Raw genomic sequence first — 56858 nt, 5'->3', positions numbered from 1 at the left:
CCATGGTTGGGCATAAAGACTTTCTGCCCAGGCGATGCTTGGGGGCCGGAGGCCAACTTGAGCGGCCGGAACTGCTCGGCCAAGGCTTTTTTCTCGCCGGCGGGCAAATCGACACGCAGCTCGGCGTAGTCCAACCGCGCGTCGCCACTGAGCGGCTTGGGGTCCAGCGGTACTTTGCGCTCTACCTTCATCCGCCCGCTACTGTCTTGTTCATAACCCAGCCAAAGCTCGAGCTTGCTGCCCTTGGCCAGCGCGTCGCGCACATGTTGGTTGGTCAGCACGCTGTTGCCATCGTTGATCAGCGAGCCGGTACCCAACGAACGGGTATGCACGCGTTCGTAGCCCCATGAGTCCCGTGTGACGCTCACTTCGCGAATATTGCCCACGGCCCTGGCCGCTGCATGCATCGGTGTGCCCTTAAGGGATGCGTTGGCGTGGTTCTGCAAGGAGAACGGCGCCTGTTGCGGCGCGGCTGTTGGCGTGGGGTGGGGCTTGTACGGTGCGACATCCGCTGGCGACGGCGGTCGTGGGGTTGGCGGTTGAGGCGTAACCCGGGCGGGTGGGGTTGGCATACGGTTCGGCTGCGAGGCTCGGCTGATCACGTCGTCTGGCTTGATTGGCCCTTGGCTCTTGATATACAGGCCGGCTTGGCCCGAGCCGTTCAGGTCAATGGCCAGGCTGTGCTGGCGCGTGTTCGGGTCATAACCGAGCAACGCCTCGCCCGGCCGACCGCTGAAACGACGCACAAACTGCAGGTCCTTGATACCGGCGGCCTGCAGCGCTGCAGACACATCGATCTTGTCCTGCCCGCTGGTGAAATCGGTGATCAGGTCGGGGCGCTGTTGGGTCGACTCGCTGGCGTTGTTATACACAAAGGTATCCTTGCCCAGCCCACCGGTAAGGGTGTCCTGGCCCGGGCCACCGGTCAGGCGGTTATCGGCGTGGTTGCCGATAAGTCGATCAGCGCCCGTGCCGCCGATGGCATTTTCCAGGGTCACGCCTTTGGCAATGGAGACGTTGCCTTTCATGCCGCCGACATCGGAGAAGTGTTCAGCCTTCAAGTTGATGGTCTGGTCCTGATGAAACCGCGAGAAATCCAGAGTGTCGTTGCCGCCCCCATCCCACACGCTGAACACGGGCGTGTCGTCCGCTGAGTTGAGGCTGAGGAAGTCACGCCCGGTATTGGAGTTGAAGCCGTACACCGTGTCGGTGTCGCGGGTTTTGTAATTGGCGCCGTAGAGCTTTTGGATGGCCGTGATGTCGTCCATCAGCGGCGCGCTGGCATAGTGGGTTTGGCCGTTCTTGTTATGGTCATGGCCCAGGTGACCAGCCCACCAGTAACTCATCAGGCTGTAGGCGCGATTGTCCTCGGCATAGCGGGCGTTTTCAGCGTAGCTGCCGCCATTGTTGTATTTGCCGGGGTGCATCAGCCCCAGGGTATGGCCGATCTCATGGGCCAGCAGATAGCGGCTGAAACTACCCTGAGTGAAGGGGCGATTCATGCCATCGGACGCGAACCAGGCCTGTGTGCCATCGCTGTAGATGCCTGGATAAGACGCACGGCCCGAATGGCCGGTCTGGTTCGGGTCATTGCCCAGTAACAGTTGCCCTTTGGCCTCTGGTGCATTCTCAGTGAAGGTGATATTGGCGACATCCGCCCAAGACTGCATGGCGCGCCTGGCCTGCTCTTTTTGCGACGGGGAGAACTCGTTAGCGCCGGTGGGCGTGTTGTAGGTGGCTTGCGCGGGTGTGAAAAAACGGTAGCCGATAGGTGTGATGCCGTCTTTGTCTCGCTCTTTCCAACGATAGCCCGTTCGGGTGATCTGCTCTGCCGCTTGCTCGGTGGTGTAGGAGGGCTTGCCTGAAACGGCCCCGGTATAGCTGGGCCGCTCAGCGAATGAGGGCGGCTGATAGCGGTGTGCGAGGGTGTTTACGGAGTTCATCGTGGTTTCTCTGAATTAAAAGCCTCCAAAGCACTCAAGAAACAGACGGTTCTGACAGGGAGGCGGACCCTCGATATGTGGTGGGTGGTGATGGCAGGTTCAGTTGGTTGTGTCTCGAAAGATGACGCAGCGAGCTGACGGCTCAATATCCGTGTTTAACCCGTAGGGAGGTTGGGCTACGTCTGATCGGTTGAACGGATCATTCATTCACGAGGTTCAGCCCATGTCCCGCTCTCTGCTTTTGCTGCGTCCCGCTGCCCAAGGCTTTGCCGTTACCCTGCTGGTGATGCTGGCCGGTTGTGGACTGTCGTCGTCCCCGGATGTCGCCAAGCCTGTTGAACCGGCGCCCATCGCCGAGCTGCAAAGCGCGCCGGCCCAGGGCGCTATGGTCAAACGCATGGCGATGCCGGCACCGATGAGGGTGCGGGAAATGGCGACGATGGACTACCGCAGCGAACCTCGCGAGCAATACGCCAACCTGCCGGACAACCCGGTGCATCGCGTCGCCGAGACTCCGGTTTCCACTTTCAGCGTCGACGTCGACACTGGCAGCTACGCCAACGTCAGGCGTTTCCTCAATCAAGGTCGCCTGCCGCCCGAAGGCGCTGTGAGATTGGAGGAAATGGTCAATTACTTCCCTTACACCTACGCGCTGCCCACCGATGGTTCACCCTTTGGCGTCACCACCGAGCTCGCCGCCACGCCCTGGAACCCGCGCACAAAATTGTTGCGCATCGGCATCAAGGCCTCCGACCGCGACGTGGCGGACCTGGCGCCGGCCAACCTGGTGTTCCTGGTGGACGTGTCTGGCTCCATGGACCGTCACGAAGGGTTGCCGTTGGTGAAAAGCACGTTGAAATTGCTGGTGGACCAACTGCGCGATCAGGACCGCGTGTCATTGGTGGTCTATGCCGGTGAATCCCGCGTGGTGCTCAAGCCCACCTCCGGGCGTGACAAAAACACCATCCGCAACGCCATCGACCAACTTACCGCCGGTGGCTCCACCGCAGGCGCCTCCGGCATCGAGCTGGCCTATCAGATGGCCCGCGAAGGTTTTATCGACAAGGGCATCAACCGCATCCTGCTGGCCACCGATGGCGACTTCAACGTGGGCATCAGCGACTTCGACAGCCTCAAGCAAATGGCGGTCGAGCAGCGTAAAAGCGGCGTGTCCCTGACCACCCTGGGCTTTGGTGTGGATAACTACAACGAACACCTGATGGAACAACTGGCCGATGCGGGCGATGGCAATTACGCCTATATCGACAACCTGCGTGAAGCGCGCAAGGTGCTGGTGGAGCAACTCAGCTCGACCCTGGCCGTGGTCGCCCGGGATGTGAAGTTGCAGGTGGAATTCAACCCCGCCCAGGTCAGCGAATACCGCCTGCTGGGCTATGAAAACCGTGCCTTGAAGCGTGAGGATTTCAACAACGACAAGGTCGATGCCGGTGAAATCGGCGCAGGGCATACGCTGACTGCGCTGTACGAAATCGTCCCCAAGGGCGAGAAGGGCTGGTTGGAGCCTTCGCGCTATGCCGCCGCGCCTGCGATTGAAGGTAAATCCGACGAGCTGGCGATGCTACGGGTGCGCTATAAACCTGCTGCGGGAGGCAACAGTCAATTGATCGAGTACCCCATCGCCAACCAGCCCACCCCAGCCAGCGAAGACCTGCGCTTCTCAGCCGCCGTGGCCGCGTTCGCCCAACAGCTCAAGGGCGATGGCCGCTACACTGGCAACATGAGTTTGCAGGACACCGCCAAACTTGCCCGCTCGGCCCGCGGCGATGACCCGTTCGGCCTGCGCAACGAATTTGTGCAACTGGTGGAGTTGGCCCAAAGCCTCAAACCCTGATCCGGCCCGCAACAATGTGCAAATGGGGGAGGGTGCAAGCCCTAATGCCGAACGAAATGCTCAAAGCAGCGAAGATCAAATGTGGGAGGGGGCTTGCCCCCGATGGCGGTGTGTCAGCCAGCCTATTTTATCCTGACCCACCGCTATCAAGGGCAAGCCCCTCCCACAGTTAGATCAGCTTCGACTGAAAGAAGGAGTTCACTATTAGATGGCCGTTCCAGACGATTCACCCAGCGACGAATCGCTGCTGGCCCGCTACCGAACCGGTGACGCTGGCGCATTCGAAGCCCTGTACACGCACCACCGCCAGGGCCTGTACCGCTTTCTCATGTCCCTGTGCAACAAGGCCGAACTGGCCGAGGAAATCTACCAGGACACCTGGCTAAGCCTGATCCGCAGCAACACCCAGCCACAGGGCCGGGCGAGTTTTCGTACGTGGTTGTTCCAGATCGCCCGCAACCGCCTGATCGACCACTGGCGCAAGCACGGCATCCACAACCCCCTGCACGACAGCTACGATGAGCAACTGCACGCCCAACCCGACAGCAGCGCCGGCCCCGAGCAACAGCTGAGCCTGAGCCGCGACCAGGCGCGCCTCGACGCCGCCCTGCAAGACTTGCCCGAAGACCAGCGCGAAGTCTTCCTGCTGCGCCTGCACGGCGAGCTCGAAGTACCGCAGATCGCCACCCTCACCGGCGCCCCGCTGGAAACCGTAAAAAGCCGCCTGCGCTACGCCCAGCAGAAACTGCGCCGCCTGTTGGCCGAGGAGATACCCGCATGAACGACTCCCGACACGACCCAGACACCGACGACGGGCTGATCCAGCACTTTCGTCAACACAGCAGCGGCGAGCCGCCGGCGTCACTGGACACCTTCATCCTCAACGCCGCCCGCCGCGAAGCCCCGGCGCCGCAGCCGAGCCTGTGGCAGCGCTGGCTGCAAGCCTGCCAACGCCCGCGCTGGCAGATGGCATTCGCCACCGTCGCCGGCTTGGCGCTGATGATCGGCGTTGTCATGCGCTCCCCCGTGCCGCAGCCCGAGATCTCCACCGCGACATTCTCCGCGCCGCGCCACGAAGAAGCCGCTCACCCGGCCCCCCAAGCCTTTTCCGCACCTGCGCCAATGGCCCGGATGGCGACGGCACCCAGGGCTGAAAGTGCCCCGGCCCAGGCTGAAATCGCTGAAGTAATGGCGGCCCCGCCAGCGGCCAAACTCAGCAAGCCTGCGCCGGGTGCATTGCCCTCCTTGGAGCAGGAGTTGCAGGCCATCGTGAAGCTGCGCGAGGCGGGAGATACCAAGGCCGCCGATGAAAAGCTGCTGGCGCTGCATAAGCGCTTTCCAAACGAAGATTTGCCGGCGCGGTTGCAGGCGTTGCAGAAGCGCTGAACCTGCGAAAAAAGCCCCAGGTCTTTTGGCCTGGGGCGTCTTCATGCGTAGGGGGCGCTTGCATTGTCTAGCTGGGTATATGTCAAAGTCTGCCAGATGCGCGATTTACCCATCTGTGTGAAATAGAACATTTTTGGGCTGAAAAAAACACAGGGGCAAATACGCATATACTGTGCACGATGATGGTAATAGTTGTCTGATGTTGTGGCATGAGGTCTGTTGAGCGTCGATGAATAAAACTGATCTACTGAACTATTTGAAAGAGACCAGTTACGCGATGACCCAAAGTGATATGGACGAAGCTATTCTTCTCCACTTCGAACTGGTAACGCAAAGCTATAGAAAAAAGCCGTTTTTCTACAAGACGTTGTTGAAATACGACAGGTACATGGTCGCGCTCTCTTTATTAAGCTTCAGTTATGAAGATGGTCGCGTTCCCTTGTCTAAAGTCAAGGCCTTCTGTCAGGAGCGAGGCTATCTTTCGCGCAATAGCCTGGATGCCTATTTTTCTTTTTTTTTCATCTCCGGGTATATGCATGTTCACCTGCACAACGAAGATGGAAGGCAGCGTATTTTCGGACCGACACAAACGGCATTGTGTGAAACCGCGAGTATGCTCAAGGCGTATCTGTTGCCGTCGCAAATGATCGTGCCTTATTTGGGCCGCCAGGTGAACGCCTTAAATTCCGAAGATCTATTGCGCTATTTCTTCAGAGGCTTTTCCAAGTTGCTTGAAGCCGACTTGATGCTTGACAAACTAATGCCCGAGACAATGTGGCTCGTCAATCGAGCCGGGGGGCATCTACCCATGCTCGCGCTTTACACAGATGCAATGAGGAACGGTTCGTTACACTCTAATCAGAAAGTCTCATCCTATGTTGAGCTTTCGAAACGTTTGAGTGTTTCAAAGACGCATTTGATACGTATGGTTAAAGAAGGCGAGGTGAAAGGTTATTTTAAGTGTCACAAACATTCGGTAGAGCTGCGCCCGGTGTTTCTGGAACTGGCGCGTAAGATCATGTCAGTGCATTTTTCTGTCGTGTGCATAAGCATTGAATTGGGCATGGATATGAAAGCCGAAAAATACGCATGCTAAGGCTTTCGGCGTTCGGTGAACCGTCAGGCCTTTAGATGTTTGCAGATGACGGGTGACTGTGGCGGTGTAGTTGATGGGCGGCCTCAAAGATTGACGAGCATATTCGATGGTCTTGGGAAAGGAGTTTATCAATGCCGGCGATTTTCAAGATTAGACCGAGAATGCGAACGCTGTTATCACCAGCAGTCATAAAAATTGAGTTGGTAGGTATATTGGCGTGGCTGGGGGCGCTTTTCATTGATTCGGTATCTGCACTGAATGTGATACACCTGTTGATCACGCTTTGCTTGTTGAGCGTTTGGTACGTTCATCGCGTGATACGCAGTTTTTTAATGTGGAGGGTGATGGGCGGTCTTTACATTTTTGTTCTTTCAGTCGGGTTTGCCTACGTGATTCGCTCGCATATGGAGCTGCGAATATTTGCCTTGCCGTTGGCAGTGATCATTGTACTCAGCAGCGCTATCTTATTTATAACCGTTGGTGATTATTTGCTGTCCAGCGTGCAGGTCTGGCTATTGATGTGGACCCATATTGATATCGATATATACCGCGGTCAAGAGTTGTACTTACTGTTGTTTTGCCTCTCGTCTGTGTCGATTGGCTTTACCCTGAGTTTTACTTATTTGAGAAATTTGCGCTCGGTGTTATTGGTAGAGAGTGAGATCAGGACGCTCGCCGAGACTGACTTTCTCACGTCTTTGCTGAATCGTCGCGCCTTTATGGAACTCTTCCAAAAGCTATTGGCGGATGGGCGGTACGGCTATTTCATCATGTTAGATATCGACGGCTTTAAACTGAAGAATGATCAGTACGGTCATGATGTCGGCGACAAGATCCTGTGCGCCATGGCCAACTGCCTGAAATCAACACCGGGCAGTTACTGTGTCGGACGAATCGGTGGTGAAGAGTTCGGGGTCCTGGTGTTGGACGGCGACGATTCGATGGTTCAGGAATACGCGTTGCATTTATTGGGTGCTATCCGGGCCAGTGTGGCGCCCCCGCATCATTACACCTGCAGTGCAGGAATAGCGCGATTCTCGGAAACCTCCGACATGTCGGCGGTGCTCAAGTGCGCCGATAAAAATATGTACAGGGCCAAACATAACGGCAAGGATCGCGTGTTTCAGGATGGCGAACAGGTTGGCGCACTCATGCTTCCTCTTTTTGCGCAATAACCTTCAAACGTGGGTGTGATCATGAATATCGAGATTAACTATATTGAATCGCCGCCTTGCTACGTCTTGACGATGGGTGAACTGACTCTGATGTTTGAAACGCGTGACGAGGCGGAAGAGTTTGTTCGGTTCCTGCGCGGCTACGACGATGAAGAAGAAATCGTCAAGGATTAGATGGCTTCATCTGGGCGTGGAAATGGTTTAGCAACTGTTTTTTGTCGGGAGTGATCAGCGCTTTATCACTGAAGCCTCCTCGCCAATAGGTCGGTGCATCTTTTAAATAACCTGAGCACATGCAATGAAGTGGATAAAAAATGCGAAGCTTGCAACCAAGCTGTTGATGTCCTTCGTTTTGGTTGCGCTGATTACGTTGGTGGTCGGGGGCATTGGCTGGAGTGGCGTCAAGAAGTTGGGTTTTGCACTCAATCTTACCTTTTCAGACACCTTGGTTTCGGCTTCCAGCGTGTCCGAGGCGAAAGGCTTGATCATGACGCACAACCGCAATCTTTATCGTTTGTTGACGTTTGCGGCATCGGGAGCCGACAGAGCGGATGTGGAAGCGGTAGCGCGAGCATTGAATGACACCCAGCAACAGGTCGATAAGGTCTTCCACCACTATCGCTCAACCCCAATGGGCACTGAAGAGCGCCTGGCAGGTGAGGCATTCGAGAAACTCTGGGCAGCTTATCTGGTAAGCGCCAAACAGGTCATTGAGGCCATTAATCAAGAAAATTTTTCATCGGCCAGAAACCTGTTGAGCAATGAAAATGTACGCGCCATGAGTAACGCCCGCGAGCAGCTGGACGTTATCTTGGGCATCAACAGGGTTGAAGTAGACAAGCAAGCGCAAGCCGTTAACGCCACGATCAGTGAGTCGACGACTCAGTTGTTCGTGGGCGTATTGCTGTCCTTCATGATCGCCATTGCGTTGGGGGTGTGCATTACACGCAGTATCACCCGTCCGATCGCCTCGGCGGTCATCAGTGCCGAGCGGGTTGCTCGTGGCGATCTGACTGAAATGATCCGCACCCATCGTGAAGATGAAGTGGGGCAGTTGCTTAACGCGCTGAGCGCAATGCAACGGAGCCTGAAAAAGACGCTACAGGAAATCGCGAGTGCCTCGGATCAATTGGCTGCCGCTGCAGAAGAGCTGAGCGCCGTGACCGATGAAAGTACCCAAGGCTTGATTCGCCAGAACGATGAAATTCAGCAGGCGGCGACGGCGGTCAACCAGATGACCGTGGCTGTGGAAGAAGTGGCGCGCAATGCTATTTCCACATCGCAGGCTTCTGAAGAAACGCGCAGCGAGGCAGTAAAGGGGCACGCTCACGTCGATGATGCGGTGGTCGGGATCACGCGAATGGTCAGCGAGATTGAAGGCTCGGCCGGTAAAGTCGAATCCCTCGCCGGGCAAGTTCGCGACATCGGCAAGGTGATTGACGTTATACGCAGCGTCGCAGAGCAGACAAATTTATTGGCATTGAACGCTGCGATCGAAGCGGCCAGGGCCGGAGAGCAGGGCAGGGGATTTGCCGTGGTTGCTGATGAAGTACGCGCTTTGGCCCATCGCACCCAGTCATCGACCGTTGAAATCGAAGGGATGATCAATGCCGTACAGCAATGCGCGGATGAGGCCGTTGCCGCAATGGGCGATAGTCGGTCCTTGGCTACGCAGACGCAGCGCTTGGCCGCACAGGCCGGGGAAGTGCTGCAAAGAATTTCGCTCGGCGTCGCGCAAATCAATGACCGCAATATCGTGATAGCCAGCGCCTCTGAAGAACAGGCCCAGGTAGCGCGTGAGGTTGATCGTAACTTGACGAACATCCAGGACTTGTCCGCGCAAACAGCTGCTGGCGCGAATCAGACCAATGCCTCCAGCCATGATCTTTCGAGACTGGCGCTGTCGTTCAATGATCTGGTATCCAAGTTCAAGCTCTGAATGAAGGCCTGCTCTGTGTCGGCAGGGGTGGGTTCTCTAGGTTTTATAACCCGCCGTGGGCCTTGTACCAGGCCACCGTGTCAGTGAGGGTCTGTTCCAGCACGCGAAAGCTCAGGCCCAGCTCTTCTTCACTTTTGCGATGGTCAAAGCAGGTACGGTGCTCCTCTCGTATCAACAGCCGCAACGTCGCCATGCTCAGCAAGATGGGCTTGCCGGTCAGGTAGGCGTAGGCCTCTTGCACCGCTGCCAACAGGTAGAGCGCAGGCAGCGGCAGTTGCCGGGACGGTGTCTTGACCCCGGCGATACGCCCCAGCACTGGAATCAGCTGGCGCATGGTCAAGTTGCGGCCGGCCGCGAGATAACGTTCGCCCCGTCGCCCACTTTGTGCGGCGGCAATGTGCGCCCAGGCCACATCGCGGGCATCGACCAGGGAAAAGGTGCCGGGGATCAGCCCCGGCAGCTTGCCGTTGGCGACGTCCTTGACCAGTTGCCCGGAAGAGGTCGGCCCACGGTCGCCCGGCCCCCACATCCAACCGGGCAACACCATGCAAGCGTGCATCTGCGGATGGCTGTCGAGAAATCTCAGCACCTCCCGCTCAGCCAGGATCTTGCTGCGATAGTAGTCATCCGCATCGGCTTCGGCCCGCAGGCACGTTTCGTCGATGGGCGTGCCGGGGGCACCGTCGAGCACGGCAATCGATGACGTATGCACAAACCGTCGTACACCGGCGTCATAGGCATGCTCAAGCAGTGCTCGCGTACCGACGACATTGATCTTTTCCAGCGCTTCCCAATGGCTGCCGCCCTTGTAGTTATCGCGAAAGAACGCTGCGCAGTGAAACACCGTATCGCAGCCTTGCAGGGCAGCCGCGAAGGCGCCCACATCGGCCATGTCCCCCACCACCAGCTCCACGCTTGGCAAATCGCTGAACTGCTGCTCGCCCTTTGCCGGCGAACGGACCAGGGCTTTGACCGCGTAGCCACGTGCGACCAGCTCCCGTACCAGGTTGTTGCCCAGCAAGCCGGTGGCACCCGTCACAAAGGTACGGCGCAAGCGGTTGGGGTTCGTCTTCATACAGGCCATTCCATTCGTTTAAAGGCCCGTAGATATACCGGTGAGACCGCGCCTGAAAAACGGCGACTGCTGCATAATGGCTTTGCACATCAGCAGACCAGGGAAGCTCATAGATATGGCGTTGCAGGCAAATTGGGACGATCTTCGCCTGCTGTTGGCGGTTTCGCGGCGTGGCAGCTTTTTGCAGGCGGGGCAGATGCTCGGTGTGGCCGCGTCTACTGTCGCCCGGCGCCTCACCCAACTGGAAACCGCCCTGGGTGAGCCGCTGGTGGAACGAGGGGTGGAAGGCTGCCGGCTCACCTCCCGAGGCCAAGCCCTGGTGGACGTCGCCCTGGCAGCCGAATCCGGCCTGCGACGCCAGACCGCGGTCGACGGCGCGCAGGCAACGCTAAGCGGCACGGTGCTGGTCAGCGCCGGCGAAGGGTTTTCAGCGAGCGTACTGGAAGCCGCCAGTCGCTTTACAGCGCTGCACCCAGGCTGCTCCGTGGAATTGCAGACCACCACCGACTTTCACAAGATCGTACGAGGCGTTGCCGATATCGCCGTACGCACAGCCCATCTTGGGGAACCATCCCTGATCTATCGAGGGCTCGGCAAGCTCGCCTATGGCGTCTTCGCAACCGCCGAATACCTGGAACGGTTCCCCGCCCTAACCCCCGCCACCGCAGCCAACATCGCCTTGCTGCCACCCCTGGACCTGCTATCGCAAATGCGCGCCGCAAAAGCCGCCGGGCTCGACCATGCGCCCATCAGCGTGAGCTCGTTTGCTGTGCAGCTTGAGTCGGTGAAGCGAGGGATGGGTGTGGCGGTGTTGCCGCGAATTTTGGCAGCGGGGTTGAGTGAGGTTTTCCCGGAGATAGCACTGCCGCCGATGGAGGTTTATCTGGTTACACGGCCGCAGGCGTTGAAGCAGGTGCATATTCAGGGTTTTTTTGGGGTGTTGGAGGGGGTGTTGCGCGGTGAAATCTCTAGCCTGGATAAGTAGCGTTCCAGGAATTCATCGTGGGAAGGCAGGCGTGACCCATCCCACTGCCTGACTTCGGCGCCTGTCTCGCCTTTATCAAGCGGCCCGTTGTCAGCCAGTCCGTTACTTGTGGTAAGAGCTAATACGTGTACACGTCTTGCTGGTGACTTTCGGCAGCCGATGTGCCGCTGCAGGCCGTGCCGCTTGGATAATGCAGTGTTCCTTATGACCATCTCCGTAAACCATCACTGCCGAGGTGGTAGAGGTACCATCTTCGTTCAAATACGTTGTGACATTTTCACTGCTCTCTGGGCGTTTATCAGGGCCGCCATAGGGATCAGGGATCACAGGGGACTCGGCCGCATAGGCAGCCTGGGCGAGCAATAGAAATGTGAATGTGCAGATGAATTTCACAATAAGTCCTTCGACAGGGTTGGCGGTTCAGTAAATACGATTTGGGGCTGCTACGCAGCTTAGACCGCGAAACCCCTTAGGAAATTTTCCCCGCGTTCTCGGCTTGCCTCTCAGATACCCCATACGAACTCGGCCCGCAAAGGGCGGGCTCACGGGAGCCTCTACCTCATAAGTGGAGCGAATCACACTCGGACTGGATTGGTGAGCGCTTCGTCTCGAATAGGGCCATTCCAAGCGATGGGTGAGAGTAGGAATACTGCGATAAGGAAAGCTACCTGCGACAGGTAGAACGGCTCCAGCCACTGCTGCTTCAATGCGACGTAAAAAGTGTTATGGGCCACGTCGACCAAAATAATCGCTGCCGTAAGCACGATTCCGGCTCTTGGTTTGATGAAAAGCAACAGCGCTGCAAGCGGGTCAAAAAACGTGAGCGCTCCCCAGAAAATACGGCTAGCCAAGTAAGTGCTAGGCCCATATCCGTAGTCCCAGAGCAATCCATGCGAAACGTCTGCACGGATGTGATTAGCGGTTGCGATGAAAAGGCAGGATGCGAACAAAATTCTGACGGCGAATGACAATCTTGGCATGGGTTATCTACATTCGTGGTCTATGCCCTGCATGATAGCGGGACCGATAAACGGCGCCATCAGTCGCAATGGGAAGGCGTGATTGCCGCCCGTTTCACGCTGGCTGAAAAAGCCGTCTAAGTTCGTTGCTCCATCCCCGACGAACGGTAACGACATCACCATCACCACTCCTCTGATGATTCAGACCATAAGTGGCCCCGTTACCTCGCTCCTCACTTTTGAGGAGCCATCGTCACACATTTGCGGCGATAGTGCTGGTGCCGTGTAGCAGTTCCACCACACAGAGGCGTTCTTGCCATGCCCCCGCGCCAGCACCACCCCGTATCAGGATAGTAGTGATTTCGGGTGAATTTCAGGTTCAGGCCTCAACTGTTCCATTCTCGGAGCAGTTTCTCCTGCGCGTCCTTTTCTGCACGCTCCTTGGCTACCAACTCATCGTGGAGAGGTGGGTAATATGCCCAGTTGATTTTCCATGCCGGAAACCACGCCCAGCGCAGAAGAGCAAACACGGCGAGCACTGCTGCAATACCGACGTTATCGTTAGTATGAGAAAGAAATACTTGGACCAGTGATCCAGTACTGTCATTCGTGCCAAGACTCCAATCGAGTATGCACAGTAGGGTCATGCCGAAAAAAAGCATCCCGATCTGCTCTCGTTGCTCTCGGGCTTCTTCTATCTCCGCTGACCGTTTTTCATACAGTTTCATTAGAAATTCGCTGTTCTGTCTCAAAGCATGTTTATGGAGCTGGTGGAGCGATACGCACCCATTTGGCCGCTCGTAGCGCTCCGCCCGAATGTCAAAAAGACTGTAAGGAATAGCCGATCCAATTAGCGATAATATTTCACGCAGTGCAGTCGCAAGCGCTGGGATGCCGAATGAGACAATAAGGCCAAATGAGCAAGCGGCTGTGAGCAGGTACCCAAAGTTGGCCCAGACTCTTTCAAGAGAAATGGACATCTCTAGAACGCCTGGTAGTTTCCTTAGCAACAAAGCTATGTCCAAAAAAAGAACTAAGTACGCAAGGCGAACTGCCCATTTCCATTCCCATGCTTTTTCAATCAACCCTATAGAAACCGGCGGGCTGGATTCTTGGTTTTTTTTCGTATGCTCTGTCATTTGGGCCTCCTTGGTGAAGGCTTCGAGCATAGGTAGTGATAGGTGACAGGTCTAGATGGCACTAGCTAACGGCGAGAGACGTTAGCTAGTGCTCCCGTTGCCAAGCGCGGATGCGCTTAATCATCAGCGCGCCGCGGCACGAGCAGGTATTGCTATGATTGCCACGATTCGACCAAAGCGAAGTAGAAAAAGAGAAAACGGGGACAGATTTATTTTCACGGCGAAAAGATGACGGCAATCCCGGACTGCCCAAACTAAAACCCCGCTCGACTCCCTCCCAACACCGCCCCCTACAATCCCTACACAACAAAACCCCTCCCTCACCACCCACCAACCCCAAAAAACAAAAAAGCCCCAGATCTCTCGACCTGAGGCTTTTTCATTTCATATCTGGTGCACCCGGCGGGATTCGAACCCACGACCCCTGCCTTCGGAGGGCAGTACTCTATCCAGCTGAGCTACGGATGCTTGTGCGGGCGACATCATACCCATGTCGACCTGATGCGTCCATGCTGGTCTTTGGGCGTTTAAGCGTAGGAATTCGCCGCGTGCAGGCCCTGGGCCGGGTGTCAGCGATCAGTGCGGTGAAACCAAGCGCAACTATGCTGATCATAAGATTTAGTCAGATGTGCCGTTTTCGTTCTTTTTTTCGAACATCCTATTGCCCTATACCCCCATTGATCCTAGGATTCGTTTGAGATTTCAAACGCTCTGTCTCCCGTGCGCTGTATTTTTCTCCCGCGCGCTGGGGCTGATTTCCCTGACGGCAGCCCACAAGGCGCCTTTCAACAACTCTAATTCGCTCCGCGTGCGCGCGGTGCTGTTAAGGAAAGCCGACATGCAGCTCAAAGATACCCAATTGTTCCGCCAGCAAGCCTTTATCGATGGCGCTTGGGTCGATGCGGACAACGGTCAGACCATCAAGGTCAACAACCCGGCCACGGGTGAAATTCTCGGCAGCGTGCCGAAGATGGGCGCCGCGGAAACCCGCCGCGCCATCGAAGCCGCCGACAAGGCCTTGCCGGCCTGGCGTGCTCTTACCGCCAAGGAGCGCGCCAACAAGCTGCGCCGTTGGTTCGAACTGCTGATCGAAAACCAGGATGACCTCGGCCGCCTGATGACCCTCGAGCAAGGCAAGCCGCTGGCCGAAGCCAAGGGCGAAATCGTCTATGCCGCGTCCTTTATCGAGTGGTTTGCCGAAGAAGCCAAGCGCATCTACGGCGATGTGATCCCCGGCCACCAACCCGACAAGCGCCTGATTGTGATCAAGCAGCCTATCGGCGTGACCGCGGCGATCACTCCGTGGAACTTCCCGGCCGCCATGATCACCCGTAAAGCCGGCCCGGCCCTGGCTGCCGGCTGCACCATGGTGATCAAGCCAGCCTCGCAAACCCCATTCTCGGCCCTGGCCCTGGTTGAGCTGGCGCACCGCGCCGGTATCCCGAAAGGCGTGCTCAGCGTGGTCACCGGCAGCGCCGGCGACATTGGCGGCGAGCTGACCAGCAACCCGATCGTGCGCAAATTGTCCTTCACCGGCTCGACTGAAATCGGTCGCCAGCTGATGGCCGAATGCGCCAAGGACATCAAGAAAGTCTCCCTGGAGCTGGGCGGTAACGCACCGTTCATCGTGTTCGACGACGCCGACCTGGATAAGGCCGTCGAAGGCGCGATCATCTCCAAGTACCGCAACAACGGTCAGACCTGCGTGTGCGCCAACCGCCTGTATATCCAGGATTCGGTGTACGACGCCTTCGCTGAAAAGCTCAAGGTGGCCGTGGCCAAATTGAAGATCGGCAACGGCTTGGAAGAAGGCACCACCACGGGCCCGCTGATCGACGAAAAAGCCGTGGCCAAGGTCCAGGAGCACATCGCTGATGCCCTGGGCAAAGGCGCCAAGCTGCTGGCCGGTGGCAAGGCGATGGAAGGCAATTTCTTCGAGCCGACCATCCTGGTCGATGTGCCGAAAGACGCCGCTGTCGCCAAGGAAGAAACCTTCGGCCCGCTGGCGCCGCTGTTCCGCTTCAAAGACGAAGCCGATGTGATCGCCATGGCCAACGACACCGAGTTCGGCCTGGCCTCGTACTTCTATGCCCGCGACCTGGGCCGGGTGTTCCGTGTGGCCGAGGCCCTGGAATACGGCATGGTCGGCGTCAACACCGGGTTGATCTCCAACGAAGTGGCGCCGTTCGGCGGCATCAAGGCCTCGGGCCTGGGCCGTGAAGGCTCCAAGTACGGGATCGAGGATTACCTGGAAATCAAATACCTCTGCCTGGGCATCTGACCGGCAAGAGCTTGCAGCAAACGCAGAGGGCACGAGAGCGCTGCCCCTTTGCGTGTTTCACATGGTTATTCGTAGTGGCCGGGAAAGCTGTGGCAGTCGATCATCGCATGCTGCCGTAGTTGCCTCCCCGCCACGTATGCCTTGGACCACGCCACCCGATGAGTGGCGAATGAGGACTTTATGAGCAAGACCAACGCTTCCCTGATGAAACGCCGCGAAGCCGCTGTACCCCGCGGTGTTGGCCAGATTCACCCGATCTTCGCCGAATCCGCGAAGAACGCCACGGTGACCGACGTAGAAGGTCGCGAGTTCATCGACTTCGCCGGCGGTATCGCCGTGCTCAACACCGGTCACGTGCACCCGAAAATCATCGCCGCCGTGACCGAGCAACTGAACAAGCTGACCCACACCTGCTTCCAGGTGCTGGCCTACGAGCCCTACGTAGAGGTGTGTGAGAAAGTCGCCGCCAAGGTGCCAGGCGATTTCGCCAAGAAAACTCTGCTGGTCACCACCGGTTCCGAAGCCGTCGAGAACGCCGTGAAGATCGCCCGCGCCGCTACTGGCCGTGCCGGCGTGATTGCCTTCACCGGCGCCTACCACGGTCGCACCATGATGACCCTGGGCCTGACCGGTAAAGTCGTGCCGTACTCGGCTGGCATGGGCCTGATGCCAGGCGGCGTGTTCCGTGCGCTGTACCCCAACGAACTGCACGGTGTGAGCGTCGACGACTCCATCGCCAGCATCGAACGCATCTTCAAGAACGATGCCGAACCGCGTGATATCGCCGCCATCATCATTGAGCCGGTGCAGGGCGAAGGCGGTTTCTACGTCGCGCCGAAAGCCTTCATGAAGCGCCTGCGCGAACTGTGCGACCAGCACGGCATCCTGTTGATCGCCGACGAAGTGCAAACCGGTGCCGGCCGTACCGGTACCTTCTTTGCCATGGAACAGATGGGCGTGGCCGCCGACCTGACCACCTTCGCCAAATCCATCGCTGGCGGCTTCCCGCTGGCCGGTGTGTGTGGCAAGGCCGAATACATGGACGCCATCGCCCCGGGCGGCCTGGGCGGCACCTACGCCGGCAGCCCGATTGCGTGCGCGGCGGCCCTGGCCGTGATGGAAGTGTTCGAAGAAGAGCACCTGCTGGACCGCTGCAAGGCTGTCGGCGAGCGCCTGGTGACGGGTCTCAAGGCCATCCAGGCCAAGTACCCGGTGATCGGTGACGTGCGTGCCCTGGGCGCGATGATCGCGGTCGAGCTGTTTGAAGAGGGCGACAGCCACAAGCCTAACGCGGCGGCCGTTGCCGCGGTGGTGGCCAAGGCGCGTGACAAGGGCCTGATCCTGCTGTCCTGCGGCACCTACGGCAACGTGTTGCGCGTCCTGGTGCCGCTGACCTCGCCGGACGAGCAGTTGGACAAGGGCTTGGCGATTATCGAAGAGTGCTTCTCCGAGCTGTAAGCTCAGCGTCTGCATCGATATGAAAAAACCCGCTTCGGCGGGTTTTTTTATGCTCACTGCGGCACATTCAGGCCTCGTTCATTGTACGCAGGCGCCTGCATTGTCTAAGGTGCAAGCATTGCCGATGGAGCGTGCTGGATGACTGCTGTTGATTTACCCGCTGTACCCCGCGTGCTGATTGCCGAAGCGGACCCTTGGTCGCGGGACCTGCTCAAGCAAGTGTTGTTGAATGTGCGTTGTGATGCGCGGCTGGATGTGTGCGCCGATGGGCAGCAGGCCGCCACGCTGTTGCGGGAAAAAACCTATGACCTGATCCTTGCGGACTGGGAGCTTGCGGGCGTCGATGGCCTGAGCCTGCTGCGCAGTGTGCGCCAGCAGCGCCGCTCTCCCACGCTGCCGTTCATCCTGCTGAGCAGCCGTAACGACAGCGCCAGCGTACGCGAAGCCCTGCCCCTGGCGCCGACTGCGTACCTGACCCACCCGCTGAACATGGAGAGCCTGACCCAGCGCCTGCAAGACCTGCTGCTTAACGAAGGCGAAAGCGTGTATTGCGAGATTCCGGCGCTGGCGCCAGGCATGACCCTGCCGGCATTCCTGGAGCGGCGCCGAGAGGTCTGCGATGGCGCGCCGTTGCGTGTGGATGTTAAAACCGCTGTGCAACGCAGCCTGGGGCCCGAGGGTCTGGACCTGCAGCAACTCGAAGACCAGGTGCGTATGGACCCGCAAATCACCGCTGTGCTGATCGCCGCCGCCAACAGTGCCGGGTATCACGGCACGCCGGTGCAGACCCTGCACGCGGCCCTGAACAAGTTGGTACCCGGGCAAAGCATGAACCTCATCCTGGGCCTGGCGCTCAAGCACAACATCGTGCTGGGTGACCCTGGGCTGTTGGCTTACGCCGAGCGGCACTGGCAGTTGTCCGAGGACAGTGCCGAGTACGCCCGACACCTGGCGCGCATGCTGGAACTGGATCACCAGCGCTGCTATAGCGCCTGCATCCTGCATCGGTTGGGCGACCTGGCCTTGTTGCGCTGCCTGGAAGACTGGCGCCAGGCTGGCGGCGCCCTGGATGACGAAGCGATCGGCGAAGCCCTCGATACTTTTGGCGCCGCCTACGGCTCGGCGTTGCGCACGCGCTGGCGCTTGCCGTTGGAGTTGCGCCAATTGATCGCGGCCACCTATTCACTGGAAGGCGGTGTGTATTCACGCGAAGCCTTGGTGGTGAACCTGGCGACACAGATGGCGCGCTTGACCGAGCATGAAGGGCTGCAAGAGCTTGCCAGCAGCAAGACCGCACGGCTGCTCAAAGTGGGCTTGTCCGAACTGACAAGAGTACGCAAAGCCTGACAGACAATGAGATCCAAATGTGGGAGGGGGGCTTGTCCCCGATGGCGGTGGGCCAGTCAAGTATTGTTACGCTGGTACACCGCCATCGGGGGCAAGCCCCCTCCCACATTTTGACCGAGTCTAGCCCGCGATAACGCGGCTTGCCCAGGCGCTTGGCTTCATACATCGCCGCATCCGCCTGGGCGAATAGCAGTATGCAAAACCTGACAGACACTGAGACCAAATGTGGGAGGGGGGCTTGTCCCCGATGGCGGTGGGCCAGTCAAGTATTGTTACGCTGGTACACCGCCATCGGGGGCAAGCCCCCTCCCACATTTTGACCGAGTCTAGCCCGCGATAACGCGGCTTGCCCAGGCGCTTGGCTTCATACATCGCCGCATCCGCCTGGGCGAATAGCAGTATGCAAAACCTGACAGACACTGAGACCAAATGTGGGAGGGGGCTTGCCCCCGATAGCGGTGGGTCAGTCCAGCATTGCTAAGCTGATACACCGCCATCGGGAGCAAGCCCCCTCCCACATTTTGACCGAGTCTAGCCTGCAATAACGCGGTGCTTGCGCAGGCCCTTGGCCTCATACATCGCCGCATCCGCCTGGGCGAATAGGATTATGCAAAACCTGACAGCCAATGAGGCCCAAATGTGGGAGGGGGCTTGCCCCCGATAGCGGTGAGCCAGTCCAAGTATTGTTAACCTGATACACCGCCATCGGGAGCAAGCCCCCTCCCACATTTGAACCGAGTCTAGCCTGCGATAACGCGGTTCTTGCCCAGGCGTTTGGCCTCATACATCGCTGCATCCGCGCGGGCGAACAGGCTGTCGAGGGTGGAGTCATTCTCGCGCAAGCTGGCCAGGCCCTGGCTGACGGTCACGTTGAACTCGCGGCCCTCATAGCTGAACAACAACGCCTGGATCTCCTTGCCCAGCCGTTCGGCCACTTGCAGGGCCATCTCCGGTGCGCAACCGGGCAGTACGGCGGCGAATTCTTCGCCGCCAATGCGCCCGAACAGGTCGCCACGGCGCAGTACCCCGCGACCACTCTCGGCAATGCGCCGCAGCACCTGATCGCCCTCCAGGTGGCCGTAGGTGTCGTTGATGTCCTTGAAGTCATCGATGTCCAGCAACAGGAACGCCAGCGCCGTGCCCTGCACGCAGGCGTTGTCGAACGCCTGGTTGGCGCATTCGAAGAAGTGCCGGCGGTTGCTGCTTTGGGTCAGCACGTCGGTGGTGGCGAGGCGGTGCAGTTCCAGCTCCAGCAGCTTCTTCTCGGTGATGTCTTCGGCCATGCCGACCACGACCAGCGGCTCGCCAGGCACCACTTGCTGGTTGATGTAGCACTTGTCGCACAGCCAGCGGATTTGCCCGTCGGCGGTGATGATGCGGTACTCGCGGTCTTCCACGGCGCCCTGTTCCAGCACGCGGGCCAGGCTGTGTTCGGCGTAGTCGAGGTCTTCGGGGTGAACACTGTTGCGCCATTCCCGGTGATCGGCCAGCAGCAAGCCGGCTGAACGGCCAAAGATGCGCTCGTAGGCCGGGCTCACATACAGCACGCGGCGCGTTTCCCAGTCGATGGCCCATAGCACCGCGTTCACGCTGACCAGCAGTGAACTGAGCAGTTGCTCACGCTCACTCAGTCGCTCGACTTCGCCCTGGGCATGCATCAACGCCAACAGGGTCGCCGCCGCGGCCGGGCGCGGCGGCTCGGCAGTGGGCACATCGGGCAGGCAGGGCTTTTCGTGAACCATCGGTACAACTCTCTCTGGGCGCGCCGCAGGATGGAACAGCGGTACTACAAGGGGTCACCATGATGGCGAAGTGTTCTTTGAGAGAGGGGATTTGCGGTGAAGTTCCATGATCGTGACCGATTGGCGGTGCCCGTAAAATGGCGCCAAAAAGCCAGTGTGTGGGAGGGCAAGCCCTCCCACACTACCGTCACACCGCCGCAGGACGCAGCGAATAGGTCTTCAATTGGTGGGCAAAATCGCGCAGGGATTGGATACCGCTGGCCTCTGCCTCATGCACCCACTCCTTGATCGCAGCCAGCATATCGTGGCCATTGGTGCTGGTCTTGAGCCAGATCTGCTGGAGCGCCAGGCGCTTTTCGTAGATCACCGTCAGCGCATGGCTGTGCTCCAGCATGCTCTGGATGCGCAGGTGGTGGCGGTCATCGAGCAAGCTGGTTTCCCGCGACAACAGGCGCTTGGCCCGGTGGAACTGGTGGCGTACCGAATGATCGACCTTCTCCAGCTCCTGCTTGACCAGCGGGCCAATCACCAATTTGCGGTATTGGGCCATGATCTGGAAGCGGTTGTTGAGGATCGCCATGGCGGTGTCCATGTCCAGGCTGCCCTTGCCTTCGACGCGGTGGGCGATGGGCGCCACGCGCTGCACCTTGGCCAGGCGCAGGAAGCTGAACACCTTGATCCATGCCCAACCCAGGTCGAACTCCCACTTCTTCACCGACAGCTTGGCCGAGTTGGGATAGGTGTGGTGGTTGTTATGCAGCTCTTCGCCGCCGACGATGATGCCCCACGGCACCAGGTTGGTGGCGGCGTCACGGCATTCGAAGTTGCGATAGCCCACAGCATGGCCCAGGCCGTTGATCACGCCGGCGGCCCAGAACGGAATCCACATCATCTGGATCGCCCAGATGGTGATGCCGATGGTGCCGAACAGCAGCACGTCGATTACGCCCATGATCGCCACGCCCAGCAGCGGGTAGGGGGTATAGAGCTTGCGCTCGAGCCAGTCGTCCGGGCAGTTCTTGCCGTAGATGCGCAGGGTCTCGGGGTTTTCCGCCTCGGCGCGGTACAGCTCGGCACCTTTGCGCAGCACGGTGGAAAGGCCCTTGATCACCGGGCTGTGCGGGTCATCGACGGTTTCGCATTTGGCGTGGTGCTTGCGGTGGATGGCGGTCCACTCGCGGGTGTTCTGCGCCGTGGTCAGCCACAGCCAGAAGCGGAAGAAGTGTTTAAGGCCCGCATTGAGCTCCAGGGAGCGATGGGCGGAATAGCGGTGTAGATAGACGGTGACCGCAATGATGGTCACGTGGGTCATCAACAGAGTGACTGCCACCAGTTGCCAGGCTGACAGATCAAGAAAACCGTTGTACCACATAGGCTGTATGGCCCTCAGATAAAGAAAAAAACAGCATCCGCATTATCACTTCCTTTGCAGATAAAACCAGTGGCTGTTTCAGATAAGGCTTACAAGGTGTTTCCTCATCTATAATCCTGATCCTTTGTAGGGCGATTCTGGTTATTTAGTAAGGATTACTAAGCATATGCTGTATTCATACCGAGGTGCCCTACGTGCGGGGCTGGTATACCTGCTGGTTTCCGTTGTTTGGCTCCAGCTCAGCAACTACGCATTGATCAACTTTATCGATGAGCCGTGGGAGCTGGGGCGCTGGCTGCAGATGCGCGGTTATGTGTGGGTCAGCCTCAGCGCGTTGGTCATCTACTGGATCGGCCGGCGTTTTGCTCGTGCCCATGCATTGCAGCAACCCCTGAAAGAAAACCGCGAGCGCCTGCGCCAGGCCGCTGCGGTGTTCGATTGCACCCGCGAAGGGGTGCTGGTCACCGATACCCAAGGGCTGATAGTGCACGTCAACCGGGCGTTCATGGAGATCACCGGTTATCGCCGCGAAGACGTCATGGGCCAGCGACCAAGCCTTTTCAAATCCGGCCGCCATTCGTCGAATTTCTACCAGCAAATGTTCCAGACGCTGGAGCGCACGGGCGAATGGAGCGGCGAAATCTGGAACCGACGTAAAAGCGGCGAAATTTACCCACAGTGGCAAACCATTCGCGTCATCCACGATGACCAGGGCAAGGTCAGCCACTACGTCGCGGTGTTCTCGGATATCAGTGCCATCAAGGACTCCGAGCACGAACTGGCTCACCTGGCTCACCATGACCCGCTCACCGACCTGCCCAACCGCCTGCTGTTCACCGACCGTGCCGAGCAGGCCCTGGCCTCGGCGCAGGTGCACAAGCGTGGTTGCGCCTTGTTGCTGATGGACCTGGACCACTTCAAGATCATCAACGACAGCCTGGGTCATAATGTCGGCGACCAAGTGCTCAAGCTGGTCGCCGAGCGCTTGCGCGGCTTGTTTGGGCCCGGTGTGACCCTGGCGCGCCTGGGCGGCGACGAGTTCGCCGTGCTGGCGGAGAGTTGTCCACAGGTGCTGCAGGCCGCAGCCTTGGCACAGCGCATGCTGAATGCCATGAAGGATCCCTTCATTTTTGACGGCAACCAGCTGTTTATCAGCGCCAGCATTGGCATCAGCCTGTTTCCCAGCGACGCCCTGAGCGCCGAGCAATTGCTACGCAACGCCGACTCCGCCTTGTTCAAGGCCAAGAACGCCGGCCGCGAGGGCTACGCCCTGTACACCGAAGAACTCACCGCCCACGCACAGAACCGCGTGGAGATCGCCAGCGAGCTGCGTCGCGCTCTCGACCAGCAGGAGCTGCGCGTCTATTACCAGCCGGTGCACGACCTGCACGGCAGCCGCCTGGTGGGCGTCGAAGCGCTGGTGCGCTGGGAACACCCGGAACGTGGCCTGATACCGCCGGGCGAATTCATCCCCATTGCCGAACGCACCGGCCTGATTGCCGACATTGATGGGTGGGTGCTGGACCAGGCCTGTCGCCAGATGTGCCAGTGGCTGGCCGACGGTGCTCCGCTGAGTTTTATTGCGGTGAATGTCTCCAGCCGCTTGTTCGCCCGGCGCGAGCTGTACGAGCAAGTTGCCCAGGTGCTGCACGCCACCGGCCTGGATCCGGCCTTCCTTGAGTTGGAAGTCACCGAAAGCGCAGTGATGGACGACCCGGAAGTCGCCCTGGAGCAACTGCATCGCCTGCGCGAACTGGGCCTGCGCCTGGCGATCGACGACTTTGGCACTGGTTACTCCTCGTTGCTGCGGCTCAAACGCCTGCCAGTGCAGAAACTCAAGATCGACCAAGGTTTTGTCGCGGGTTTGCCCTGGGATGAAGACGATGCCGCGATTGTGCGCGTGGTGATCGCCCTGGCGAAAAGCATGGGCATGCAGGTGCATGCCGAGGGTATCGAACAGGTGGAGCAGGCGCGCTTCCTGCTGGACCAGCAGTGCGATATGGGCCAAGGCTACTGGTTTGGGCGACCGATGCCAGCCGACGCTATCGATTGGACCCGAGCACCCCCAATCCAGCCTTGAAATGCGCTCAAAATGTGGGAGGGGGCTTGCTCCCGATAGCGGAGTATCAGGTTAGAAAAACTTGGCTGGCCCACCGCTATCGGGAGCAAGCCCCTCCCACATTTGGATCGCAACCACACGCAACCCCACGTCCTGTCAGAAAATTCTTTCTGGTTATATAAACATTCTTAAATAGTATTTTTAAGAATATCCGCGCTTATCTACTATCGCCCTCACGCCGCAAGCAGTGCCGCCACTGCCAGGCACTATTCATTTCAGGAGCGAGACCATGAGCGCATCTCTACGTAGCGTCGACGGCCAGGACGAAGCAACCATTTTGCGTGAGATCCAGAGCGCCCTGCGCGATCTGCGGTTTGGCGCAGTGGAAATCACCGTGCACAACGCTCAAGTGGTACAGATCGAACGCAAGGAAAAATTCCGCCTGCAGAACCCGGGTAACAAACCCGCCTAAGAATAAGCCATCAGTAGGAGCGAGCTTGCTCGCGAAAAACGCCGACGATAACGCAGCGCATCAGGTTTAACGCGGTACTGCTGGGTTTTTCGCGAGCAAGCTCGCTCCTACAGGATGCCGCCAACAAGAATTTCAGGAGCTTCTATGTCGTCGATTCGCCGTTATGCCTTGGCCGCGCTGGCCAGTGCTGTGTTTGCCGGTTCCGCCGTTGCCAAGGACTACGAGCTGCTCAACGTTTCGTACGACCCGACCCGTGAGCTGTACCAGGACTACAACGCCGAGTTCACCAGCTTCTGGAAGCAGTCCCACCCCGGCGACAACGTCAAGATCCAGCAATCCCACGGCGGTTCCGGCAAGCAGGGCCGGGCGGTGATCGACGGCCTGCGCGCCGACGTGGTGACCCTGGCCCTGGCCGGCGACATCGACGAAATCGCCAAGCTGGGCAAGACCCTGCCGGAAAACTGGCAGACCCGCCTGCCGGACGCCAGCACCCCGTACACGTCGACCATCGTGTTCCTGGTGCGCAAGGGCAACCCCAAGGGCATCAAGGACTGGGGCGACCTGATCAAGAAAGACGTGTCGGTGATCACGCCAAACCCGAAAACCTCCGGCGGTGCACGCTGGAACTTCCTTGCCGCCTGGGCCTACGGCCTCAAAACCGGTGGCAGCGAAGCCAAGGCCCAGGAATACGTGAAAGAGCTGTTCAAGCACGTCCCGGTACTGGACACCGGCGCGCGCGGATCTACCATTACCTTCGTCAACAACGGTCAGGGCGACGTGTTGCTGGCCTGGGAAAACGAGGCGTTCCTGGCGTTGAAAGAAGACGGCGGCGCCGACAAGTTCGACATCGTAGTGCCGTCCCTGTCGATTCTCGCGGAGCCACCGGTGGCCGTAGTCGACAAGAACGCCGAGAAAAAGGGTAATACCGAGATCGCCACCGCGTACCTCAACCACCTGTACAGCCCGGCTGGCCAGGAGATTGCGGCGAAGAACTTCTACCGACCACGGGATGAGAAAGTCGCCGCCAAGTATGCCCAGCAGTTCCCGAAACTGGACCTGGTGACGATCGGCAAGGACTTCGGCGGCTGGAAAACGGCCCAACCGAAATTCTTCAATGATGGTGGTGTGTTCGACCAGATCTACACGGCGCAGTAAGCCAAAGTACCTGTAGGAGCCCCGCTTTTCTGTGGGAGCTGGCTTGCCTGCGATAGCATCACCGCGGTGTATCAGTTACACCGCGGTGTCTGCATCGCAGGCAAGCCAGCTCCCACAGAAAGCGCGCTCCTACAGTGGTGTTTACCCTTTAACCAAGGACTCTTATGTCGCGTCGTATCTCCCCCGTCATACCCGGCTTCGGGCTGACGCTGGGCTACACCGTCGTGTACCTCAGCCTGATCGTACTCATCCCGCTGGCGGCGATGTTTGTACACGCCGCTCAACTCACCTGGGATCAGTTCTGGAACATCATTTCCGCACCGCGCGTGCTGGCGGCGTTGAAGCTGAGCTTCAGCACCGCGCTGTACGCCGCGCTGATCAACGGCGTGATCGGTACGCTGCTGGCCTGGGTGCTGGTGCGCTACACCTTCCCCGGTCGCAAGATCATCGATGCGATGATCGACCTGCCGTTCGCCCTGCCCACGGCCGTGGCTGGTATCGCGCTGACCGCGCTGTACACGCCTAACGGTTTGGTCGGCCAGTTTGCCGCCGACCTGGGTTTCAAGATCGCCTACACCCCCCTGGGCATCACCCTGGCGCTGACCTTTGTCACCTTGCCCTTCGTGGTGCGCACGGTGCAGCCGGTGCTGGCCGACATCCCCCGGGAGATCGAAGAGGCCGCCGCGTGCCTCGGCGCCAAGCCGCTGCAAGTGTTCCGCTACATCCTTGTGCCTGCGTTGTTGCCCGCGTGGCTGACTGGCTTCGCCCTGGCGTTTGCCCGGGGTGTGGGTGAGTACGGTTCGGTGATCTTCATCGCCGGCAACATGCCGATGAAGACCGAGATCCTGCCGCTGCTGATCATGGTCAAGCTCGACCAGTACGACTACCGCGGCGCCACCTCCATTGGTGTGCTGATGCTGGTGGTTTCCTTCATTCTGCTGCTGCTGATCAACTTGTTGCAGCGGCGCATCGAACGTCCATAAGGAGGCGCGGAACATGTCCCAATCGTCTATTTCCGCCGCGTCCTCGGCCAATGCCGCCCGGCGTGGCAGTGCGGTGTCGCGACGCATCCTGATCGGTCTAGGCTGGCTGGTGTTCGTACTGTTTCTGCTGTTGCCGTTGCTGATCGTGGTAACTCAGGGCTTGAAGAATGGCCTGGGTGCATTCTTCACTGCGATCCTCGAACCCGACGCGCTGTCGGCGTTGAAGCTCACGGTAATTGCCGTGGCGATTTCGGTGCCGCTCAACCTGGTGTTCGGTGTCAGCGCCGCCTGGTGTGTGAGCAAGTACTCGTTCCGTGGCAAGAGCATCCTGGTGACGCTGATCGACCTGCCGTTCTCGGTCTCGCCGGTGATCGCGGGTCTGGTCTACGTGCTGATGTTCGGCGCCCAGGGCTTCTTCGGCCCATGGTTGCAGGACCATGACATCCAGATCGTGTTCGCCTTGCCCGGCATCGTGCTGGCGACCATCTTCGTCACCGTGCCGTTCGTGGCCCGTGAGCTGATCCCGCTGATGCAGGAGCAGGGCACCCAGGAAGAGGAGGCGGCGCGCCTGCTCGGTGCCAATGGCTGGCAGATGTTCTGGCATGTCACCGTGCCGAACATCAAATGGGGCCTGATCTATGGCGTGGTGCTGTGTACCGCGCGGGCCATGGGCGAGTTCGGCGCGGTGTCGGTGGTGTCCGGCCACATTCGTGGGGTGACCAATACCCTGCCGCTGCATGTCGAGATTCTCTACAACGAATATAACCATGTTGCCGCGTTTGCGGTGGCCAGCCTGTTGCTGATCCTGGCGCTCTTCATCCTGCTGCTCAAGCAGTGGAGCGAGAACCGAATCAACCGCATGCGCAACAGCGCCGGTGAGGAATAAGTCATGTCGATCGAAGTCCGTAATGTCAGCAAGAACTTCAACGCCTTCAAGGCCCTGGACAGCATCAACCTGGATATCCAGAGTGGCGAGCTGGTGGCGTTGCTTGGCCCGTCCGGCTGCGGCAAGACCACCTTGCTGCGCATCATCGCCGGCCTGGAAACCCCGGATGCCGGCAGCATCGTGTTCCATGGCGAAGATGTCTCCGGCCACGATGTGCGGGACCGCAACGTCGGTTTTGTGTTCCAGCACTATGCCTTGTTCCGCCATATGACCGTGTTCGACAACGTCGCCTTCGGCCTGCGTATGAAACCGAAAAACCAGCGCCCGAGCGAAAGCCAGATCGCGGCCAAGGTGCATGAATTGCTGAACATGGTGCAGCTCGATTGGTTGTCCGACCGCTACCCGGAACAACTCTCCGGTGGCCAGCGCCAACGTATCGCCCTGGCCCGCGCCCTGGCGGTGGAGCCCAAAGTGCTGCTGCTGGACGAACCTTTCGGCGCCCTCGACGCCAAGGTGCGTAAAGAGCTGCGCCGCTGGCTGGCGCGGCTGCACGAAGACATCAACCTGACCTCGGTGTTTGTGACCCACGACCAGGAAGAGGCCATGGAAGTCGCCGACCGTATCGTGGTGATGAACAAGGGTGTGATCGAGCAGATCGGCTCACCGGGGGAGGTCTACGAAAACCCGGCCAGCGATTTTGTCTATCACTTCCTGGGTGATTCGAACCGCCTGCACCTGGGCGAGGACAAGCACCTGCTGTTCCGCCCCCATGAAGTGTCGCTGTCGCGGCATGAGCTGGAGGATCACCATGCGGCGCAAGTGCGGGATATTCGGCCGTTGGGCGCCACGACGCGGGTGACGCTCAAGGTCGAAGGCCAAAGCGAGTTGATCGAGGCCGAAGTGGTCAAAGACCATGACAGCCTCACCGGTTTAACCCGTGGCGAAACCCTGTTCTTCAAACCCAAGGTCTGGCAAAAAGCCTAAGCTCAATACAGAACCCAATGTGGGAGGGGGCTTGCTCCCGATAGCGGTGTGTCAGCCAAAAATTTCTAAGCTGATATACCGCCATCGGGAGCAAGTCGAATCGTCGCACCGCCCCTCCCACATTTAGACTTCACTTGGCTTGAGATCGCGGCGTCCCACCGGGCCTGAACGTTGTTCAATCTGCTTTTGCAGGTCCTGCCGCAACCCCACCAGAAACGCCAACTCCGCCACCACAAACAACGGCCCCACAATCAGCCCCGACACATCGTCCACAAACGCCGGCTTCCTGCCTTCGTAGTAATGCCCGACAAACTGAATCACCCAACCCACTACGAACATACCGATGCCACTGCTCAGCCATACCGTCGTGCTCTGCGCCGCCAGCCCATGCCCGGCCCACACCGACAGGCCCATCAGCACCGTCATCAGCACGCCCAGGGCCAGTTCCAGGCGCAGGTAGAACCACGCCGAGAACAACGCCAGGATCACCGCTGGCGAGACCCACAGGCCACCCACCGCCCATTCGGGGCGTGACAACAGCACGGCCACGGCAACCACGATCAATGGGATACCGATAAAGTGGCTGACAATATTGCGCGGGTCGCGATGGTACGCGGCGTATTGACTGAGGTGGTCGACGAGGCTTTTCATTGTTGTTCCTCCTGTAGGATGTTTGATCATGCCCTGTCAGTCGGTGCCTAACTGTCAACTGGGCGACAATCTTCGGGGTTTCCCATGGACACAGGTATATGGCACGCGCACTTGGCCCGCGGCCATTGGTTCAAACACTTGCCGCCAGGCTTGCAGCGTAGCCTGCTAGGCGCGGCGCGCGCGCGCTCATTGACGGCGGGGCAGTTTCTGTTCAAACGCGGCGACCCGCCGTGTGGGCTGTATGCGGTGCTGGAAGGGGCGGTGCGTATCAGCGCGGTCAGCGCCCAGGGCAAGGAAGCGGTGTTGAGCCTGGTGGAAACACCGCATTGGTTCGGCGAAATCTGCCTGTTCGACAACCTGCCACGTACCCACGACGCCCTGGCCACAGGCGCGTGCACACTATTGCAGGTGCCGCAGGCGGCGATGCTCGACATTCTCGAACAGCAGCCAATGTTCTGGCGCGATATGGCCCTGCTGATGAGCCATAAGCTGCGCTTGTCATTGATCAATATCGAACAGATCAGCCTGATGCCCGCATCGGTGCGCCTGGCCCATCGGTTGCTGATGATTGCCCAGGGCTACGGTGAAATAGAGCCTCCGCGCCGCGTGTTGCAACTGCCCCAGGAGGATCTGGCGGCGATGCTCGGCCTGTCGCGCCAGACCATCAACAGTCTGCTCAAGGCGCTGGAGCAACAGGGCATCATTGGCTTGAGTTACGGCGCCATCGAGATACTCGACCTCAACCGGCTGCGCCTGGCCGCAGGCCTATGAACCGCGATACGTGGAGAAACCGTAAGGGCTGAGCAACAGCGGGATGTGGTAATGCTGGTCGGCCTGTTTGACTTGGAAAATCACCGGCACCTCGGGGAAGAACGTCTCGCGATTGGCCTTCTTGTAGTAGTCACCCGTCTTGAATACCACGCGATATTCGCCCGGCGTCATGCTGCGGTCGGCGGGAAACAGTTCGGCGATGCGCCCCTGCTGGTTGGTGACGCCTTTGGACAGCGCCTGCCACTGATCGCCCACCTGTTGTTCCAGGGTGACGCTGACACCGGCCGAAGGCAGGCCATTTTCCAGGTTGAGCACGTGTACGCTCAGCGGGTTGCCGGCGGCCAGGGCCAGATTGCACAGGCCACTCAGGCTGAGGGCGACGAGGGTCATGCTTAGGGTTTTCATCGAAAAGTCCTTTTGATAGCGATCAAGTCAGGGGGTGATTTTCAAGCCCAGTTGCTCGGCAGCCTGGACGGCGCAGGCTTCGTCCTGCGCAGCGCCACCGGCACCGGCGATGCCCAGCGCGCCGACCAGTTCGGCGTCAGCGAACAGCGGTATGCCGCCGCCGAGCAACAGCAACTCGGGCAAGCTGTTAAGGTTGGCGGCTTCGGGATTGTTGCGTGCACGCTCGGCGAATAGCCGGGTCGGGGTTTTAGTCGACAGCGCGGTGTACGCCTTGCGTTGGCTGGCGAGGCTGTTGTGCGGGCCGACACCGTCAGCCCGCAGGCCCAGCAACAGGTTGCCGCCGCGATCGAGTACCGTCAGAGCAGCCGCGCAATGGGCCAGGCTGGCGTCGGCCAGTTGGCGTGCGGTGCGCAGATCCAGCTCGGCGTGGCGTGGCAGTTGGGGCATGGCCTGGGCCGCGGTGGCCACGGCGAGGCTGAGGAACAAAGCGGTGCGATACATGCGAAGGGCTCCAGAAGGCAGGCCATCACGGTAGCCAGTGGACGCCGACAAAAGCCGCACAATTGGATGACAGGTTTGTAATCAAACCCAGGGGTAAGACATGCAGGTGTTGTTAGTGGAAGACCAGCCGCAACTGGCCCAGCGCATGGCGCAAGGCCTGAGCGAGGCCGGCTTTTCAGTGGAAGTCGCTGCCAACGGCATGGCGGCGCAGCGGTTCGTGGAAGGCGCCGAATACGATCTGGTGATCCTGGACGTGATGCTACCGGGCTTGAACGCCTGGACATTGCAGCAGGCGATCCGGCAAAAGGGCGACACGCCGGTGCTGTACCTGACCACGCCGGGCGGCATTGAAGACCGGTTGCGGGGGTTGGAACTGCATGAGGATGACTACCTGCTCAAGCCGTTTGACGCCAAGGTGTTGGTGGCGCGGGTGAGGAAGTTGTTACGCCGGGATCGTGGGCGTTGATGGCCTGGGCGACCGCTATCGGGGGGCAAGCCCCTCCCACATTCGACCGCGTTCACAGTTCAGTGTGGGAGGGGGCTTGCCCCCGATGAGGCCATCACAGCCACTGAAAACCTTCCTACCGCAACCCATCCCGAAACTGCCCCGGCGTCACCCCCGTCCAGCGCTTGAACGCCCGGTTGAAACTGCTGGTATCGGCAAACCCCAGCAAATGGCTGATCTCGGCCAACGAACACTGCGGATCCCTGAGGTGTAACAACGCCAGGTTCTCCCGGCACTCATTGAGCAGCGCATCAAACCGACAGCCTTCATCCGCCAGGTGCCGCTGCAAGCTGCGCAAACTCAGGTGCAAGGCCTGGGCAACGCGTTCGGCACTCGGCTCGCCATCGGGCAATTGCGCCTCGATGACGGCGCGCACCTTGCGCTCCCAGGTCAACGGTTGCAGTTGGGCGAGGGTGCGCTTGAGCACGGTTTCGTTGTGTTCGGCCAACTCCGGGTTGGCATCGTCAAGATGACTGTCGAAGTCGTGGGCGGCGAACTCCAGGCGGTCTTCGTCGGCGGCAAAAAACACTGGCGAGCGAAACACCTTGTGCCATGGCTCGGGGTCGACAGGCTGCGGGCGCCGTAGATAAACGGCCAGCGGCGCATAGTCACGCCCCAGGCGGTTGCGGCAAGTGCGCACATAGATTGCCGCGAATGCGTCGATGGCCTCCAGCGCCGGCGCGGGGCTGCCTTGGGGTTGGAGCAGGCGAAAGTGGTAGATGTCGCCGTGGCGGCTCAGCTCCAGGCTCAGGGCATCACTGACCACTTGGTGATAGCGCACGATACGTTCGAACACCTCGCGCAAGCTGCCGCTGGCCACCAGGGCATAACCCAGCGCATGAAATGTCGTGGGGCTGACAAAGCGCGACACCCGCAAGCCAATTGCCGGATCGCCGCTGGCCTGCACCGCCAGTTGCCACAGGCGCGTGGTTGCCGACAACGGATAGCGTGCGTTGGGGTCGTCCATCTGCTGCGGGTCGAGGCCGGCCTCGGCGCACAGCGCGGCGCTGTCCAGGCCCAGGGCGTCGAGCTGCTTGCGCAGGGCGCGGGTCCAACTGGCGAGGGAAGTGGGTTCGGTCATGGCGATTGGCGCTTGCGGTCAACAGGTTGGCGTCCGAGGCTAGCGTCCTGCCCGATCGCTTAGGGCAGGATGGACACATCAATGTACAAGAGGATGGAAGCATGGACGGTACTTCTGCAAGTCCCCAACAGATGAACGCACAACAACGTTCAGCGCATGTCCGTGAGGTGGTGCTGGCCGAGGGCGCCCGATTGCGCCAGCGCCACCCCTGGCTGCTGCATCAGGACGCCCTGGGCGCCGGCATCCTGGCGTTTGCCTTGCTCGGCATGCTCGGCTCGGCGGCGCTCTATATCAGTGGTCACCTGGCCTGGTGGGCGTGCCTGCTGCTCAACGCGTTCTTCGCTTCACTGACCCACGAGTTGGAGCACGACCTGATCCACAGCATGTACTTTCGCAAGCAGCGCCTGCCCCACAACCTGATGATGGGGCTGGTGTGGCTGGCGCGGCCCAGCACGATCAACCCGTGGATACGCCGGCATCTGCACCTCAACCATCACAAGGTCTCCGGCACTGAGGCGGATATGGAAGAACGCGCCATTACCAATGGCGAGCCCTGGGGATTTGCGCGCTTGCTGATGGTGGGCGACAACATGATGTCGGCCTTGATCCGCATGCTGCGGGCCAAGACCTGGGCCCATAAACTCAGCATCCTCAAGCGTGTGGTGCTGGTGTACGCCCCGCTGGCGCTGCTGCATTGGGGCGCGTGGTACGTCTTCCTGGGCTTTCATGCCGCCAACGGCATCGCCAGCCTGTTGGGCGCGCCGATCATGTGGTCGGCCGGCACCTTGCAGATGATGCAGGTGATCGACATCGCTGCGGTGGTGATCATCGGCCCCAATGTGTTGCGCACGTTCTGCCTGCATTTTGTCAGCTCCAACATGCACTACTACGGCGATGTGGAACCGGGCAACGTGATCCAGCAGACCCAGGTCTTGAACCCCTGGTGGCTGTGGCCGTTGCAGGCGTTCTGCTTCAACTTCGGCAGCACCCATGGCATCCATCACTTTGTGGTGAAGGAGCCGTTTTACATCCGCCAGATGACCACCAGGGTGGCGCATAAGGTCATGGCTGAGATGGGCGTGCGCTTCAATGATTTCGGCACCTTCGCCCGAGCCAATCGGTTTGAGCGCCAGGAACAGCCGGACGCCAAACTCGCTTTCAGCAAGCAATGAACGCCAGGGGCAGGTCGCGGATCTGTGCGCGCACGGGCGGCTGATAGTGGTCGTCGCTGGTCAGCTCATGCAGCAGTTCTTCGCGTAACTGGTGGAATTCGAAACTGCTGCGCTGGCGCGGATGGGGCAGGGCGATCTCTACCACCTGCTTGATGCGCCCGGGCCGGGGCTCCATCACTACCACGCGGTCGGCGAGGAAAATCGCTTCTTCCACGTCATGAGTGACCAGCACCGTGGTGATCTTGGCGCGGGCGCGAATGGCCAGGAGTTCGTCCTGCATTTGCTGGCGGGTCAGTGCGTCGAGGGCGCCGAAGGGTTCGTCCAGCAACAGGATGCGCGGGCTGGCCACCAGGCCACGGGCAATTGCCACTCGTTGGGCCATGCCGCCGGAGAGTTGGTGGGGGTAGGCGCGGGTGAAATCAGTCAGGCCCACCAGCTCGATGAAATCGCTGATGCGTCGGTTACGCTCGGCCTCGTCCAGGGGCTCGTTGACCAGGCCCAGGCCGATGTTTTGCGCCACGGTCAGCCAGGGAAACAGGCGATGCTCCTGGAACACGATGCCGCGTTCGCCGCCGATACCGCTGACGGCCTTGCCATCGACCTGGATCTGGCCGCGAAACTGCGTATCGAGCCCCACCAGCAGGCGCAGCAAGGTGGACTTGCCACAACCGCTGGCGCCGACAATCGCGACAAACTCGCCTTCGGCAATCTCCAGGTTGAATTCGCGGATGGCTTCCAGTTCGAAGCCGTCGACGTCGAAGCTCTTGCCCACATGGTTAAAGCTGACAATAGGTGCGTTCATGCGTGTCTCCAGCGAGTGGCGCGGGTTTCGATGCGTTGGCCGATCAAGTTGAGGAGGGCGCCGGTGAAGCCGACCAGAAGCATGCCGCCCATGATCAGGTCCATGCGCAGCAGTTGTTGGGCGCCGATCATCAGGCTGCCGATGCCGCCATTGGACGGCATGAAATATTCGGCGCCGATGGTGCCCATCCAGGCGTAGATCAGGCTCAGGCGCAGGCCGGCGAAAATACCCGCCGCTGCGCCCGGAAGCACCAGGCGACGCAGGCGTTGCCACGGGTTCAGGCGCAGCACTTGGGCGGCTTCGCGCAGTTGCGGCGACAGGTTGAGCACGCTGCGCTGGGTGGCTATAAACAACGGGAAGAACGCGGCGAGGGCGATAAACACCCACTTGGCCAGTTCACCCAGGCCGAACCAGGCGGTGAGCAGTGGCACCCAGGCGAAAATCGCAATCTGGCGCAGCGCCGCCAAGGTCGGGCCGAGTAGTCGCTCACTGCGCCGCGACAACCCCAGCCACAGGCCCAGGGCAAAGCCCAGGCTACCGCCGAGCAGCAAGCCGCCCACGGCCCGGCCGAGGCTTTTGCCTAAAGCCGCGCTCAGGCTGCCATCCAGCACACCGGCCATGGTGGTTTGCAGCACCGCCCAGGGGCTGACCAGGATATTCGGGTCGACCCAGCCCTGATGCGTCGCCACTTGCCAGAATGCCAGCAACAGCAGCGGCAACAGCCAGGGTTGCAGGCGTTGCCAGCCTTCATAGCGTGGCCCGCGCCGGATCTGCGCTGTGGCCGGATGGGGCCAGTGCACCCATTTGCGATCCAGCCAGCCGATGCCGCGATCCATCACCACGCCCAGCACGCCGATGACCACGATGCACACGAAGACGATATCGAGCATGAACAACTGGCGTGCCCATACCATCAGGTAGCCGATGCCTTCGCTGGAGGCCAGCAACTCCACGGCAAGCAGCGACGTCCAGCCCGCCGCCAGGGCCAGGCGCACCCCGGCCATGAACGCCGGCAACGCGGCGGGCAGGATCAGGCGGCGAATCAGCAAGTGGGTGGGCAAGCGCAGCACGCGGGCGGCTTCGCGCAGGTTGGGCTGGGCGTCGCGCACGCCCACCAGGGTATGCAGGGTCACGGGCACCACGATGGCCTTGATCAGCACCACCAGTTTCAGAGTTTCGCCAATGCCGAAAAACACCATGAACAGCGGGATCCACGCCAAGGTCGGCACTTGCGACAACGCGCTGAACGTAGGGAATACCAGGCGCTCGGCGCGGGCGCTGAACCCCAGGCTCGCGCCCAATAGCGCACCGGCGCCGATACCGGCCAGCAGGCCCCAGAACAGACGTTGCAAGCTGATTGCCAGATGGCTCCACAATTCGCCGCCGGCCAGCTCCACGGCGCTGCTCCACACCAGGGCAGGGGTTGGCAGGATCTGCTCGCTCATCCAGTGATTGCGGCTGGCCAGCCACCACAGGGCAAACAGCCCGAGCGGCAGCAGCCAGGGCAACAGGTGTTCGCTCAGTTGCGGCCAGCGCTGCACGGCGCCTTTGGACGGGGCTGCCAGAGGTAGGCTCAAAAGTGAAATCCGGGCCATGAAAGACCTCCGCTGGTGCCAAATACGTTATGTGATTTCGATCTTACAAAAACGTGATCAAGATGATTGCGAGATAAGAGAAATCATTTAAAGCCTCAGCCCTCCAGGCATCCAATGCATTCGAAGAATATTTTCGATGCTGTTCATGCATAACGCCTTGGAGCCTGCGTATTCGCTCGCATAGTCCTAAAAGCTATTAAATTGTGAATTTATAGTATTTAAAGTTTTGTACGGCTTGTGCCTACTTTCTGCTCCCCAGGCGACCGTCGCCCACCAGGAGCTGTGCTTATGAAATTGCCCTTCAAACATCTGATCAGCCTGTTGGCCGGCACCGCCCTGGCCGGGCTGGTGCAGGCCGCTGACCTCAAGGAAATCCGCATTGCTGTGCCCGACCTCAGCGCTGGCAGCCAGCACAGCGGCGGTGGCATCACCGACGTGTTACGTGAACAGCAGATCTTTGAAAAAGCCTTTGCCGAACAGGGCATCAAGATCCAGTGGAATTACTTCAAGGGCGCGGGCCCTGTGATCAATGAAGCCTTCGCCAACGGCCAGGTGGACCTCGCCTATCTGGGCGACCTGGCGGCAATCATCGGCCGTTCCAATGGCCTGGATACGCGGCTGCTCAGCGCCACCGCACGTAGGGTCAAGCACTACCTCGGTGTGGTGCCGGGTTCAGGTATCAAGACCTTGCAAGACCTCAAGGGCAAGCGCGTGGCGGTGTTTCGCGGCACGGCCAGCCAGTTGTCGTTCGACAGTGCGTTGGCCAGCCAGGGCTTGAGTGAGAAGGACCTCAAGGTCATCAACCTGGACTTCAATGCCGCCAGCGCTGCCCTGGCTGCCAAGCAGATTGACGCCACCTGGGGAGGCTCCACCCTGACGGCGCTGCAAGCCAAAGGCCTGGCAGAAATACCACTGACCACCAAGGACCTGGGCGATGCCGGCAGTATCCAGGCCGTGCTGGTGGGCAGCGCCAAATTTGTCGACCAACACCCCGACGCGGTGGCCAAGTTGCTCAAGGCCCAGCAGCAGGCGGTGCAGTGGCTGACCGATGACAACAACAAACAGGCGTATATCGCGCTTGTGTCGGGGCTGGCCAGTTACCCGCCGGTGATCCTGACCAATGATTTGAAAGACCAGAAACTCAGCGAGATTTTCCCCTCGACCCTGGACCCGGTGTTCCTGGGCAAATTGCAGGATGCGGTGGATTTGGCGTCGAAGGAGAAGCTGATCCGTCGCTCGTTTCAGGTGAGTGATTGGGTGGCGCCTGGGTTGGCGGCGGCTGGGCTTTGAGCTTATCGGTGCCTGGGCGATTGCTATCGGGGGCAAGCCCCCTCCCACACTGAACTGTGAACGCGATCAAATGTGGGAGGGGGCTTGCCCCCGATAGGGCCCTTCAAACCGCCACACTCACCTCCTGCCTGTCCACCTCCACCAACGTCTCAATCATCGCCTTCGCCGCCGGCGACAACCGCGACCCAGTGCGACTGACAATCCCGCAACGCGCACTCATGGTATCCATATTCTGCGGCAGGTTGCGCCAGTGCAGCAGCACCAGCGAACCGCTGGCCACATCCTCGGCAAAGGCTTCCTCGGTGCCGACGCCGATGGCGTTGGACTGCAGCACGATCTTCACCAGCGCCGGGAAGTGTTCGGTCTGGATGCTCGGGGAGAAATCCATGCGCCCGCTGAGGTTCGCCAGCAGTTTGCGAATGCCTTGGGAGATCAACGGCGAGGCCAGCGGATAGTCGAACATGTCGTTGGTCGACAGGCTGTCCTTGGCCAGCAACGGGTGCCCGGGGCGGCAGAAAAAGACGCCGCGTTTGGGCGTCAGTGCGCGGGTCTGGAAATTCGGGTCGGCCTCGAACTGACGGATGTCGGCGATAAAGAATTCGATCTCTTCACGGCTCAGGCTGCGACTGAGGGTTTCCCAGTTGTCCACCTGGAAGCTGGTGCGGATTTTCGGGTGGGCGTTGATAAACCGCGCCACCGCATCCGGTACCAGTTTTACCGCGGGCGCCGGGCCGCAGCCGAAGCGCAGGTCGCCGGCGTCGAGCTTGGTCATGCGCGTTACTTCACTGCTCAGCAGCGCCGCGCCGTGCACCAGGCTCAGGGCGTGTTGCAACACCACCTGGCCTTCCGGCGTAGGGCGCAGGTCCTTGTGGCCGCGGTCTACCAACACGCAGCCGAACTCCTGTTCCAGCCCCTGGATGCTGCGGCTGAACGCCGGTTGGGTGATGCCCATGGCGTCCGCTGCACGCACGAAACTGCGGTGTTCGTTAAGGGCGATGAAGTAGCGCAGTTGGCGAAGATCCATATGCTTTCCCGGCATTTTAAAAATAGGTCGAAGGCATTTGCGACCGAGCAAGCTGAGGTTTTAAATGCAAGCTCTTATTCCGTCAACGAAGCATTGATTCATTTGCTAGATCTAAATTGCATATGAATAGATCGTTGCTGGAAAGCTTCTCCACCATCAGCAGGCACATGAGGGTCATCACAATGAGCAACGCCGCATTAGCTGTTCAACCCATCGCCCACGCGCTCGACATCCACCCGGTGGCCGGGCGTATCGGCGCCGAGATCCGTGGCATCAAACTCTCTGGTGACCTGGATGCCACCACTGTCGAGGCCATCCAGCAGGCACTGGTGCAGTACAAAGTGATCTTCTTCCGTGAGCAAACCCACCTCGACGACCAGAGCCAGGAAGCCTTCGCCCACCTGCTCGGTGAGCCGATTGCACACCCTACGGTGCCGGTGCGCGACGGCACGCGCTTTCTGATGGAATTGGATGGCACCCGTGGACAGCGCGCCAACTCCTGGCATACCGACGTGACTTTCGTCGATGCCTACCCAAAAGCTTCGATCCTGCGTTCGGTGCTGGCGCCAGCGTCCGGCGGCGACACCGTCTGGGCCAATACCGCCGCCGCTTACAACGACCTCAGCGTCGAGCTGCGTGCGTTGGCTGACCACCTATGGGCGGTGCACAGCAACGAGTACGACTACGCCGCACGCAAGCCGGATGTAGCGGTAGAGAAGCTGGAGGAATACCGCAAGGTCTTCACTTCGACAGTGTACGAAACCGAACACCCGGTGGTACGCGTGCACCCGGTCAGCGGTGAGAAAACCTTGCTGCTGGGGCACTTCGTCAAGCGCCTCAAAGGCTATTCCCAGGCGGAGTCGACCCAGCTGTTCAATCTGCTGCAAGGCCACGTCACGCGCCTGGAAAACACCGTACGCTGGCGCTGGAATACCGGTGACGTGGCGATCTGGGACAACCGCGCCACCCAGCATTACGCGGTGGACGACTATGGCACCCAGGAGCGCATCGTGCGTCGGGTCACGCTCAAGGGTGATGTGCCGGTGGGTGTGCAGGGGCAGCGCAGCCAGACCACCAAAGGAGTCTAATCTGACACAGATTCAAATGTGGGAGGGGGCTTGCTCCCGATAGCGGAGTGTCAGTCACAGCATCTTTGACTGGCCCACTGCTATCGGGAGCAAGCCCCCTCCCACATTTAGTCCTGTACCGTTCTACCAGACCCCGATCTGCACCACTTTTTCCGCCTCCGGCTCACCATAGCGAAACCATTGGCCACGCACTTCGATCTCGCTGTGGCTGATGGTGGTACGCCGCTTCAACCCACGCAGCCATTCGAACAGATAACCCAAGTGAGTCTCGCGCACCTGGGCATAGGCGGGATCGCTGCCCAGGTCATTGATCTCCTGCGGGTCGTTTTCCAGGTCGAACAGTTGCGGTCGGAAGCCATCATAGGCCAGGTATTTCCAGCGTTCGCTGCGCACCATGGTCATGCGGCAACGGTCGATGGGCTGCGCCAGGCGTTCCCGGGCCGGGGCCTGGAAGGCGTAGTCGTATTCGGCAATGGCGTAGTGGCGCCAGGTGGGTTGCTCGCCCTGCAACAGCGGGATCAGCGAGCGGCCTTCGAGGCGATGGTCGGCGGCGGGCAGGCCCAGGGCGTCGAGGAAGGTGGGCAGGGCGTCGATGGTTTCTACCAGGCGTGCGTCCACGCTGCCACGGCTGATATCGGCACTGGCCCGCGGGTCGCGCACGATCAATGGCACGCCCACGGCGGGCTCCAGCAAAAACTCTTTTTCACCGAGGTAATGATCGCCGAGGAAGTCACCATGGTCGCTGGTAAACACGATCAGCGTGTCGTCCCAGCGGCCAGTGCTTTGCATGAAATCAAACAGGCGCCCGAGTTGATCGTCGATCTGTTTGATCAGGCCCATGTAGGTGGGAATCACCGTGAGGCGCACTGCGTCGCGGGAGAAATTCAGGCTCTCCTGGTGTTGGCGGAATGCCTGGTACACCGGGTGATCGCTGGTTTGCCCAGGTTGAATGGGCGCCTGGATATGCTCGGCACCGTACAGCGCGTGATACGGCGCCGGCGCGATGTAGGGCCAGTGCGGCTTGATATACGACAGGTGCAGGCACCATGGCTGTTCTGCTTGTTCGCTGATGAAGTCGATGGCGCGGTCGGTGGTGTAGACGGTTTCCGAATGTTCCTCGGCCACCCGTGCAGGTTTGCCGGCGTTGCGCATGTGCCAGCCGCTGAGGATCTCACCGTCTTCGCCTTGGGCGGCATTGGCCCATTCATGCCAGGGGTTGCGACCACCGTAGCCTTGCTCGCGCAAGTAGTGGGTGTAGGGCGCCGACTCGCGTTTGTCGTCGAACAATGGGCTGTCAGGGTAGATGCCGTCATGGCGCAGGTACGCGTCAAAGCCCACCTCATTGAGCGGCTCGGCCTGGGCGCTGTCGGGGTCGATATGCAGGCGGTGCAGCGCCTCCAGGTTCGGCGTGGCGTGGGTCTTGCCCACCAGTGCGGTGCGGATGCCGTGGGGGCGCAGGTAGTCGCCAATTGTCAGCTCTTCCAGCGGCAGCGGCACAGCGTTCCAGGCCACTTGATGGCTGCTGACATACCGCCCGGTGTATGCCGACATGCGTGACGGGCCGCAGATGGTGCCCTGGGTATAGGCACGGCTGAAACGCACACCTGCGGCGGCCAGGCGGTCGATATTGGGGGTGTGCAAATGGGCGTGGCCGTAGCACGACAGGTAATCACGGCGCAGTTGGTCGCACATGATGTAGAGCACGTTGCGTACAGGTTTGGGGTCAGACATGGGAATTTACCGAACGGAGGACAGGTGGGTTTTTTCGCCGTTCGGAGGGTGCGCTGGCAAGTGCATTTGGGGACTGGGTTCCATGCAGTGAATGCATGGGTATTGCTACCGGCGCTTTCGCGAGCAAGCCCGCGAAGGCGCCGGTTCAGACAGCGATATTCTCCAGTGTGCAGATGTCTTCATCCATCTCATCAATCTGCTTGATCTGCTCAATCATCGCCTGCGCCAACGGCGACAACCGGTACCCCGCACGGCTGACAATCCCATAGCGGGTGTAACGCTCCTCAAGGTTTTCATCCAGCCCCTCAATCCTCAGGCACACCAGCTCACCCCGCGCCATGTGCAGTACATCGCTGTTGGCGCTGACGATGCCGATGGCGTCCGAACGCAACACCACGCCCATCAGGCTATAGCCGTTTTCACACTCCACATTGGGTTGATAATCGGGCCGGCCGCTGAGGTCGACGATGACTTTGCGCAGGTTCGGCGGGCGGATGGTCACGGCCAGCGGGTAGCTCATCAGCTCGGCGGCGCTGACGCTGTCGCGCCCGGCCAAGGGGTGGCCGGCGCGGCAGCAAAAATACCAGCGGCGTGGGCGCAGGCGGTGGGTGTGGTAGTCGGGGTTGGCTTCGAAGTGGCGGGTGTCGGCAACGAAAAATTCGAACTCTTCGCTGAGCAGGCGCTTGTCCAGGCTTTGCCAGTCGTCCACCTGGAACTGCACGCGGGCCTTGGGGTAGCGCCCGATAAAACTGCCGATGGCGCGGGGGATCAAGCCACCTGCCGGTGCCGGGCCGCAGCCGAAGCGCAGTTCACCGGCTTCCAGGCCGTTGAACTGGTTGATCTCGTTGGCCAGTTGCTGGGCGCCGCTGACCAGCCGCCGCGCATGTTCGAGCAACACCTGGCCCTGCTTGGTGGGCGCCAGGTCCTTGCGGCCACGGTCCACCAATTGGCAGCCGGCACTGTGTTCCAAGGCTTGGATGCTGCGGCTGAACGCCGACTGCGACAGGTTCACGACCATCGCAGCGGCGACAAAACTGCGTTGTTCAGCGAGGGCAATGAAGTGGCGCAGCTGGCGAAGATCGATATGCATTTTTCACATTGAAAATATCCGGGAAATGCATTGGCTATGCATTAGGTGGACTCCTTATAAAGGCTATCTCTTATGCAGTAAATGTTCGTTAAGACATAAATAAATAACCTTTAGGAATATCTGCCGATGGATATCTCCGGGTTCTGGAGCCGCTTATGAGTCTGTTCAAGTCCTTGCCCTTGGCTGTGTTAGTGGCCGGTAGCAGCAGTTGGTCGCCATCCCAGGCCGCCGAAACGCCTGCGCCTGCCAGCAAGGGCGACAGCGCCAGTGGCCAGTTGGAAACCGTCACCGTGACCGCCAGGCGGCGCACCGAAAGTGCCCAGGCCGTGCCGACGCCCATGAGTGTGGTTGGCGGCCAGGCGCTGGAGACCCAGCGGGTGTACCGGATCCAGGATTTGCAGCAACTGGTGCCCAGCGTCAACGTCGCTTATATGCATGCGCGTCAGTCCAGCGTGTCGATCCGCGGCCTGGGCAACAACCCGGCCAGCGATGGCCTGGAAGGCAGCGTGGGGCTGTATATCGACAACGTCTACCTCGGGCGCCCGGGCATGGCGGTGTTCGACCTGATGGACATCGAGCAGCTTGAAGTCCTGCGCGGCCCGCAGGGCACCTTGTTCGGCAAGAACACCACCGCCGGGGTGATCAATATCAGCACCCGCGCACCGAGCTTTATCCCCGAACGCAGCATTGAAACTTCCTTGGGCGAGGACGGTTATTTCCAGACCAAGGGCACGATTTCAGGCCCACTCAGCGATGACCTGGCGGGGCGTTTCTCGGCCTATCGCACGCGCAGCGACGGCGATATCAAGAACGAACACGACGGCCATGACCTGAATGGCGGCTCGCGCCAGGGCTTTCGCGGGCAATTGCTGTACAAGCCCAACGAGGCCTTCAACCTGCGCTGGATCGGTGACTACAACGAAGAAGATTCCAGCGCCGGCACCCGCGTGTTGTACAACACCGGGCCGACCATCAATGGCTCCAACCTGTATCAAGCCCGGGCCAATGCGGCGGGGGCTGCCCTGGTGGATGGCACCCATCGCAAGGTCAACCTGGACAACGACCAGCACGTCACCGTGTTCCAGGGTGGCACCTCGCTGGAAGCCAACTGGACGCTGCCGAGTGACTTCACGCTGACCTCGGTGAGTGCCTACCGCTGGTGGAATTTCACCCCGCGCAATGATGATGGCCTCAACGTACCGGCGTCATACAACGCCGGGGTGTCGGTGGAAGATAAGCAGTGGTCCCAGGAATTTCGCCTGGCATCGCCTACGGGGGGCTTCTTTGATTACGTGCTCGGCGCCTACTACTTCGGCTCCGACCTGGATAACAAGTCCTTCGCCTATTACGGACCCAAGGCCGACATCTGGAATGGCACGCCAACTGGCGCGTTGAACAATGTCAGCAGCATCGGCAACGGGCATATCCGCACCGACAGTTTTGCGCTGTTCGCCCAAGGCACCTGGCACCTGACCGAGCAGCTGGATTTCACCGCTGGCCTGCGCGGCACCTATGAGGAAAAAAGCGCCTGGGTCACGCGCAATGCCCCGGTGGGCGGCGCCGCCGTGACCGGCGGTGCGGCCACGGCGCGGCGGGGGCGTACCGGGGCCTATGACTCCGGCGACCTGACTCAGTACAGCACCACCCCGTCGGGGCTGCTGAACCTCAGTTATCACTTCAATGAAAGCTTGCTGGGCTACGCAACGCTGTCCCATGGTGAGAAGTCCGGCGGGGTCAACCTGGCGGTGGGGTCTGCCCCGACGGCCGGGGCCGACTCGCTGCTGATCGGCACCGAGCGCGCCAACAATGCCGAGCTGGGTTTCAAGAGCACCTTGTGGGACCGCCGTCTGCAACTCAACGCCAACCTGTTCTGGACCCAGGTCAACGGCTACCAGACCAACGCCTACGATCAGGACAACCGCGTGCAGTACCTGACCAACGCCGGCTCTGTACGCTCGCGGGGCGTGGAAGTGGAAAGCACCCTGGTGCCGATCAAGGGCCTGACCCTGAATATCAACGGCTCGTTCAATGACGTGAGTTACCTGTCATACAAGGATGCGCCATGCCCGCCGGAAGTCAGCCTGCGCCCGGGTGCGCCGGCGTCCTGCGACTTGAGCGGCCATCAGGTGGTGGGGGCGTCAAAGTGGATCGCCAATGCCAACGGCGAGTACAAGTGGAACCTGGCCAACGGCTTCGAACCCTACGTCACTGCCAGCTATGCGTTCCGCTCCAAAGCGGTGGGTACGGTGGAAGATTCCGACTACGGGCAGATCCCGGCCTATGCGGTGGTCAACTTATCAACCGGCCTGCGCGGCAACTATGACCAAGGGCAGTGGGATGTGTCGCTGTGGCTGAAAAACGCCTTCGACAAGACCTACTACACCACGCTGTGGACCGGCGGTAACGGCGGCTATGAAGGTTTGCTGGGCACGCCGCGCACCCTAGGCGTGACTGGGCGCTACGACTTCTAGGTCAGTGCGATAGGTGGCCGGGCTGAACACCCGTGTCACCAGCAGCATCGCCACCACCGTCACGGTCAACACCACCCAGGCGCTGATAAACGTGCCGGTGAGTTCGCGCAGCCAACCGGTCAGCCATGGCGAAATCGCATTGATCAAAAAGCCCACGCCTTGCACGAACGCCGCCAGTTGCCCGGCTTGGCGAGGGTCGCGATGGTGGTCGAGGGTCAGCAGCAGGCTCAGGGCAAAACACGCACCCAGGCCAAAGCCGATCAGCGCCACCCACAAATGCGGGAATTGCTGCGGCGCCATCAGCAGGCCGAGGTAGCCGACAGTTTGCGCCAGCAGGCTGATGCCCAGCAGTGGGCGCCGGTCGATGCCGCGTTGCGCCAGCACCGGCATCAGCAGTGCGGCAATTACCTGGAAGATGGTCATGAAGGCCAGCAACGAACCGCTTGGCAGCACACCCCAGCCCAGTTGCTGATAGTAGGCGGGCAGCCACGCCACCATGCTCATGTAGCCGCAGTTAACCAGGCCGAAATACAGCGCCAGCAGCCAGGCGCGACGGTTGCGCAAGCCCTCGAACGCGGGCGCCTGCTGCAGATTTCTGGCGGCGCCCAGCGGCAGCCAGGCCCACAACAGCAACGCCCCCAGCGCCGGTAGGAGCCACACGCCAAGGCCTGCCTGCCATTGCTGGAAATGCGTGGCCACCACCGGGCTGAGCAGCGCCGCCAGCCCACCGCCGGCCATCAGCGAGGCCGAATACACGCCCATCGCCACCGGCACGCGGTGATGGAATTCGCGCTTGATCATGGCCGGCACCAACGCCTGGATCAGTGCCACCCCCGCGCCGCCGAGCAAGGCGGTGACCAGCAGCGCCGACGCCTGGCCCATCAGCCAGCGCGCCAGGCACGCCAGCAGAATCATCATCAAGCCCAGGGCGATGCCGCGACGTTCGCCCAAGCGGGCTTCCACGCGCACGCCCACCAATGCCACCAGGCCCATGCATATCACCGGCAGGCTGGTGAGCAGGGCGCTGCTCTGGAAGCTCAAGCCGGTGGCCTGGCGAATCTCGCCGAGCAAGGGGCTGAGGGAACTGAGGATGGGGCGCAGGTTCAAGCCGAGCACCACCAGCAGGCCCCAGCCAGCGAGGGATTTATTCAGGGTCATGCAAGGTTTTCCACTGGTGATACAGCGCGGTCATGCTGGCGTCGGGCAGGTGCTGAATGGGCAGGCGTTGCGACTCAATGGGCAGGCCGACCTGTTGGCTGATAGCCGCAGTGGACAGGCCGAACGGTTCGGCCATGGCGTTGCTGGCGGCAAACACCACGCGCTCCACGCCGCACAGGTACATGGCGCTCAGGCACATTGGGCAAGGCTGACCGCTGGCGTAGATCACGCAGCCGTCCAGGCGTGCGCCGAGTTGCCGGCTGGCGGTGCGGATCGCCAGCAGTTCGGCGTGGGCGGTGGGGTCTTGGGTCAGGTGGATCTCATTCACGGCTTCTACCAACACCTTACCGTGGCGCGTGAGCACCGCGCCGAAGGGCCGGCCGCCCTGGGCAACATTGGCGCGGGCCAGAGCAATGGCGCGTTGCAGGTGTGATTGATCGTTGGTCATGCAAGCCCCCCGAGTTTGCTGAAAAGTGAAGTATGGTCAGCCGACGGGGTATGCTGAAATTAAATATAAACATGCCAATCAGTGGCAAACGTAATGGTGATGCCTGTGTTCGATCCCGTGTTGTTGCGCAGCTTTGTCGCCGTGGTGGACTGCGGCAATTTCACCCGCGCCGCCGAGCGCCTGCATTTGACCCAGTCCACCGTCAGCCAGCAGATCCGCCGCCTGGAAGACGCGGTGGCGTGCCAGTTGCTGGACCGCGACCAGCGCCACGTGGTGGCCACCGCCGAGGGCGAGCGCTTGCTCGCGTATGCGCGCCGTATCCTGGCACTGCACGAAGAAGCTGCCGACGTGTTGATCAACCAGCAGAGCGACGGTGTGCTGCGCCTCGGTGTGCCGGAGGATTTTGCCGCCGAGCGCCTGATGCCGCTACTCTCGGCGTTTGTCGTGGCCTATCCACGGGTGCGATTGGAGGTCACCAGTGGCCTCGGCCCGGAATTGCAGCGCCAGTACCGGGGTGGGGAGTTCGATGTGTTGTTGGTCAAGCAGATGGGCGACAGCGACGACTGTGTGGCGTCGTGGCCGGAACCCTTGTATTGGGTCGACAGCCTGAGCACCCCGGCGCTGGGCCGCGACCCACTGCCGCTGGTGGCCTTTCCAGTGGGCGGCCTATACCGCAATGACATGCTCCATCATCTCGAGCGCTGCGGTTGGCGCTGGCGTATCGGCTACTCCAGCGCCAGTCTGGCCAGCGTGTGTTCGGCGGTGGCGGCAGGCCTGGGCATCAGCCTGTTGCCGGAGCGGGTGCTGCAACCCGGCCATCGCATCCTCGGCGCCGAGAGTAGCTTGCCCGCCGTTCACGGTGTGCGGCTGGCGCTGTATGGCCGCAGTGGCCTGGGTGCGGCGGGGCAAACGTTGTTGACTCAATTGCTGGCGTTGTGTGCTGGAAACCCGCACTGAACCATACCTTTGCTGAATATTTTGCATGCCTTCAAAGCATTGGAAAACAATGGCTTGGCGCCAGGCCACGGCGCGCGTGGGTTCGGCGTTGAAAGGTGTTTCGTTTATTCAATTTAGATCTATGTATAACTTTAAAGATTACTTTCAGAGATAAGCGTCTGGCGTCGATGATTCAGCCCTCGACGGCCGCTCCTGCAGGTCCGTCGGTTGTTCAAAACCGTAGGGAGTGAATCAATGGGCAATGTCCAGACCGCCGCCAGTGCACACGAGGCGCAATGGCGCCAGGCACCGAGTGGTGAGTTGGTCGACCTTGGCCGACCGCACCGCGCGCCGTTGGGGCAATTGCGCCTGCAGAAGACACCGAAGCGTTTCTCGAGCCGTCGTGAAGGGCTTTTGCTCGGGTTACTGGTGTTGGCGCTGCACGGCGCGGTGATCTATTGGGTGAGCCAGAAACCTACCCCGGTGCTGCCGATTGTGCCGCCGGAAATTCCGCCGATGACCATTGAGTTTTCCCAGCTGGCGCCGCCGGTGGTTGAGCCGCCACCGCCCGTACCACCACCCCCGCCGCCACCCGTGGTCGAGCCACCGCCGCCGGTCGTGGATGAATTGGCGGCCAAACCGGCGCCGCCCAAACCGGTTCCAAAACCCAAGCCCAAGCCGGTGCCTAAACCAGAGCCCAAGCCGCTACCCAAGGTCGTCGAACAGCCACCTGCACCGCCTACGCCAGCGCCACCTGCTGCGCCCGTACCAGCGGCACCAGCCCCGGTAACGCCCGCGTCGGCCAACGCCGCGTACCTGAAGAACCCGGCGCCGGAGTACCCGTCACTGGCTCAGCGGCGCGGCTGGGAAGGCACGGTGTTGTTGCGGGTGCATGTGTTGGCCAGTGGCAAGCCGGGTGAGATCCAGGTGCAGAAAAGCAGTGGTCGCCAGCAACTGGATGACGCCGCATTGGCGGCCGTGAAGCGCTGGAGTTTCGTGCCGGCCAAGCAGGGCGATGTGGCCCAGGACGGCTGGGTCAGCGTACCGATCGATTTCAAGATTCATTAATTATTCGGCTGCGGTGTGCATGCGCCGCGACCTGCACAGAGGGAAAACATCATGGCATTAGCATCTCCACTTGAATCCATCGAAAGCGCGGTGATCTGGCTGCTGGTGGCCTTTTCGGTTGCCACCTGGGGTTTGGCCTTATTGAAGGGTGTGCAGTTCGGTCGCCTCAAGGCCCAGGATCGCAAGTTCCACAAACAGTTCTGGGCGGCGTCGAGCCTCGACTCGGCCGCTGAACTGGCCGAGACCCAACCGGGTGCGGCCGCTCGCGTAGCCCAGGCCGGTTATGCCGCCATCCAGGTGGGCGACTCCACCCACGCTGCGGATTTAAGCCAGGCGATCAACCATCAGGACCGCCTTGAACGCGCGCTGCGCCAGCAAATCGTACGTGAACGTCGCTCCCTGGAAACCGGTCTGGCGGTGGTCGCCAGTATCGGCAGCACCTCGCCGTTTATCGGCCTGTTCGGCACCGTATGGGGGATCATGGAAGCCCTGAAGGGCATCAGCGCTGCCGGGTCCGCCAGCCTGGAAACAGTGGCGGGCCCTATAGGCGCCGCGCTGGTGGCGACCGGCGTGGGGATCGCCGTCGCCGTGCCTGCGGTGCTGGTCTACAACTATTTCCTGCGCCGCCTGAAGCTGACGGCGGCAGACCTGGATGACTTTGCCCACGACTTCTACAGCCTGGCGCAGAAGCACTCGTTCCGCGTGCTGCTGCATCCGGCATTGACCAAGGCCAGCGCCGCCAGCCCGCAGAAAGTCAAGGAGGCGTCCTGAGATGGCCTTCTCCACGCAAGACAGTGATGAGGTGCTGAGCGAGATCAACGTCACGCCGCTGGTGGACGTGATGCTGGTGCTGCTGGTGGTGTTTATCGTCACCGCGCCGCTGTTGACCAATTCGATCCCGATCAACCTGCCCAAGACCCAGGCCGTGGCGCCGGTGGAGCAGAAAGACCCGCTGGTGGTGAGCATCGACGGCGCCGGCAAACTGTTTATCAACAAGGACGAAATCCAGCCGAACCTGCTGGAATTCAACCTGCAGGCGGCCAAGGCCAAGGACCCCGATGTGCGCGTGCAATTGCAGGCTGACGATGGGGTGAACTACGGCGAAGTGGCACGCGCCATGGCATCGATTGAGCGCGCGGGGATTACCAAGCTGTCGGTGATTACCGCTCGTTAGTTTCAACCCGCCGCGACAGTTTTTTGGGCCGTTTCCTTGGCAGGGTGCGGCCTTTTTTTTGCCTGAAATTTAACCTGTGCCGCCAAATCCTAATTTCAACCTCCTAAAGAGTTGAGTTTTTGGTTATTAATAAATAGCTTCTTATTCCTTAACGAATATATCCCCCGTCCCTATACTGACCAGCAACGTTAAACGCTGCAGGAGGGCACACCCATGCACAGCGAGTCGATTCGTTACCTGATCGTGCCGGGCTGGCAAGGATCGCCAGAGGATCATTGGCAAACCCATTGGCAGCACAGCCTGCCCAATAGCGCCCGCGTGGAGCAGGCTGATTGGCTGACGCCGCGCCGCGAGGACTGGGTAGCCGCACTGGCCGAGGCGATTGCCGCCGACAGCACGCCGGTGATTCTGATCGCCCATAGCCTGGGTTGCATCACCGTCGCGCACTGGGCGGCTACTGCGCCGGTGCATTGCCTGGGTCAAGTGCGCGGCGCGTTGCTGGTGGCGCCGGCGGATGTCGAACGCCCGGCCTGTGCTCCCGCTTTGCGTAACTTTGCGCCAATTCCCACCGACCTGCTGCCGTTTCCCAGCCAGGTGGTCAGCTCCGACAATGACAGCGCCGTCAGCGCCCCCCGGGCCCTGGAGCTGGCGCGCCAGTGGGGCGCCGAGGCCGGCATTTTGTCCGGCGCCGGGCATATCAATGTGAAATCCGGCCACCGTCGATGGGAGCAAGGTTTCGCTTATCTCTATCGCCTGCAAAACCGCCTCGAGCATCATGCTCGGCGCAGTGCCTGATATTTTTTCAACGCCCCGTCCCTGAGTGGATTGGGGGCGGGAGCCTGCCATGAGTCAAGAAACCTTCGGCCAGCCGCTGCTGACCTTTCCCGACGCCGAAAAAAGCCCGCTGAGCATCCGCGCCAAGGCGCTGGTATTTGTCGACCCACGCTCACGTCAATTGCGTGAAGAGCTGGAAAGCCTCGCCCCGCGTGCCTTGCCCGTGTTGATTCGCGGTGAAACCGGTAGCGGTAAGGAGCTGCTGGCGCGACACATCCACCGTGGCAGTGATCGCACCGGCTTGTTTGTCTCGGTCAATTGCGGCGCGATCAGCCCGACTTACGCCGACGCCGAATTGTTCGGCTACACCGCCGGTAGCTACAGTGGTGCCGCCAGCAGCCGCGCTGGCTGGTTCGGCTCGGCCAATGGCGGCACCTTGTACCTGGATGAGATTGGCGACTTGCCGCTGCCGATCCAGGTGAAATTGCTCGCGGCCCTGGAAAACCACGAAGTCACCCGCGTCGGCGCCCATCAGCCAAGCCCGGTGGATGTACGCCTGGTGGCTGCCACCAGCATCGACCTGGCCCAGGCGGTGGCGGTGGGTAAATTTCATGAGCGCCTGTTTCATTACTTGAGCGAAGGCCAGTTGGAGCTGCCGGCGTTGCGTGAGCGGGTAGGGGATATTTTGTCCCTGGCCGAATATTTCCTTGGTATCTACAGCCAGCGCCTGGACCTGCCGGTGCCACTGATCAGCGATGCCGCCCAACGTGTGCTGGAACACCACGCGTGGCCGGGCAATACCCGTGAACTGGAAAACGTCATTCACTTTGCCTTGCTGGTGAGCAGCGGTGATGAAATCCTGCCCGAGCATTTGAACTTGCCGGTGACGGGTTCACCGCTGGAGCAGGTGCGGCGGATCTATGCCAGTGCCAGCCCAGCCGAGCAGGCATTACTGCGTAAATTCCTACATGAACAAAATGGAATATCAACGTGAATAAAAGATATTGTTCGGGAATAAAAAATCTAGGTATTGTCCCTCCCACGCCGCGATAGCACTTCGCTGGCACCCCACATAAAAACGGTCGTTATAAAAGGACACTGCATGAAAAAGGTTCTGTTGTTTACCGCACTGGCGGCTGCCCTGACTGCCGGCTTCGCCCAGGCCAACGAGAAACTGGTGGTGGCCGCCACGCCGATCCCCCATGCGGAGATCCTCGAGCTGATCAAGCCGACCCTGGCCAAAGAAGGCGTGGACCTGGAAATCAAAGTCTTTACCGACTACGTACAGCCCAATACGCAGGTTGCCGAAAAACGCCTGGATGCCAACTACTTCCAGACCCTGCCGTACCTGGAAAACTTCAACAAGGGCAAAGGCACCAACCTGGTCACCGTAGTCGGTGTGCATGTTGAACCCATCGGTGGTTACTCGAAAAAGATCAAGAAAATTGAAGATCTGAAAGACGGCGCCACCGTTGCCATCCCCAACGAAGGCTCCAACAGTGGCCGTGCCCTGCTGCTGCTGCAAAAGAACGGTCTGATTACGCTCAAAGACCCGACCAACGCCTTGTCCACGCCAAAAGACATCAAGGAAAACCCCAAGCACCTGAAATTCAAGGAGCTGGAGTCGGCCTTGCTGCCACGGGTGCTCGACCAGGTTGACCTGGATGTGATCAACACCAACTACGCCCTGGAAGCGGGCCTGAACCCGGCCAAGGACGCGTTGATCATCGAAGACGCCAAGTCGCCGTACGTGAACTTCCTGGTGGCGCGTCCGGACAACAAGGACAGCGATGCAATCCAGAAACTGTCCAAGGCCCTGACCAGCCCGGAAGTCAAAGCCTTCATCGAGAAGAAGTACAACGGCGCAGTGGTGCCGGCGTTCTGATGTAGCTCAAAACCCCCTTCAAGGTTTGAACGCCGACGGCTACTACAGCGTCGGCGTTTTTTTATGTCTGAACCTTGGAATGCGGTTAAAGGTGAGGCTTGCTCCCGATAGCAGTGGTTCGGTCAGTGCATCTGTGACTGACATACCGCTATTGGGAGCAAGCCCCCTCCCACATTTGATCTCCATCTCATATTTGATCTTCAGTGTGTCAGAGCGTGCGGCTCTCAATCGCACGGCGCAACGCCACCAACCATTTCACCAGATCCTGCGGATCAATCGGTTTTGCTTCGTTCATCGTTCATTCCCTCGAAACACAGACCCCTGCAACCATAGTTCGCACCCGAACTCCGGGGTTATCTTTTTGGGTGATATCCATATGCTATTTAGGTATTTAAATTTTACTTTTTATAGCTTTAAAGTTCGCGCTACCCGACGTTATCCCTGTCGGAACGGACTGCGCTCGCTGCATTACCCCTGCGGCGTCATGGACTCACGATGACCTTCGATTTCGCTTTTATCCTCAGCACCCTGCCTGCCTTCCTGCAAGCCGTGGGCGTGACGCTGCAAGTGGGCCTGATCGCCATTGGCACCTCGTTGCTGGTAGCGCTGATCAACGCGGCGCTGCTGGTGTTTCGCACGCCATACCTGTCGCGCCTGGTGGCGTTGTATGTGGAGCTGGCGCGTAATACGCCGCTGCTGATCCAGCTGTTCTTCGTGTACTTCGCGTTGCCGGCCCTGGGCGTGAATATCTCCGGGTTCTGGGCGGCGATCATCACCATGACCTTTCTTGGCGGTGCCTACCTCACCGAAGTGCTGCGCGCCGGGGTGGAAGCGGTGCCGCTGGCGCAGATCGAGTCGGGCAAGTCCATTGGCCTGTCCGATTGGCAGCTGCTGCGCCACGTGATCCTGCCCCAGGCCGGCATTCTCAGCCTGCCGGCGTTGTTCGCCAACTTCATCTTCCTGCTCAAGGAGACCACTGTAGTTTCCGCCGTGGCGGTGCCGGAGATTCTCTACACCACCAAGAGCTATATCGCCCTCTACTACAAGACCTACGAAATGCTCGCCGTGCTGACGCTGATCTGCGTACTGCTGTTTTTGCCGCTGTCGCTGCTGCTCAGCCGTCTGGAAAGGAGGCTCCAGCATGGCCAGTTCGGGTCTTGAGTTGTTGTGGGTGTCGTTGCCGCAACTGGGCAAGGGCGCGGCGCAAACCCTGTCGATTTCGTTGCTGAGCATCGCGTTCAGCACGCTGGGCGGCGTGTTGTACGGCGTGCTGCGCACCTTGGGTAACCGCTTGGTCAATCTGGTGCTGCGGGTCTACCTGGAGCTGTTCCGCGCGATTCCGGTATTGGTGTGGTTGTACCTGTTGTTTTTTGGCCTGCCGATTTTCTTTGGCCTGAGCATCCCCAGCTTCTGGTGTGCGGTGCTGGTGCTGTCGTTGTGGGGTGCCAGCGAGGTGGGTGAAGTGGTACGTGGCGCGTTGCATTCGCTGCCCCGTGGCCAGCGCGAGGCGGGCTTGTCGATTGGCCTGTCCGACCCGCAGTTGTACGGCTATGTGCTGCTGCCCCAGGCCCTCAAGCGCATGACCCCGCCGACCATCAACGTCTACACGCGCATCATCAAGACCAGCTCCCTGGCGGTGCTGATCGGCGTGGTGGATGTGATCAAGGTCGGCCAGCAAATCATCGAGCGCACCTACGAATCGGTTCTGATCTACGGCGCGCTGTTCCTGTTTTTCTTCTTTATCTGCTACCCGTTGTCGGCCGCCTCCAAGGTGCTGGAACGGCGCTGGGCCCAAGCATGAGCGCATTGATCAAGTTCCAGGGTTTCAACAAATTCTTCGGCGAACAGCAGGTGCTCAAGGGCATCGACCTGAGTGTGCAAAGCGGCGAAGTGGTGGTGATCCTCGGCCCCAGCGGCTGTGGCAAAAGCACCTTGCTGCGTTGTCTCAACGGGCTGGAAGTCGCACACAGCGGCAGCCTGCGTTTCGCCGGCAACGAGCTTTTGCACAAAAGCACCGATTGGCGACAGGTGCGCCAGGACATCGGCATGGTGTTCCAGAGCTACCACTTGTTCCCGCACATGAGTGTGCTCGACAACATCCTGCTCGGCCCGTTGAAGGTGCAAAAGCGCGACCCCCGCGAGGCCCGTGAGCAGGCGCAGAAACTGCTGGAGCGCGTAGGCCTGGCCGACAAGCGCGACGCCTTCCCGCGCCAGCTCTCTGGCGGCCAGCAGCAGCGCATCGCCATTGTTCGCTCGTTGTGCATGAACCCGCAGGTCATGTTGTTTGACGAAGTCACTGCGGCCCTCGACCCGGAGATGGTCAAGGAAGTGCTGGAAGTGATCCAGGACCTGGCCCGCGATGGCATGACCCTGCTGATCGTCACCCATGAAATGGCCTTCGCCCGCGCCGTCGCCGACCGCGTGGTGTTCATGGAGGCCGGCCGTATCCTCGAACTCAACACCCCCGAGGCATTCTTTACGAACCCGCAGACCGCACGCGCGCAGCAGTTCCCGGAGAAGTTCTCCTTTGTTTCAACACTGCCCAAGAAGATCAAGGAACTGGAGCTGATATGAAAAAGTTACTGCTGCCGCTGTTTGCCGTCGCCTTACTGGCCGGCTGCGATAAAAAGGCCGAAGAGCCTGTCAAACCTGTTGCTGCTGCGAGCTATATCGACAAGATCAAGGCACGGGACAAGCTGATCGTCGGCGTGTTTACCGACAAGCCACCGTTTGGCTTTGTCGATGAAGCCGGGCGCTATGTCGGCTTCGATACCGACATCGGCCGCCAATTCGCCAAGGACCTGCTGGGCGACGAAAACAAGGTTGAATTCGTCGCCGTGGAACCGGCCAGCCGCATTCCGTTCCTGCAAAGCGACAAGGTCGACTTGATCCTCGCCAACATGACCGTGACGCCTGAACGCAAGGAAGCGGTGGACTTCACCAACCCCAACCTGAAAGTCGCGGTACAGGCCCTGGTGCCCAATGACAGTTCGGTCAAAAACCTGGCTGACCTGGCGACCCGTACCACTATCGTTACTACCGGCACCACCGCCGACATCTGGCTGACCAAGAACCACCCGGACTGGAAGCTGCTCAAGTTCGAGAAAAACTCCGAGTCGTTGCAAGCTCTGTCGGCGGGGCGTGGTGATGCCTATGCACAAGACAACCTGGTGCTGTTCAGCTGGGCCAAGCAGAACCCGGGCTACCGCGTGCTGGAAGAAAAACTCGGCGATGAAGCGCCGATTGCCCCGGCGGTGAAGAAGGGCAATATCGAACTGCGCGACTGGGTGAATGCCGAGTTGGCGAAGTTGGGTGAGGAGAAGTTCCTGCTCAAGCTGTATGACCAATACGTGCGCAAAGAGCTGAGCGATGACACCAAACCTGAAAGTGTGATTGTTGAAGGCGGGAAGTGGCAGGGCTGATCTCTGGACTTTGTGTTGGCTGTCCTGGCCTCATCGGGGGCAAGCACAGCCACCGCCTACTCCGGCCAATGCCAAGCCGGCCCATCCAACATCCCCTGCCCGACGATCCGCGTCTCGCCCATCACCTTCTCCAGCACAATCGAATTACACCCCTCATCCTGCTGCAACGCCGCAATCAAGCGGCTGGCGTGGGACACCACCCACACCTGGCAATGAGCCGACGCCTGGACAATCAAGCGCGCCAACGCCGGCAGCAGATCCGGATGCAGGCTGGTCTCGGGTTCGTTCAGCACCATCATGGTCGGTGGCCGTGGCGTCAGCAGCGCGGCGATCAGCAGCAGATAGCGCAAGGTGCCATCCGACAATTCTGCCGCCGACAAGGGGCGCAGCAGGCCTTCCTGATAAAACTCAATTGCAAACCGCCCGCCCTGCAAGGGTTGGATATTCAGGCGTGCGCCCGGGAATGCATCGCTGACGGCGTGCTGCAATGCCTCGGCGTCGCCCACTTCGCGAATGGTCTGCAACGCTGCGGCCAGATCCCGACCGTCGTGATGTAACACCGGTGTGCGGGTGCCCAATTGGGGTTGGCGCACCGGCGCATCCACATCACTGCGAAAGTGATCATAAAAACGCCAGCCACGGATACTCTCGCGTAGCAGCAACACTTCCGGCGAGCCACGCAGATTGCCCACCTGATCGAACAGGCTGTGATAGTTGGGTGTGTGCTGGGCCAGTACATCCCAGGCGCGGCCGTCACGCGCCCGCACCATTGGCCCGGAACGCTGGACCAGCAGGCTGGCCGGACGGTAGAGGGGGCCGGCCCAGATACATTCCTTTTTGATTTCCGGGTCCAGTTTGAATTCGCTGCCGGGGACCGGGATGGGCAGGCCCAGGGAGATGGCGTAGCTGAAATCCTCCCCGGCAAACCCCAGGCGCAGGCGTTTGACCCCTTGGGCCGCGGTGGCCTCCACCGGCACTTCGCCGCTGCGCATACGCCGAGTGATGGTTTCCGGCCCGGCCCAGAAGGTCGAGTCCAGTCCGCCCTCACGGGCCAGAGCGTTGATGACCCCGCCTTGGGCGGTTTCGGCCAGCAGGCGCAGGGCCCGATACAGGTTGGACTTGCCGCTGCCATTGGGCCCGGTCACCAGGTTCAGCCGGTCCAGGGGCACTACCAATTTGTTGATCGAGCGGTAATTGGCCACCGCGAGGGTTTTCAGCATGTGTATTTAGCCGGCATGGGAACCATTGGAGTATGGGATCCTCCATGCAGATAAGGAACCCTGATCTAAGCTCACAGTCGCATACACACTTGCACCTCGCGTCGCGCAAAAGGAGCCTGCATGGGCGGTCGCACTTCGACATTTATTTTCAGCCTTGGCCTCCTGGCGCTATTGAGCGGCTGTGGCCAAGACAAAGCCGAGCCCAAGCAGCATTCCCGGGTGTTTGTACAAACTGTACAGTCGGCGGATTTCGCTGCGGCGGTGACACTCACCGGGGATATCCAGGCGCGGGTACAGACCGACCTGTC

General features: G+C 60.2%; 53 protein-coding genes, 1 tRNA gene and 1 pseudogene (2 of these 55 cut by a window edge). 36 read left to right on the top strand and 19 right to left on the bottom strand.

Translation table 11 applies throughout. From position 1 onward, the window contains the following. Window positions 1–1943, bottom strand: the 5' portion of a protein-coding gene (locus NMB39_RS27785) for a M10 family metallopeptidase C-terminal domain-containing protein (RefSeq protein WP_494339786.1). Its footprint begins 271 nt before the window's first position; 1943 of the gene's 2214 nt are visible here — the first part of the coding sequence; the start codon lies at window positions 1941–1943; its stop codon lies off the left edge, out of view. A gap of 223 nt (window positions 1944–2166) precedes the next feature. On the opposite strand from NMB39_RS27785, the gene NMB39_RS27780 reads away from it, so the two are divergent. The 8 genes and pseudogenes from NMB39_RS27780 to NMB39_RS27745 all read left to right on the top strand — a co-directional run bounded on the left by NMB39_RS27780 (window position 2167) and on the right by NMB39_RS27745 (window position 9391). Continuing rightward, window positions 2167–3795 (top strand): vWA domain-containing protein, encoded by a 1629-nt coding sequence (locus tag NMB39_RS27780; RefSeq protein ID WP_494339787.1) that lies wholly within the window; start codon window positions 2167–2169, stop codon window positions 3793–3795. Between the two features lie 208 nt (window positions 3796–4003). After that, complete coding sequence (locus tag NMB39_RS27775; protein ID WP_057025552.1) at window positions 4004–4576, top strand: RNA polymerase sigma factor; 573 nt, start codon at window positions 4004–4006, stop codon at window positions 4574–4576. Then, window positions 4573–5181: a hypothetical protein gene (locus tag NMB39_RS27770; RefSeq protein ID WP_057025551.1), complete on the top strand. Its 609-nt coding sequence runs from the start codon at window positions 4573–4575 to the stop codon at window positions 5179–5181. Before NMB39_RS27775 ends, NMB39_RS27770 begins: the two co-directional genes overlap by 4 nt. A 229-nt stretch (window positions 5182–5410) precedes the next feature. After that, a complete protein-coding gene (locus tag NMB39_RS27765; RefSeq protein ID WP_494339788.1) occupies window positions 5411–6277 on the top strand; it encodes a hypothetical protein in 867 nt (288 codons plus the stop codon). A 131-nt stretch (window positions 6278–6408) separates the two neighbouring features. Further along, the gene (locus NMB39_RS27760) at window positions 6409–7452 is read left to right on the top strand and encodes a GGDEF domain-containing protein (protein WP_494339789.1); all 1044 of its coding nucleotides are present in this window, start codon (window positions 6409–6411) and stop codon (window positions 7450–7452) included. Between the two features lie 21 nt (window positions 7453–7473). Next, window positions 7474–7626: a hypothetical protein gene (locus tag NMB39_RS27755; protein WP_156422424.1), complete on the top strand. Its 153-nt coding sequence runs from the start codon at window positions 7474–7476 to the stop codon at window positions 7624–7626. A gap of 124 nt (window positions 7627–7750) precedes the next feature. Beyond that, window positions 7751–8485 (top strand): annotated as a pseudogene (locus tag NMB39_RS27750) (MCP four helix bundle domain-containing protein); the annotation flags it as partial. After that, a complete protein-coding gene (locus NMB39_RS27745) occupies window positions 8471–9391 on the top strand; it encodes a methyl-accepting chemotaxis protein (protein ID WP_494343374.1) in 921 nt (306 codons plus the stop codon). The pseudogene NMB39_RS27750 and the gene NMB39_RS27745, both read left to right, overlap by 15 nt. 43 nt (window positions 9392–9434) lie before the next feature. On the opposite strand, the gene NMB39_RS27740 is transcribed toward NMB39_RS27745, so the two are convergent. Continuing rightward, complete coding sequence (locus NMB39_RS27740) at window positions 9435–10466, bottom strand: SDR family oxidoreductase (RefSeq protein ID WP_494339790.1); 1032 nt, start codon at window positions 10464–10466, stop codon at window positions 9435–9437. A 115-nt stretch (window positions 10467–10581) separates the two neighbouring features. On the opposite strand from NMB39_RS27740, the gene NMB39_RS27735 reads away from it, so the two are divergent. Beyond that, window positions 10582–11451: a LysR family transcriptional regulator gene (locus NMB39_RS27735; RefSeq protein ID WP_494339791.1), complete on the top strand. Its 870-nt coding sequence runs from the start codon at window positions 10582–10584 to the stop codon at window positions 11449–11451. A 575-nt stretch (window positions 11452–12026) separates the two neighbouring features. Here the strand turns inward: NMB39_RS27735 and NMB39_RS27730 are convergent. The 3 genes from NMB39_RS27730 to NMB39_RS27720 form a co-directional block, all read right to left on the bottom strand. Beyond that, window positions 12027–12302 carry a hypothetical protein gene (locus NMB39_RS27730; protein ID WP_494343364.1) on the bottom strand — a complete coding sequence of 92 codons (276 nt, stop codon included), beginning with the start codon at window positions 12300–12302 and terminating at the stop codon, window positions 12027–12029. Window positions 12303–12796: 494 nt separating this feature from the next. Further along, window positions 12797–13549, bottom strand: coding sequence for a hypothetical protein (locus tag NMB39_RS27725; RefSeq protein ID WP_494339793.1), 753 nt, complete (start codon window positions 13547–13549; stop codon window positions 12797–12799). A 391-nt stretch (window positions 13550–13940) separates the two neighbouring features. Next, a tRNA-Arg gene (locus NMB39_RS27720) sits at window positions 13941–14017 on the bottom strand. Window positions 14018–14387: 370 nt separating this feature from the next. Here NMB39_RS27720 and gabD point away from each other — a divergent pair. The 3 genes from gabD to NMB39_RS27705 all read left to right on the top strand — a co-directional run bounded on the left by gabD (window position 14388) and on the right by NMB39_RS27705 (window position 18635). Continuing rightward, window positions 14388–15830, top strand: a complete 1443-nt coding sequence (gabD, locus tag NMB39_RS27715; RefSeq protein WP_043049124.1) for an NADP-dependent succinate-semialdehyde dehydrogenase — start codon at window positions 14388–14390, stop codon at window positions 15828–15830. A gap of 180 nt (window positions 15831–16010) precedes the next feature. Continuing rightward, window positions 16011–17288, top strand: coding sequence for a 4-aminobutyrate--2-oxoglutarate transaminase (gene gabT / locus NMB39_RS27710; RefSeq protein WP_057025545.1), 1278 nt, complete (start codon window positions 16011–16013; stop codon window positions 17286–17288). 138 nt (window positions 17289–17426) lie between these two features. Further along, window positions 17427–18635 carry an HDOD domain-containing protein gene (locus NMB39_RS27705; RefSeq protein ID WP_494339794.1) on the top strand — a complete coding sequence of 403 codons (1209 nt, stop codon included), beginning with the start codon at window positions 17427–17429 and terminating at the stop codon, window positions 18633–18635. 740 nt (window positions 18636–19375) lie between these two features. Here the strand turns inward: NMB39_RS27705 and NMB39_RS27700 are convergent. Both NMB39_RS27700 and desA read right to left on the bottom strand, forming a co-directional pair. Further along, window positions 19376–20377 carry a sensor domain-containing diguanylate cyclase gene (locus NMB39_RS27700; protein WP_494339795.1) on the bottom strand — a complete coding sequence of 334 codons (1002 nt, stop codon included), beginning with the start codon at window positions 20375–20377 and terminating at the stop codon, window positions 19376–19378. 187 nt (window positions 20378–20564) lie between these two features. Then, a complete protein-coding gene (gene desA, locus NMB39_RS27695; RefSeq protein ID WP_057024810.1) occupies window positions 20565–21749 on the bottom strand; it encodes a delta-9 fatty acid desaturase DesA in 1185 nt (394 codons plus the stop codon). Between the two features lie 166 nt (window positions 21750–21915). On the opposite strand from desA, the gene dibA reads away from it, so the two are divergent. The 6 genes from dibA (at window position 21916) to NMB39_RS27665 (ending at window position 28288) form a co-directional block, all read left to right on the top strand. Beyond that, a complete protein-coding gene (dibA, locus tag NMB39_RS27690; RefSeq protein WP_494339796.1) occupies window positions 21916–23829 on the top strand; it encodes a phosphodiesterase DibA in 1914 nt (637 codons plus the stop codon). Window positions 23830–24097: 268 nt separating this feature from the next. Next, a complete protein-coding gene (gene oscA, locus NMB39_RS27685) occupies window positions 24098–24280 on the top strand; it encodes a sulfur starvation response protein OscA (RefSeq protein ID WP_056847244.1) in 183 nt (60 codons plus the stop codon). A 144-nt stretch (window positions 24281–24424) separates the two neighbouring features. Further along, a complete protein-coding gene (locus NMB39_RS27680) occupies window positions 24425–25435 on the top strand; it encodes a sulfate ABC transporter substrate-binding protein (RefSeq protein WP_494339797.1) in 1011 nt (336 codons plus the stop codon). Window positions 25436–25599: 164 nt separating this feature from the next. After that, window positions 25600–26418: a sulfate ABC transporter permease subunit CysT gene (gene cysT, locus NMB39_RS27675; RefSeq protein ID WP_057010500.1), complete on the top strand. Its 819-nt coding sequence runs from the start codon at window positions 25600–25602 to the stop codon at window positions 26416–26418. A gap of 13 nt (window positions 26419–26431) precedes the next feature. Further along, window positions 26432–27304 (top strand): sulfate ABC transporter permease subunit CysW, encoded by an 873-nt coding sequence (gene cysW, locus NMB39_RS27670; RefSeq protein ID WP_494339798.1) that lies wholly within the window; start codon window positions 26432–26434, stop codon window positions 27302–27304. A 3-nt stretch (window positions 27305–27307) separates the two neighbouring features. Continuing rightward, window positions 27308–28288: a sulfate/molybdate ABC transporter ATP-binding protein gene (locus NMB39_RS27665; protein ID WP_057024809.1), complete on the top strand. Its 981-nt coding sequence runs from the start codon at window positions 27308–27310 to the stop codon at window positions 28286–28288. 123 nt (window positions 28289–28411) lie between these two features. Here NMB39_RS27665 and NMB39_RS27660 read toward each other — a convergent pair whose 3' ends face one another. Beyond that, window positions 28412–28939 (bottom strand): Mpo1 family 2-hydroxy fatty acid dioxygenase, encoded by a 528-nt coding sequence (locus NMB39_RS27660; protein ID WP_057024808.1) that lies wholly within the window; start codon window positions 28937–28939, stop codon window positions 28412–28414. An 84-nt stretch (window positions 28940–29023) separates the two neighbouring features. Between NMB39_RS27660 and NMB39_RS27655 the strand changes: the two genes are divergently transcribed. Then, a complete protein-coding gene (locus NMB39_RS27655; protein ID WP_494339799.1) occupies window positions 29024–29710 on the top strand; it encodes a Crp/Fnr family transcriptional regulator in 687 nt (228 codons plus the stop codon). Here NMB39_RS27655 and uraH read toward each other — a convergent pair. Together uraH and NMB39_RS27645 are read right to left on the bottom strand one after the other, a co-directional pair. Further along, window positions 29705–30115 carry a hydroxyisourate hydrolase gene (gene uraH, locus NMB39_RS27650; RefSeq protein WP_057024806.1) on the bottom strand — a complete coding sequence of 137 codons (411 nt, stop codon included), beginning with the start codon at window positions 30113–30115 and terminating at the stop codon, window positions 29705–29707. The two genes, NMB39_RS27655 and uraH, sit on opposite strands and share 6 nt — an antisense overlap. 27 nt (window positions 30116–30142) lie before the next feature. Beyond that, entirely contained in the window at window positions 30143–30616 is a 474-nt protein-coding gene (locus tag NMB39_RS27645; RefSeq protein WP_057024805.1) for a GlcG/HbpS family heme-binding protein, read from the bottom strand. A 100-nt stretch (window positions 30617–30716) separates the two neighbouring features. Between NMB39_RS27645 and NMB39_RS27640 the strand changes: the two genes are divergently transcribed. Continuing rightward, window positions 30717–31082: a response regulator transcription factor gene (locus NMB39_RS27640; RefSeq protein WP_057024804.1), complete on the top strand. Its 366-nt coding sequence runs from the start codon at window positions 30717–30719 to the stop codon at window positions 31080–31082. 115 nt (window positions 31083–31197) lie between these two features. On the opposite strand, the gene NMB39_RS27635 is transcribed toward NMB39_RS27640, so the two are convergent. Beyond that, window positions 31198–32202, bottom strand: a complete 1005-nt coding sequence (locus tag NMB39_RS27635; RefSeq protein ID WP_494339800.1) for an AraC family transcriptional regulator — start codon at window positions 32200–32202, stop codon at window positions 31198–31200. A gap of 101 nt (window positions 32203–32303) precedes the next feature. On the opposite strand from NMB39_RS27635, the gene NMB39_RS27630 reads away from it, so the two are divergent. Further along, window positions 32304–33374, top strand: coding sequence for a fatty acid desaturase (locus NMB39_RS27630; protein WP_494339801.1), 1071 nt, complete (start codon window positions 32304–32306; stop codon window positions 33372–33374). Here NMB39_RS27630 and NMB39_RS27625 read toward each other — a convergent pair. Further along, window positions 33361–34176 (bottom strand): ABC transporter ATP-binding protein, encoded by an 816-nt coding sequence (locus NMB39_RS27625; protein ID WP_046070378.1) that lies wholly within the window; start codon window positions 34174–34176, stop codon window positions 33361–33363. The genes NMB39_RS27630 and NMB39_RS27625 overlap by 14 nt on opposite strands. Next, window positions 34173–35771, bottom strand: a complete 1599-nt coding sequence (locus tag NMB39_RS27620) for an ABC transporter permease (RefSeq protein ID WP_494339802.1) — start codon at window positions 35769–35771, stop codon at window positions 34173–34175. The genes NMB39_RS27625 and NMB39_RS27620 overlap by 4 nt, the downstream gene beginning before the upstream one ends. Before the next feature lie 288 nt (window positions 35772–36059). Here NMB39_RS27620 and NMB39_RS27615 point away from each other — a divergent pair, with 288 nt between their 5' ends. Next, window positions 36060–37061 carry an ABC transporter substrate-binding protein gene (locus NMB39_RS27615; RefSeq protein ID WP_494339803.1) on the top strand — a complete coding sequence of 334 codons (1002 nt, stop codon included), beginning with the start codon at window positions 36060–36062 and terminating at the stop codon, window positions 37059–37061. 103 nt (window positions 37062–37164) lie between these two features. Here the strand turns inward: NMB39_RS27615 and NMB39_RS27610 are convergent, their stop codons facing one another. After that, on the bottom strand, window positions 37165–38085 hold the full coding sequence (locus tag NMB39_RS27610) for a LysR family transcriptional regulator (RefSeq protein WP_494339804.1): 921 nt from the start codon (window positions 38083–38085) through the stop codon (window positions 37165–37167). A gap of 182 nt (window positions 38086–38267) precedes the next feature. Here NMB39_RS27610 and NMB39_RS27605 point away from each other — a divergent pair, with 182 nt between their 5' ends. Next, the gene (locus NMB39_RS27605) at window positions 38268–39173 is read left to right on the top strand and encodes a TauD/TfdA dioxygenase family protein (protein ID WP_057024799.1); all 906 of its coding nucleotides are present in this window, start codon (window positions 38268–38270) and stop codon (window positions 39171–39173) included. A 123-nt stretch (window positions 39174–39296) separates the two neighbouring features. On the opposite strand, the gene NMB39_RS27600 is transcribed toward NMB39_RS27605, so the two are convergent. Together NMB39_RS27600 and NMB39_RS27595 are read right to left on the bottom strand one after the other, a co-directional pair. After that, on the bottom strand, window positions 39297–40904 hold the full coding sequence (locus NMB39_RS27600) for an alkaline phosphatase family protein (RefSeq protein WP_057024798.1): 1608 nt from the start codon (window positions 40902–40904) through the stop codon (window positions 39297–39299). Window positions 40905–41049: 145 nt separating this feature from the next. Beyond that, window positions 41050–41994, bottom strand: coding sequence for a LysR family transcriptional regulator (locus tag NMB39_RS27595; RefSeq protein ID WP_057024797.1), 945 nt, complete (start codon window positions 41992–41994; stop codon window positions 41050–41052). Between the two features lie 155 nt (window positions 41995–42149). On the opposite strand from NMB39_RS27595, the gene NMB39_RS27590 reads away from it, so the two are divergent. After that, on the top strand, window positions 42150–44465 hold the full coding sequence (locus NMB39_RS27590; protein ID WP_494339805.1) for a TonB-dependent receptor: 2316 nt from the start codon (window positions 42150–42152) through the stop codon (window positions 44463–44465). On the opposite strand, the gene NMB39_RS27585 is transcribed toward NMB39_RS27590, so the two are convergent. Continuing rightward, complete coding sequence (locus NMB39_RS27585; protein WP_494339806.1) at window positions 44436–45623, bottom strand: CynX/NimT family MFS transporter; 1188 nt, start codon at window positions 45621–45623, stop codon at window positions 44436–44438. The two genes, NMB39_RS27590 and NMB39_RS27585, sit on opposite strands and share 30 nt — an antisense overlap. Then, the gene (locus NMB39_RS27580; RefSeq protein WP_198719591.1) at window positions 45610–46071 is read right to left on the bottom strand and encodes a nucleoside deaminase; all 462 of its coding nucleotides are present in this window, start codon (window positions 46069–46071) and stop codon (window positions 45610–45612) included. Before NMB39_RS27580 ends, NMB39_RS27585 begins: the two co-directional genes overlap by 14 nt. Window positions 46072–46176: 105 nt before the next feature. Here NMB39_RS27580 and NMB39_RS27575 point away from each other — a divergent pair, with 105 nt between their 5' ends. The 11 genes from NMB39_RS27575 to NMB39_RS27525 all read left to right on the top strand — a co-directional run bounded on the left by NMB39_RS27575 (window position 46177) and on the right by NMB39_RS27525 (window position 55330). Beyond that, window positions 46177–47028, top strand: a complete 852-nt coding sequence (locus NMB39_RS27575) for a LysR family transcriptional regulator (RefSeq protein ID WP_494339807.1) — start codon at window positions 46177–46179, stop codon at window positions 47026–47028. A gap of 234 nt (window positions 47029–47262) precedes the next feature. After that, window positions 47263–48075, top strand: a complete 813-nt coding sequence (locus NMB39_RS27570; RefSeq protein WP_494339808.1) for an energy transducer TonB — start codon at window positions 47263–47265, stop codon at window positions 48073–48075. A gap of 48 nt (window positions 48076–48123) precedes the next feature. Beyond that, window positions 48124–48846: a MotA/TolQ/ExbB proton channel family protein gene (locus NMB39_RS27565; RefSeq protein WP_124356358.1), complete on the top strand. Its 723-nt coding sequence runs from the start codon at window positions 48124–48126 to the stop codon at window positions 48844–48846. A 1-nt stretch (window position 48847) separates the two neighbouring features. Further along, complete coding sequence (locus NMB39_RS27560) at window positions 48848–49249, top strand: ExbD/TolR family protein (protein ID WP_198720265.1); 402 nt, start codon at window positions 48848–48850, stop codon at window positions 49247–49249. 213 nt (window positions 49250–49462) lie between these two features. Then, window positions 49463–50044 carry an alpha/beta hydrolase gene (locus NMB39_RS27555; protein WP_057024790.1) on the top strand — a complete coding sequence of 194 codons (582 nt, stop codon included), beginning with the start codon at window positions 49463–49465 and terminating at the stop codon, window positions 50042–50044. Between the two features lie 49 nt (window positions 50045–50093). Next, a complete protein-coding gene (locus NMB39_RS27550; RefSeq protein WP_198720266.1) occupies window positions 50094–51017 on the top strand; it encodes a sigma 54-interacting transcriptional regulator in 924 nt (307 codons plus the stop codon). Window positions 51018–51125: 108 nt separating this feature from the next. After that, window positions 51126–51908: a MetQ/NlpA family ABC transporter substrate-binding protein gene (locus tag NMB39_RS27545; RefSeq protein WP_043050835.1), complete on the top strand. Its 783-nt coding sequence runs from the start codon at window positions 51126–51128 to the stop codon at window positions 51906–51908. A 495-nt stretch (window positions 51909–52403) separates the two neighbouring features. Continuing rightward, on the top strand, window positions 52404–53069 hold the full coding sequence (locus NMB39_RS27540; RefSeq protein WP_046070392.1) for an amino acid ABC transporter permease: 666 nt from the start codon (window positions 52404–52406) through the stop codon (window positions 53067–53069). Next, on the top strand, window positions 53050–53709 hold the full coding sequence (locus NMB39_RS27535; RefSeq protein ID WP_124398958.1) for an amino acid ABC transporter permease: 660 nt from the start codon (window positions 53050–53052) through the stop codon (window positions 53707–53709). Before NMB39_RS27540 ends, NMB39_RS27535 begins: the two co-directional genes overlap by 20 nt. After that, on the top strand, window positions 53706–54482 hold the full coding sequence (locus NMB39_RS27530) for an amino acid ABC transporter ATP-binding protein (protein WP_494339809.1): 777 nt from the start codon (window positions 53706–53708) through the stop codon (window positions 54480–54482). Before NMB39_RS27535 ends, NMB39_RS27530 begins: the two co-directional genes overlap by 4 nt. Continuing rightward, complete coding sequence (locus tag NMB39_RS27525) at window positions 54479–55330, top strand: transporter substrate-binding domain-containing protein (protein ID WP_494339810.1); 852 nt, start codon at window positions 54479–54481, stop codon at window positions 55328–55330. The genes NMB39_RS27530 and NMB39_RS27525 overlap by 4 nt, the downstream gene beginning before the upstream one ends. Before the next feature lie 56 nt (window positions 55331–55386). Here the strand turns inward: NMB39_RS27525 and NMB39_RS27520 are convergent, their stop codons facing one another. Further along, window positions 55387–56550, bottom strand: coding sequence for an AAA family ATPase (locus tag NMB39_RS27520; protein WP_198720268.1), 1164 nt, complete (start codon window positions 56548–56550; stop codon window positions 55387–55389). Window positions 56551–56670: 120 nt separating this feature from the next. Here NMB39_RS27520 and NMB39_RS27515 point away from each other — a divergent pair, with 120 nt between their 5' ends. Then, on the top strand, window positions 56671–56858 hold the 5' end (the start) of the coding sequence (locus NMB39_RS27515) for an efflux RND transporter periplasmic adaptor subunit (RefSeq protein WP_494339811.1). It continues 895 nt past the right edge of the window; only the first 188 of its 1083 coding nucleotides appear in the window; the start codon lies at window positions 56671–56673; its stop codon lies off the right edge, out of view.

It is taken from the genome of Pseudomonas sp. FBCC-B545, from assembly GCF_059134095.1.
This window is presented reverse-complemented; position numbering and strand designations above follow the sequence as displayed.

Coding starts and splice junctions, on each gene's coding strand:
- NMB39_RS27775 (WP_057025552.1), top strand. CDS start 4,004: ATGGCCGTTCCAGACGATTCACCCAGCGACGAATCGCTGCTGGCCCGC.
- NMB39_RS27540 (WP_046070392.1), top strand. CDS start 52,404: ATGACCTTCGATTTCGCTTTTATCCTCAGCACCCTGCCTGCCTTCCTG.
- NMB39_RS27545 (WP_043050835.1), top strand. CDS start 51,126: ATGAAAAAGGTTCTGTTGTTTACCGCACTGGCGGCTGCCCTGACTGCC.
- dibA (WP_494339796.1), top strand. CDS start 21,916: ATGCTGTATTCATACCGAGGTGCCCTACGTGCGGGGCTGGTATACCTG.
- NMB39_RS27570 (WP_494339808.1), top strand. CDS start 47,263: ATGGGCAATGTCCAGACCGCCGCCAGTGCACACGAGGCGCAATGGCGC.
- NMB39_RS27535 (WP_124398958.1), top strand. CDS start 53,050: ATGGCCAGTTCGGGTCTTGAGTTGTTGTGGGTGTCGTTGCCGCAACTG.
- NMB39_RS27665 (WP_057024809.1), top strand. CDS start 27,308: ATGTCGATCGAAGTCCGTAATGTCAGCAAGAACTTCAACGCCTTCAAG.
- NMB39_RS27655 (WP_494339799.1), top strand. CDS start 29,024: ATGGACACAGGTATATGGCACGCGCACTTGGCCCGCGGCCATTGGTTC.
- NMB39_RS27630 (WP_494339801.1), top strand. CDS start 32,304: ATGGACGGTACTTCTGCAAGTCCCCAACAGATGAACGCACAACAACGT.
- NMB39_RS27660 (WP_057024808.1), bottom strand. CDS start 28,939: ATGAAAAGCCTCGTCGACCACCTCAGTCAATACGCCGCGTACCATCGC.
- uraH (WP_057024806.1), bottom strand. CDS start 30,115: ATGAAAACCCTAAGCATGACCCTCGTCGCCCTCAGCCTGAGTGGCCTG.
- NMB39_RS27530 (WP_494339809.1), top strand. CDS start 53,706: ATGAGCGCATTGATCAAGTTCCAGGGTTTCAACAAATTCTTCGGCGAA.
- oscA (WP_056847244.1), top strand. CDS start 24,098: ATGAGCGCATCTCTACGTAGCGTCGACGGCCAGGACGAAGCAACCATT.
- NMB39_RS27590 (WP_494339805.1), top strand. CDS start 42,150: ATGAGTCTGTTCAAGTCCTTGCCCTTGGCTGTGTTAGTGGCCGGTAGC.
- cysT (WP_057010500.1), top strand. CDS start 25,600: ATGTCGCGTCGTATCTCCCCCGTCATACCCGGCTTCGGGCTGACGCTG.
- NMB39_RS27605 (WP_057024799.1), top strand. CDS start 38,268: ATGAGCAACGCCGCATTAGCTGTTCAACCCATCGCCCACGCGCTCGAC.
- NMB39_RS27765 (WP_494339788.1), top strand. CDS start 5,411: ATGAATAAAACTGATCTACTGAACTATTTGAAAGAGACCAGTTACGCG.
- NMB39_RS27770 (WP_057025551.1), top strand. CDS start 4,573: ATGAACGACTCCCGACACGACCCAGACACCGACGACGGGCTGATCCAG.
- NMB39_RS27635 (WP_494339800.1), bottom strand. CDS start 32,202: ATGACCGAACCCACTTCCCTCGCCAGTTGGACCCGCGCCCTGCGCAAG.
- NMB39_RS27520 (WP_198720268.1), bottom strand. CDS start 56,550: ATGCTGAAAACCCTCGCGGTGGCCAATTACCGCTCGATCAACAAATTG.
- gabT (WP_057025545.1), top strand. CDS start 16,011: ATGAGCAAGACCAACGCTTCCCTGATGAAACGCCGCGAAGCCGCTGTA.
- NMB39_RS27625 (WP_046070378.1), bottom strand. CDS start 34,176: ATGAACGCACCTATTGTCAGCTTTAACCATGTGGGCAAGAGCTTCGAC.
- NMB39_RS27780 (WP_494339787.1), top strand. CDS start 2,167: ATGTCCCGCTCTCTGCTTTTGCTGCGTCCCGCTGCCCAAGGCTTTGCC.
- NMB39_RS27735 (WP_494339791.1), top strand. CDS start 10,582: ATGGCGTTGCAGGCAAATTGGGACGATCTTCGCCTGCTGTTGGCGGTT.
- NMB39_RS27600 (WP_057024798.1), bottom strand. CDS start 40,904: ATGTCTGACCCCAAACCTGTACGCAACGTGCTCTACATCATGTGCGAC.
- NMB39_RS27525 (WP_494339810.1), top strand. CDS start 54,479: ATGAAAAAGTTACTGCTGCCGCTGTTTGCCGTCGCCTTACTGGCCGGC.
- NMB39_RS27745 (WP_494343374.1), top strand. CDS start 8,471: ATGATCCGCACCCATCGTGAAGATGAAGTGGGGCAGTTGCTTAACGCG.
- desA (WP_057024810.1), bottom strand. CDS start 21,749: ATGTGGTACAACGGTTTTCTTGATCTGTCAGCCTGGCAACTGGTGGCA.
- NMB39_RS27645 (WP_057024805.1), bottom strand. CDS start 30,616: ATGTATCGCACCGCTTTGTTCCTCAGCCTCGCCGTGGCCACCGCGGCC.
- NMB39_RS27640 (WP_057024804.1), top strand. CDS start 30,717: ATGCAGGTGTTGTTAGTGGAAGACCAGCCGCAACTGGCCCAGCGCATG.
- NMB39_RS27725 (WP_494339793.1), bottom strand. CDS start 13,549: ATGACAGAGCATACGAAAAAAAACCAAGAATCCAGCCCGCCGGTTTCT.
- NMB39_RS27550 (WP_198720266.1), top strand. CDS start 50,094: ATGAGTCAAGAAACCTTCGGCCAGCCGCTGCTGACCTTTCCCGACGCC.
- NMB39_RS27760 (WP_494339789.1), top strand. CDS start 6,409: ATGCCGGCGATTTTCAAGATTAGACCGAGAATGCGAACGCTGTTATCA.
- NMB39_RS27580 (WP_198719591.1), bottom strand. CDS start 46,071: ATGACCAACGATCAATCACACCTGCAACGCGCCATTGCTCTGGCCCGC.
- cysW (WP_494339798.1), top strand. CDS start 26,432: ATGTCCCAATCGTCTATTTCCGCCGCGTCCTCGGCCAATGCCGCCCGG.
- NMB39_RS27700 (WP_494339795.1), bottom strand. CDS start 20,377: ATGGTTCACGAAAAGCCCTGCCTGCCCGATGTGCCCACTGCCGAGCCG.
- NMB39_RS27555 (WP_057024790.1), top strand. CDS start 49,463: ATGCACAGCGAGTCGATTCGTTACCTGATCGTGCCGGGCTGGCAAGGA.
- NMB39_RS27740 (WP_494339790.1), bottom strand. CDS start 10,466: ATGAAGACGAACCCCAACCGCTTGCGCCGTACCTTTGTGACGGGTGCC.
- NMB39_RS27680 (WP_494339797.1), top strand. CDS start 24,425: ATGTCGTCGATTCGCCGTTATGCCTTGGCCGCGCTGGCCAGTGCTGTG.
- NMB39_RS27615 (WP_494339803.1), top strand. CDS start 36,060: ATGAAATTGCCCTTCAAACATCTGATCAGCCTGTTGGCCGGCACCGCC.
- NMB39_RS27620 (WP_494339802.1), bottom strand. CDS start 35,771: ATGGCCCGGATTTCACTTTTGAGCCTACCTCTGGCAGCCCCGTCCAAA.
- gabD (WP_043049124.1), top strand. CDS start 14,388: ATGCAGCTCAAAGATACCCAATTGTTCCGCCAGCAAGCCTTTATCGAT.
- NMB39_RS27560 (WP_198720265.1), top strand. CDS start 48,848: ATGGCCTTCTCCACGCAAGACAGTGATGAGGTGCTGAGCGAGATCAAC.
- NMB39_RS27705 (WP_494339794.1), top strand. CDS start 17,427: ATGACTGCTGTTGATTTACCCGCTGTACCCCGCGTGCTGATTGCCGAA.
- NMB39_RS27610 (WP_494339804.1), bottom strand. CDS start 38,085: ATGGATCTTCGCCAACTGCGCTACTTCATCGCCCTTAACGAACACCGC.
- NMB39_RS27595 (WP_057024797.1), bottom strand. CDS start 41,994: ATGCATATCGATCTTCGCCAGCTGCGCCACTTCATTGCCCTCGCTGAA.
- NMB39_RS27585 (WP_494339806.1), bottom strand. CDS start 45,623: ATGACCCTGAATAAATCCCTCGCTGGCTGGGGCCTGCTGGTGGTGCTC.
- NMB39_RS27755 (WP_156422424.1), top strand. CDS start 7,474: ATGAATATCGAGATTAACTATATTGAATCGCCGCCTTGCTACGTCTTG.